Origin of the sequence: Candidatus Merdisoma sp. HCP28S3_D10 (assembly GCF_052065835.1) — a bacterium.
Lineage (GTDB): Bacteria > Bacillota > Clostridia > Lachnospirales > Lachnospiraceae > Laedolimicola.
Genome location: NZ_JBQHTG010000001.1, coordinates 630,180 through 687,850 on the forward strand (window position 1 = coordinate 630,180; position 57,671 = coordinate 687,850).

General features: G+C 45.3%; 53 protein-coding genes and 1 pseudogene (2 of these 54 cut by a window edge). 4 read left to right on the plus strand and 50 right to left on the minus strand.

The window, feature by feature from the left end:
• The 11 genes from addA to ACTNCH_RS02915 all read right to left on the minus strand — a co-directional run.
• Positions 1 to 98, minus strand: the 5' end (the start) of a protein-coding gene (addA, locus tag ACTNCH_RS02865) for a helicase-exonuclease AddAB subunit AddA (RefSeq protein ID WP_441014932.1). It extends 3,604 nt beyond the left edge of the window; 98 of the gene's 3,702 nt are visible here — the first part of the coding sequence; it begins with the start codon at positions 96 to 98; the stop codon falls past the left edge of the window.
• A complete protein-coding gene (gene addB / locus ACTNCH_RS02870) occupies positions 95 to 3,502 on the minus strand; it encodes a helicase-exonuclease AddAB subunit AddB (RefSeq protein ID WP_441038307.1) in 3,408 nt (1,135 codons plus the stop codon). Before addB ends, addA begins: the two co-directional genes overlap by 4 nt.
• Before the next feature lie 858 nt (positions 3,503 to 4,360).
• Complete coding sequence (gene phoU, locus ACTNCH_RS02875) at positions 4,361 to 5,008, minus strand: phosphate signaling complex protein PhoU (RefSeq protein WP_441014928.1); 648 nt, start codon at positions 5,006 to 5,008, stop codon at positions 4,361 to 4,363.
• A 4-nt stretch (positions 5,009 to 5,012) separates the two neighbouring features.
• On the minus strand, positions 5,013 to 5,762 hold the full coding sequence (gene pstB, locus ACTNCH_RS02880) for a phosphate ABC transporter ATP-binding protein PstB (RefSeq protein ID WP_158364492.1): 750 nt from the start codon (positions 5,760 to 5,762) through the stop codon (positions 5,013 to 5,015).
• Between the two features lie 2 nt (positions 5,763 to 5,764).
• A complete protein-coding gene (gene pstA, locus ACTNCH_RS02885; protein ID WP_441014926.1) occupies positions 5,765 to 6,637 on the minus strand; it encodes a phosphate ABC transporter permease PstA in 873 nt (290 codons plus the stop codon).
• A complete protein-coding gene (gene pstC, locus ACTNCH_RS02890) occupies positions 6,624 to 7,499 on the minus strand; it encodes a phosphate ABC transporter permease subunit PstC (RefSeq protein ID WP_441014924.1) in 876 nt (291 codons plus the stop codon). The genes pstA and pstC overlap by 14 nt, the downstream gene beginning before the upstream one ends.
• Positions 7,500 to 7,518: 19 nt before the next feature.
• On the minus strand, positions 7,519 to 8,466 hold the full coding sequence (locus ACTNCH_RS02895; RefSeq protein ID WP_441014922.1) for a substrate-binding domain-containing protein: 948 nt from the start codon (positions 8,464 to 8,466) through the stop codon (positions 7,519 to 7,521).
• Between the two features lie 241 nt (positions 8,467 to 8,707).
• A complete protein-coding gene (locus tag ACTNCH_RS02900) occupies positions 8,708 to 9,406 on the minus strand; it encodes a winged helix-turn-helix domain-containing protein (RefSeq protein WP_441014920.1) in 699 nt (232 codons plus the stop codon).
• A 50-nt stretch (positions 9,407 to 9,456) separates the two neighbouring features.
• The gene (locus ACTNCH_RS02905; protein WP_441014918.1) at positions 9,457 to 10,704 is read right to left on the minus strand and encodes an ATP-binding protein; all 1,248 of its coding nucleotides are present in this window, start codon (positions 10,702 to 10,704) and stop codon (positions 9,457 to 9,459) included.
• 2 nt (positions 10,705 to 10,706) lie between these two features.
• A complete protein-coding gene (locus ACTNCH_RS02910) occupies positions 10,707 to 12,359 on the minus strand; it encodes a Na/Pi cotransporter family protein (protein WP_441014916.1) in 1,653 nt (550 codons plus the stop codon).
• 126 nt (positions 12,360 to 12,485) lie between these two features.
• Positions 12,486 to 13,394, minus strand: a complete 909-nt coding sequence (locus ACTNCH_RS02915) for a hypothetical protein (RefSeq protein ID WP_441014914.1) — start codon at positions 13,392 to 13,394, stop codon at positions 12,486 to 12,488.
• Between the two features lie 128 nt (positions 13,395 to 13,522).
• Between ACTNCH_RS02915 and ACTNCH_RS02920 the strand changes: the two genes are divergently transcribed.
• Positions 13,523 to 14,857 (plus strand): sodium-dependent transporter, encoded by a 1,335-nt coding sequence (locus ACTNCH_RS02920; protein WP_441014912.1) that lies wholly within the window; start codon positions 13,523 to 13,525, stop codon positions 14,855 to 14,857.
• Positions 14,858 to 14,906: 49 nt separating this feature from the next.
• On the opposite strand, the gene ACTNCH_RS02925 is transcribed toward ACTNCH_RS02920, so the two are convergent.
• Together ACTNCH_RS02925 and rsmH are read right to left on the minus strand one after the other, a co-directional pair.
• A complete protein-coding gene (locus tag ACTNCH_RS02925; protein ID WP_441014910.1) occupies positions 14,907 to 15,764 on the minus strand; it encodes a NifB/NifX family molybdenum-iron cluster-binding protein in 858 nt (285 codons plus the stop codon).
• A 31-nt stretch (positions 15,765 to 15,795) separates the two neighbouring features.
• On the minus strand, positions 15,796 to 16,851 hold the full coding sequence (gene rsmH / locus ACTNCH_RS02930) for a 16S rRNA (cytosine(1402)-N(4))-methyltransferase RsmH (protein ID WP_441014908.1): 1,056 nt from the start codon (positions 16,849 to 16,851) through the stop codon (positions 15,796 to 15,798).
• Positions 16,852 to 17,077: 226 nt separating this feature from the next.
• Between rsmH and glpK the strand changes: the two genes are divergently transcribed.
• Complete coding sequence (glpK, locus tag ACTNCH_RS02935) at positions 17,078 to 18,589, plus strand: glycerol kinase GlpK (protein ID WP_441014906.1); 1,512 nt, start codon at positions 17,078 to 17,080, stop codon at positions 18,587 to 18,589.
• Positions 18,590 to 18,802: 213 nt separating this feature from the next.
• On the opposite strand, the pseudogene ACTNCH_RS02940 reads toward glpK, so the two are convergent.
• The 32 genes and pseudogenes from ACTNCH_RS02940 to guaA form a co-directional block, all read right to left on the minus strand.
• A pseudogene (locus ACTNCH_RS02940) lies at positions 18,803 to 19,083 on the minus strand (type II toxin-antitoxin system YafQ family toxin).
• Positions 19,068 to 19,352: a type II toxin-antitoxin system RelB/DinJ family antitoxin gene (locus tag ACTNCH_RS02945; RefSeq protein WP_154431021.1), complete on the minus strand. Its 285-nt coding sequence runs from the start codon at positions 19,350 to 19,352 to the stop codon at positions 19,068 to 19,070. The pseudogene ACTNCH_RS02940 and the gene ACTNCH_RS02945 overlap by 16 nt, the downstream one beginning before the upstream one ends.
• 365 nt (positions 19,353 to 19,717) lie before the next feature.
• Positions 19,718 to 21,055 carry a citrate/2-methylcitrate synthase gene (locus ACTNCH_RS02950; RefSeq protein WP_154431022.1) on the minus strand — a complete coding sequence of 446 codons (1,338 nt, stop codon included), beginning with the start codon at positions 21,053 to 21,055 and terminating at the stop codon, positions 19,718 to 19,720.
• Entirely contained in the window at positions 21,033 to 21,539 is a 507-nt protein-coding gene (locus ACTNCH_RS02955; RefSeq protein ID WP_075681754.1) for a MarR family winged helix-turn-helix transcriptional regulator, read from the minus strand. The genes ACTNCH_RS02950 and ACTNCH_RS02955 overlap by 23 nt, the downstream gene beginning before the upstream one ends.
• Positions 21,540 to 21,612: 73 nt before the next feature.
• The gene (gene groL, locus ACTNCH_RS02960; protein WP_154581539.1) at positions 21,613 to 23,226 is read right to left on the minus strand and encodes a chaperonin GroEL; all 1,614 of its coding nucleotides are present in this window, start codon (positions 23,224 to 23,226) and stop codon (positions 21,613 to 21,615) included.
• A 46-nt stretch (positions 23,227 to 23,272) separates the two neighbouring features.
• Positions 23,273 to 23,557 carry a co-chaperone GroES gene (groES, locus tag ACTNCH_RS02965; protein ID WP_075681758.1) on the minus strand — a complete coding sequence of 95 codons (285 nt, stop codon included), beginning with the start codon at positions 23,555 to 23,557 and terminating at the stop codon, positions 23,273 to 23,275.
• A gap of 211 nt (positions 23,558 to 23,768) precedes the next feature.
• Positions 23,769 to 24,203 (minus strand): MarR family winged helix-turn-helix transcriptional regulator, encoded by a 435-nt coding sequence (locus ACTNCH_RS02970; RefSeq protein WP_154431024.1) that lies wholly within the window; start codon positions 24,201 to 24,203, stop codon positions 23,769 to 23,771.
• Between the two features lie 167 nt (positions 24,204 to 24,370).
• Positions 24,371 to 24,763: a hypothetical protein gene (locus ACTNCH_RS02975; protein WP_154581541.1), complete on the minus strand. Its 393-nt coding sequence runs from the start codon at positions 24,761 to 24,763 to the stop codon at positions 24,371 to 24,373.
• Between the two features lie 150 nt (positions 24,764 to 24,913).
• Positions 24,914 to 26,233 (minus strand): plasmid recombination protein, encoded by a 1,320-nt coding sequence (locus ACTNCH_RS02980; RefSeq protein ID WP_441014901.1) that lies wholly within the window; start codon positions 26,231 to 26,233, stop codon positions 24,914 to 24,916.
• A gap of 312 nt (positions 26,234 to 26,545) precedes the next feature.
• The gene (locus ACTNCH_RS02985; RefSeq protein ID WP_441014899.1) at positions 26,546 to 26,908 is read right to left on the minus strand and encodes a hypothetical protein; all 363 of its coding nucleotides are present in this window, start codon (positions 26,906 to 26,908) and stop codon (positions 26,546 to 26,548) included.
• Between the two features lie 464 nt (positions 26,909 to 27,372).
• Positions 27,373 to 27,561, minus strand: a complete 189-nt coding sequence (locus ACTNCH_RS02990) for a hypothetical protein (RefSeq protein ID WP_441014897.1) — start codon at positions 27,559 to 27,561, stop codon at positions 27,373 to 27,375.
• 18 nt (positions 27,562 to 27,579) lie between these two features.
• Positions 27,580 to 28,680 (minus strand): ribonuclease III domain-containing protein, encoded by a 1,101-nt coding sequence (locus ACTNCH_RS02995; RefSeq protein ID WP_246916042.1) that lies wholly within the window; start codon positions 28,678 to 28,680, stop codon positions 27,580 to 27,582.
• Positions 28,681 to 29,157: 477 nt separating this feature from the next.
• Positions 29,158 to 29,943 (minus strand): ADP-ribosylglycohydrolase family protein, encoded by a 786-nt coding sequence (locus ACTNCH_RS03000; RefSeq protein WP_441014894.1) that lies wholly within the window; start codon positions 29,941 to 29,943, stop codon positions 29,158 to 29,160.
• On the minus strand, positions 29,943 to 30,635 hold the full coding sequence (locus ACTNCH_RS03005; RefSeq protein ID WP_294784576.1) for a vWA domain-containing protein: 693 nt from the start codon (positions 30,633 to 30,635) through the stop codon (positions 29,943 to 29,945). Before ACTNCH_RS03005 ends, ACTNCH_RS03000 begins: the two co-directional genes overlap by 1 nt.
• A gap of 118 nt (positions 30,636 to 30,753) precedes the next feature.
• Complete coding sequence (locus ACTNCH_RS03010) at positions 30,754 to 31,941, minus strand: macro domain-containing protein (protein ID WP_441014891.1); 1,188 nt, start codon at positions 31,939 to 31,941, stop codon at positions 30,754 to 30,756.
• A gap of 15 nt (positions 31,942 to 31,956) precedes the next feature.
• Positions 31,957 to 32,490, minus strand: coding sequence for a hypothetical protein (locus tag ACTNCH_RS03015; RefSeq protein WP_441014889.1), 534 nt, complete (start codon positions 32,488 to 32,490; stop codon positions 31,957 to 31,959).
• 45 nt (positions 32,491 to 32,535) lie between these two features.
• Complete coding sequence (locus ACTNCH_RS03020; RefSeq protein WP_249302645.1) at positions 32,536 to 32,748, minus strand: hypothetical protein; 213 nt, start codon at positions 32,746 to 32,748, stop codon at positions 32,536 to 32,538.
• Positions 32,749 to 32,760: 12 nt separating this feature from the next.
• Complete coding sequence (locus tag ACTNCH_RS03025) at positions 32,761 to 33,591, minus strand: GIY-YIG nuclease family protein (protein WP_089900150.1); 831 nt, start codon at positions 33,589 to 33,591, stop codon at positions 32,761 to 32,763.
• A 26-nt stretch (positions 33,592 to 33,617) separates the two neighbouring features.
• On the minus strand, positions 33,618 to 35,042 hold the full coding sequence (locus ACTNCH_RS03030; RefSeq protein ID WP_441014886.1) for an SEFIR domain-containing protein: 1,425 nt from the start codon (positions 35,040 to 35,042) through the stop codon (positions 33,618 to 33,620).
• Positions 35,032 to 38,265 carry a type I restriction endonuclease subunit R gene (locus ACTNCH_RS03035; RefSeq protein ID WP_441014884.1) on the minus strand — a complete coding sequence of 1,078 codons (3,234 nt, stop codon included), beginning with the start codon at positions 38,263 to 38,265 and terminating at the stop codon, positions 35,032 to 35,034. Before ACTNCH_RS03035 ends, ACTNCH_RS03030 begins: the two co-directional genes overlap by 11 nt.
• 15 nt (positions 38,266 to 38,280) lie before the next feature.
• A complete protein-coding gene (locus ACTNCH_RS03040) occupies positions 38,281 to 39,486 on the minus strand; it encodes a restriction endonuclease subunit S (protein ID WP_441014882.1) in 1,206 nt (401 codons plus the stop codon).
• Positions 39,487 to 41,052, minus strand: coding sequence for a type I restriction-modification system subunit M (locus ACTNCH_RS03045; protein WP_441014880.1), 1,566 nt, complete (start codon positions 41,050 to 41,052; stop codon positions 39,487 to 39,489). It lies immediately after the preceding gene.
• Between the two features lie 77 nt (positions 41,053 to 41,129).
• Positions 41,130 to 42,476: an HsdM family class I SAM-dependent methyltransferase gene (locus tag ACTNCH_RS03050; RefSeq protein WP_441014878.1), complete on the minus strand. Its 1,347-nt coding sequence runs from the start codon at positions 42,474 to 42,476 to the stop codon at positions 41,130 to 41,132.
• Between the two features lies 1 nt (position 42,477).
• Positions 42,478 to 43,065 (minus strand): restriction endonuclease subunit S, encoded by a 588-nt coding sequence (locus ACTNCH_RS03055; protein ID WP_441014876.1) that lies wholly within the window; start codon positions 43,063 to 43,065, stop codon positions 42,478 to 42,480.
• A 181-nt stretch (positions 43,066 to 43,246) separates the two neighbouring features.
• The gene (locus tag ACTNCH_RS03060; RefSeq protein ID WP_441014874.1) at positions 43,247 to 43,666 is read right to left on the minus strand and encodes a hypothetical protein; all 420 of its coding nucleotides are present in this window, start codon (positions 43,664 to 43,666) and stop codon (positions 43,247 to 43,249) included.
• Between the two features lie 14 nt (positions 43,667 to 43,680).
• A complete protein-coding gene (locus ACTNCH_RS03065; RefSeq protein WP_441014872.1) occupies positions 43,681 to 44,688 on the minus strand; it encodes a DUF6017 domain-containing protein in 1,008 nt (335 codons plus the stop codon).
• A complete protein-coding gene (locus ACTNCH_RS03070) occupies positions 44,688 to 45,593 on the minus strand; it encodes a ParB/RepB/Spo0J family partition protein (protein ID WP_441014870.1) in 906 nt (301 codons plus the stop codon). The genes ACTNCH_RS03065 and ACTNCH_RS03070 overlap by 1 nt, the downstream gene beginning before the upstream one ends.
• A complete protein-coding gene (locus ACTNCH_RS03075) occupies positions 45,583 to 46,368 on the minus strand; it encodes a ParA family protein (RefSeq protein WP_027421674.1) in 786 nt (261 codons plus the stop codon). Before ACTNCH_RS03075 ends, ACTNCH_RS03070 begins: the two co-directional genes overlap by 11 nt.
• Positions 46,361 to 46,756: a plasmid mobilization protein gene (locus ACTNCH_RS03080; RefSeq protein WP_089900174.1), complete on the minus strand. Its 396-nt coding sequence runs from the start codon at positions 46,754 to 46,756 to the stop codon at positions 46,361 to 46,363. Before ACTNCH_RS03080 ends, ACTNCH_RS03075 begins: the two co-directional genes overlap by 8 nt.
• On the minus strand, positions 46,737 to 47,834 hold the full coding sequence (locus ACTNCH_RS03085) for a tyrosine-type recombinase/integrase (RefSeq protein WP_441014867.1): 1,098 nt from the start codon (positions 47,832 to 47,834) through the stop codon (positions 46,737 to 46,739). The genes ACTNCH_RS03080 and ACTNCH_RS03085 overlap by 20 nt, the downstream gene beginning before the upstream one ends.
• Positions 47,821 to 48,036 carry a transcriptional regulator gene (locus ACTNCH_RS03090; protein WP_027421677.1) on the minus strand — a complete coding sequence of 72 codons (216 nt, stop codon included), beginning with the start codon at positions 48,034 to 48,036 and terminating at the stop codon, positions 47,821 to 47,823. The genes ACTNCH_RS03085 and ACTNCH_RS03090 overlap by 14 nt, the downstream gene beginning before the upstream one ends.
• Before the next feature lie 296 nt (positions 48,037 to 48,332).
• Positions 48,333 to 49,910: a glutamine-hydrolyzing GMP synthase gene (guaA, locus tag ACTNCH_RS03095; protein ID WP_441014865.1), complete on the minus strand. Its 1,578-nt coding sequence runs from the start codon at positions 49,908 to 49,910 to the stop codon at positions 48,333 to 48,335.
• Positions 49,911 to 50,068: 158 nt separating this feature from the next.
• Between guaA and ACTNCH_RS03100 the strand changes: the two genes are divergently transcribed.
• Entirely contained in the window at positions 50,069 to 52,627 is a 2,559-nt protein-coding gene (locus ACTNCH_RS03100; RefSeq protein ID WP_441014863.1) for a cation-translocating P-type ATPase, read from the plus strand.
• Here the strand turns inward: ACTNCH_RS03100 and ACTNCH_RS03105 are convergent.
• The 4 genes from ACTNCH_RS03105 to fba form a co-directional block, all read right to left on the minus strand.
• Entirely contained in the window at positions 52,593 to 53,153 is a 561-nt protein-coding gene (locus ACTNCH_RS03105) for a manganese efflux pump (RefSeq protein WP_441014861.1), read from the minus strand. The genes ACTNCH_RS03100 and ACTNCH_RS03105 overlap by 35 nt on opposite strands.
• Before the next feature lie 60 nt (positions 53,154 to 53,213).
• Positions 53,214 to 53,594 carry a hypothetical protein gene (locus tag ACTNCH_RS03110; protein WP_441014859.1) on the minus strand — a complete coding sequence of 127 codons (381 nt, stop codon included), beginning with the start codon at positions 53,592 to 53,594 and terminating at the stop codon, positions 53,214 to 53,216.
• A gap of 129 nt (positions 53,595 to 53,723) precedes the next feature.
• Entirely contained in the window at positions 53,724 to 54,182 is a 459-nt protein-coding gene (locus tag ACTNCH_RS03115) for a DUF2752 domain-containing protein (protein ID WP_441014857.1), read from the minus strand.
• Positions 54,183 to 54,277: 95 nt separating this feature from the next.
• A complete protein-coding gene (fba, locus tag ACTNCH_RS03120; protein ID WP_441014855.1) occupies positions 54,278 to 55,216 on the minus strand; it encodes a class II fructose-1,6-bisphosphate aldolase in 939 nt (312 codons plus the stop codon).
• 232 nt (positions 55,217 to 55,448) lie between these two features.
• Between fba and ACTNCH_RS03125 the strand changes: the two genes are divergently transcribed.
• Positions 55,449 to 56,855 carry an amidophosphoribosyltransferase gene (locus ACTNCH_RS03125; RefSeq protein ID WP_441014853.1) on the plus strand — a complete coding sequence of 469 codons (1,407 nt, stop codon included), beginning with the start codon at positions 55,449 to 55,451 and terminating at the stop codon, positions 56,853 to 56,855.
• A gap of 216 nt (positions 56,856 to 57,071) precedes the next feature.
• Here the strand turns inward: ACTNCH_RS03125 and ACTNCH_RS03130 are convergent, their stop codons facing one another.
• On the minus strand, positions 57,072 to 57,671 hold the 3' portion of the coding sequence (locus ACTNCH_RS03130) for a PTS system mannose/fructose/sorbose family transporter subunit IID (RefSeq protein WP_441014851.1). It continues 222 nt past the right edge of the window; 600 of the gene's 822 nt are visible here — the last part of the coding sequence; its start codon lies beyond the right edge, outside the window; the stop codon is at positions 57,072 to 57,074.

Consider the following 57,671-nt stretch of genomic DNA (forward strand, 5'->3'; position numbering starts at 1 on the left):
ACCGCCGTCTTGCCGGAGCCTGCCGCAGCCGAGACCAGCACATTTTTATTTCTTACTTCTATGACTTTTTTCTGTTCCTCGGTCCACCTGACGCTCACAGCTCTTCCTCCTCTATCCGTTTCCAGATCTCTCCGTCGTCAAAAACAGGCAGTCTCCGCCTGTGATACCCTTCCGTCTTGCTGTCCAGGCCGCAGACGCCGCTGTAGGCACAGTAATCGCAGGCGGTCCGTCCCTTCAGCTCATAGGGATTCACGTCCATCCGTCCCTCCAACACCTCGGAGCCAATCGTCCGGATCTTTCGATTGACATAACGTGAAAGCGCCGCAAACTGCGCTTCGCTGGCCACGGGGGAACCGGACCGTAAGGTTCCGTCCTTATTATAGGAAATGGGCAGAACCTGGGAGCGGCCCGGCATGGACTGATCCAGCCTTCTTATGATCTCCGGATCCTGGTTGAGCAGCCCGCCGGGCTTCAGCTTCTCCAGCACCCGGGCCGTTATATCCTCTTCCTCTCCCTCCGTATCCAGCACCGGATCCTGAATCTGATAATAGAGTATGCCCGCCGGAAGAACATCCTTATCCGGATACTCCTTCTTCATCAGCTCCATGGCCGCGTTCAGATAGACCACCAGCTGCAGCTGCAGGCCGTGATACAGGGACAGAAGCTGAAATGAGGTGCTGCCGGATTTATAATCAATCACCTTCACATAGACATGCTCCTCGTCCTCGCAGGTATCCACCCGGTCGATCCGTCCCCGGAGCTTCAGTTTTTCCTCCGGCGACAGTTCCAGATTGACAGACTCCAGATCCGAGACACTGGAAAAGGAGATCTCGTAATTTTCCGGCGTAAACAGACCCTTTCGTATCTGCTCGCCCAGTGCCCAGACTGTCCGCTTCAGAATACGGGCCATTCTGCGAATCATATATTGGTTCCGGGCCGTACTGTTCAGCACGGTATTGCCGTAATCCACCGTCAGGGCCGCCAGACACTCCTCCACCCAGTCGTCCGCCACCTCCCGGGGCAGCGTCTTCCAGGTATAGTCGCTGGCGTCCAGCTTCTTCGAAAATGCCTCCAGCGTCTCATGGAAAATATTTCCCATATCCACCGGAGCAAATTCATACTGCTCCCTCTCTGAAAGCTTCAGGCCGTACATGAGAAAATGAGCATAGGCGCAGGCCGCGTACTGCTCAAGACGGGTCACGCTGTTCTCCAGCACGGTTCCGTAAAGGGCGTGGGCCACCGCTTTTCCAAGCTTCGTATCCCGATGCGCCGAGAAGGCTCCCTCCAGAAGCTGCGCCAGCTTTTCCTCATACCGCTCCTGTCTTGCGTACCAGCGGTACAGCTCATAAAACTGCCCGCTGCCTCTGCCCTCCCGGTATTCCTTCAGGCCCTCTATCAGCAGCCGCAGTCCCTCCCCCTCTGTCCGGGGCAGGCCGGATTTACTCCGGGCGCTCTCCTGCTCCAGGGTAAGCGCCGGGAACAAACGCTTCATCACATTCATCAGATAGGAAGGCCGCAGCGCCTTTCCTCCGCCGTCCAAAAGCGTGCAGGAGATATAGAGCCGCTCCGACGGCTTCGTCAGATTCAGATACAGATAAAACCGCTGGATATATCCCTGCTCCCGGGCCGTAGGCGCCAGCTCCATGCCGGCTCCCCGCAGCTGTTCCCGCTCCATATCGGACAGAAGCCCCGCCCGGGAAGCGTTCTTCGGCACGCTGCCCTCATTGACGCCCAGGAAAAAGAGTACCTTTACGTCCTTAAGCCGGGTACGCTCCATATCTCCGGCCATCACCTGATCCACACCAGGAGGAATGACACCCACCCGGGCTTCTCCAAAGCCCGCTTCCAGAAGCTCCGTGTACTCCCGGACCGTCAGCTCCTCCTCGCCCAGAAGATCCACCAGCTTGTCCAGAAGATCCATCAGGATTCCATAAATCTGGTGATACTCCTTGGCCAGCACCTGGTTATTTTCCCGTTTAAACCGTTCCTCAAAGACAGCCAGTCTGCCCTGAATCCCCTTCTTCACGATCAGTTCGTAGAGGGCTGTGGTTCTTGTCCGGACGTCCACGGCCTTCTTACGCTGTATTTTTACAAAGGGCAGCAAGTCCTCTGCCACCCGGGCCCGGTAGCTGTCAATGCGCTCCAGATCCTCTTCCGTCAGTCCCCGGTAGCTGCGGATAAATCGATCCTCCCACCGCTTCGCACCCCGGATTCCGAGGGCCAGCACATAATTTTCCAGCAGATCCACTTCTTCCGGTTTCATGCCGGAAAGTCCGCTTCGCAGATACCGGAACACCGATTCGTATGAGAAATCCTGCTCCGCAATCTCCAGAAGCGCCCGGATCCATTCCACAAAAGGATTTTTCAGAATACTTCGCTTATTATCCAGGAAGCAGGGGATTCCATAATCTTCCAGAACCCGCTCCAGCACCGGACTGTAGGCCTCCATATCTCCGGTAATCAGGGCGAAATCCCGGTAATGATACTGCTTTTCCCGAATCAGCTCCCGGATTTTCCCGGCAGCCCAGGCGACCTCCTCCTCCGGATTCTTAAGCAGCTGAAGGCGGATCTGACCAGAGCCCTGGTTCTCCGGACAGCTGCGCCACCGCAGCCGGAACAGGTTCTGCTCCAGCCAGGCCAGCTCTCCTCCGGCGGAAAACCGGCTCTTTTCACCGGGGTGTACCCAGAGGGGCTTCTCCTCCGGTACCCCGGTCTCCTCTGCCAGCCGTTTCAGACCTGCCACTGTCTTTTTGCTCAGATAAAAGAGCTGGTGCTCCCCTTCCACCCGGTAGGGGTTCTCCCGCTCGTCTATAGTCACTGTCACTACAACCTTTTTCGCGTACAGCATCAGCTTCTGCAGCAGCAGATTCTGGATGGGCGTAAAACCGGTAAAGCCGTCCAGCACAATCACGCTCTCCCGGATCAGGGCAGATTGCTCCACTACTCGGCAAAGTACCTCCAGAAGCTCCTCCGCCGTAATATACTGATCGGCCAGATACGCATGAAAAGCCCGGTAAAGCACCTGCACATCCTGCAATTTATAATACAGCTGCGGCTTTTCCCTGCTTTGCTCCACCAGCCTGGAAAGGGCTTCCTCCGTCACCGCATACTGGGTCAGCTCGGAAATCAGCGACTTAATCTCGCTGATATATCCCATTTTCTTCAGGTTTCCGCCCAGAACCTTCAGCTCCCCTTTTTTCTCCTGGGCAAGCTTCCGAAGCACCAGATTCTTTCCGGTTTCCTCCAGCACCTTTCCCACCTGGGTTCCGGTTTCCTCAAATACCCGGTACGCCAGACGCTGAAAGCTCAGGATATCAATATTCAGGATACCTCCGTCCGGATGCAGCCGCACCAACTCCTTCTGGGTCTGCATGGTAAACTGCTCCGGCACAATCACCAGGTAGCTCTGTTCCGGGTTGCGGATGGAATCCTCGATCACACTCCGGTACAGGGTATAAGATTTTCCCGCGCCGGAATTACCGAAAATGAATTGCAGGGACATGGGGTTCTCCTTCTCCATAAGTTTTTTTCATTATAGCACGAATCCTATTTTTGGACAAAATAATTCAGCGGGTATCAACTCTACTTTCTTTGATACCCGCTGTCAAACTATGCTGTCCATTGGACTAATACCTCATTTCTTTATTCTGTTTTCAGTTTCTATTTTATTTTTGAAGTCTCATTGACTTTTTCCGTTCGATTTCTTCTGTGCTCGGTTTTGTTTTTCGATCTTCTGTAAAGTTCATTTATACCGGTTTGCTTTTTCTTCCTTCTTTCTCATCCGGCTTTTCTTCTTTTCTGCTACCGATCCTCATCGAACGTTTTGTTTCCGGTTACTTTTTTACCCTGCCTTCCGTAAATCTGCTTTTGATTAAGATTGACATCTTTCTGAAAGCTTTTTTAGGAAGTCCCTCTTACGTCTTCGGTGGTCTGTACCTCGCTTTCTCAGATTATGGGGTAATTCGTTACCTTCCTGTTGGACTGTACCTCCTTTACTTAGATTACTCATTCTCTATGTTAAATATAACTGGGTTATATTTAAGAAGATAGTTGAGTTGTTTTTCGCTTCCTTTCTTTTTGAAGCTTTTGTTTTGTTTTTTCTTGTTCCTTATCTTTAATTGTATTATAGCTGGGCTTCTTCCATTTGTCAATACTTATTTTTCATTTATTTTAAGTTTTTTCTTTTATTATTGTTTTATTTGTGTAAATATTTTATTATTTTCTGATATTTTAAAATCATTTATAAGAACAAATGACAAGAAAGAATCCTGCAAAGCAGGATTCTCCGCCTGCGGCGGGTCGCATAAGCGACATGATTCCATTCCGCCGCAGTGCGATCCCCCGGAGAGGCTTTCTTTCCTTAATTCTCATTGGACCGTTCCCCGGTTATGGAGTACTCTACCCACTCCGCGATGTTCGTGGCGTGGTCGCCAATGCGCTCATAATACTTGGTCACCATGAACAGATCCAGAACCTCTTCCCCGCGGCTGCTGCCGTCCCGGATAGACTCCAGAATCTCTCCGCGTACCTTCAGGAACAGGTTATCTACGACGTCGTCGTCCCGGATAACCTGGCGGGCCAGCTCCAGGTCTCCGTCCACGTAGGCGTTCACGCTGTCTGTGACCATTTTCATGGCTGCTACGCCCATCTTGCACACATGGAGAAACTTAACCGGAAGCTTCTCATTCATATCAAGGACAATATCCGCGATATCTGCCGCCTGGTCGCCGATACGCTCCATATCCGTCACCATTTTCAGGGCCGCAGAAACCCGGCGGAGATCCCCCGCCACCGGCTGCTGATGGAGAATCAGTTTCATACAGAGACTCTCGATATCCCGCTCCTGACGGTTGATGATGGCGTCATTCTTCATAATTTCCTCTGCCAGCTGCAGATCACCGTCTGTCAGAGCTTTTGTAGCATTGGAAATGGCCTTTTCACACAGACCTCCCATGGCGATCATCTGTGTATGCAGCTCATTCAGCTGTTCTTCATAAAAATCTCTCATAGCATCAACCAAACCTTCCTGAAATATAGTTTTCGGTACGGGTATCCTTCGGCATGGAGAAGATCTGATCCGTGTTGCCGTACTCAATCACCTCGCCCAGCAGGAAAAATGCGGTCTTGTCGGAAATACGCGCCGCCTGCTGCATGTTGTGGGTTACCATCACAATCGTAAAGCTCTTCTTCAGCTCCATACACAGGTCCTCAATCTTAGAGGTGGAAATCGGATCCAGCGCGGAGGTCGGCTCGTCCATCAGTAAAATCTCCGGCTTCACGGCCAGGGCCCTGGCGATACAGAGACGCTGCTGCTGTCCGCCGGACATACCCAGGGCGCTCTTTTTCAGACGATCCTTGGTCTCGTCCCAGATCGCCGCGTTCCGCAGGGATTCCTCTACGATTTCGTCCAGCTTCGCTTTATTCCGGATTCCGTGGGTCCGGGGACCATAGGCAATATTGTCGTAGATACTCATGGGAAACGGATTCGGCTTCTGGAATACCATGCCCACTCTCCGGCGCAGGTCATTCACGTCCATTCCCTTATAGATGTCCTGTCCGTTTAAGGTTACCTTTCCGGTAATCTTACAGCCGGCCACCATATCATTCATACGGTTCAGGGATTTGAGGAAGGTGGATTTGCCGCAGCCGGACGGGCCGATAAATGCGGTAATCTCATTTTTCTCAATCTCCATATTTACATTTTTGAGCGCCTGGAAATCCCCGTAGAACAGATCCAGATGTTCAATCTTCATAATACCCATTTCTATTCTCCTGTCTTCTTCGCCAGCTTCTTTGCAATAAAGCCTGAAAACGCGTTAATTCCGATGACAATTACCAGCAGCACTACGGCTGTGGCAGAGGCCTGATCCACATGAAGGGCCTCACTGGTCAGCACGTACATATGTAAAGCCAGAGTCCGTCCGGATTCCATGGCTCCCGCATACTTGGCCACCGTTCCGGAGGTATACATCAGCGCCGCCGTCTCGCCCACGATACGGCCGATTCCCAGGATCACACCTGCCAGGATACCCGGAATCGCGCTGGGCAGTACCACCTGAAAGACGGTCCGGAGCTTTCCGGCTCCCAGTCCGAAGCTTCCCTCCCGGTAAGAATCCGGTACGGAAATCAACGCTTCCTCCGTGGTCCGCATAATCAGCGGAAGAATCATAATCGCCAGGGTGAAGGCGCCGGCCAGCATGGAGTAGCTCCATTTCAGCTTTGTTACGAAAAACAGCATACCAAACAGGCCATAGACGATAGAGGGAATACCCAACAGCGTTTCCGCCGTTACCCGCACCACGCCGACGAATTTATTTCCCTTTTTCGCGTATTCCACCAGATAAATGGCAGAAAAGATACCCACAGGAACTGCCAGAATCAGCGCCAGGAAAATCATTTCGATGGTGTTGAACAGCGCCGGCATCAGGGAAACGTTATCCGAGGTATAATGCAGGGAGAACAGCTCCGGCGTCAGATAGGGTACGCCCCGAATCAGAATGTAGGCAATCAGGAAAATCAGTACGGCAAAGGTCACGCATGCTGCCAGCACCACCAGCAGGAACAGAATCAGGGAACCCGGATGCTTTTGCAGGGCATGGAGCTTATCGCCTGCCGTCTGCTTGTTAATTGCTTCCATTTCCGCCCCTCCTTAACAGTGATACGCTTAAGTTGATAATCAGAATAAATACAAAGAGCACAACCGCCGTGGCAATCAGAGCCTCCCGGTGCAGGTCTGTGGCGTAGCCCATCTCAATGACGATATTGGCTGTCATGGTACGGACGCCTTTAAACAGGCTTTCCGGCATCTTAGTCTGATTTCCGGCTACCATAATAACTGCCATGGTCTCGCCGATGGCCCGGCCGATTCCCAGTACAATTCCGGTCAGCACACCGGATTTTGCCGCCGGTACGATAACCGTAAATACGCTCCGCTCCTTGGTTGCTCCCAGTGCCAATGCTCCCTCATGGTACATGGCCGGTACGCTCCGAAGAGCTGTTTCTGTGGTTCCGATGATGGTTGGCAGAATCATGATACCCAGAAGAATGCATGCGGTCAGCATGACATTTCCCTTGCAATGGGGAATCTGCCGGAGCAGGGGAACCAGAACCATCATACCGAAAAAGCCGTATACAACCGACGGGATTCCGGCCAGCAGCTCGGTGGCTGCCTTCAGGGGACGGTAGATTTTCTTCGGGCAATAGTACGCCATGAAAATCGAGGTCAGGATTCCGATGGGAACTCCGATGAGAATTGCTCCCGCTGTCACGTAGATGCTGCCCAGGATAAAAGGCAGAATTCCGAAAATGTTGTTGCCCGGCTTCCATCTGGTTCCCAGCAGGAACTCCATCGGTCTGATTTTTCCGATGGCCGGAAGTCCGTTGGCAAACAGAAATACACAAATGAGTATTACTGCCAGAATAGAGGTGCAGGCGGCTATGAAGAACACCGCCTGCATAAATACTTCCTTGATACGCGCTTTCCAAGCCGCCTGTTTCATATCATTTGCCCTCTTTTGCTTACTCTACCTCGCTCCAGGAAGTAGTCTCGCCTACGTAAATGCTCTTTACCTGGTCTTTAGTCAGGTTGTCGATGGGGTTGTTGTTATTCACAACTACCGCGATACCATCCTGTGCGATAACCGTTGCAGTAAGCTTCTCAGCCTCCGTGTCCTTCAGCTCTCTGGAAGCCATTCCGATGTCACATACGCCGTCAATAGCGGAGGTCATACCGGTGGTAGAATCACTGGTCTGAATCTCAATCTTTACGTTGCCGTTCAGCTTCATATAAGCCTCTGCCAGCTTCTCCATCACCGGAGATACGGAAGAGGATCCTGCTACTGTCACGCTGCCGCTTGCCTGGCCGCCTGCGAATGCCGGAGCTGCGTCGTCGATGGTGATGTATCCCTCATCGCTTACAATCTGCTGTCCCTCTGCGCTCAGGATATAATCGATGAAATCCTGCGCAGCCTCGCTTACCTCGCCCTTGGTTGCGATGTTGAAGGGTCTGTATACCTTGTAGCTGTCGCTCTTGATATTTTCTACGGTCGGCTCTACGCCGTCAATCTTCAGTGCCTTTACGGTATCGTTCAGGGAACCTAAGGATACGTATCCGATTGCGTAATCATCGCCAGCCACGCCGGTCATCATAACGGAGGTATTGTTGGTGATGGTTGCGTCCTCCGTGGTGTTGTCAATCTTTTCTCCGTTGGCGTCCTTCTCTTCTACACCGAACAGCTCGATGAATGCGCCTCTGGTTCCGGAACCGTCCTCACGGGAATATACAGAGATATCCTCTTCGGTGTCAAAATCTGCTGTTGCTGTATCTGCCGCTGCCGCAGTATCCTCTGCCTCAGCCGTAGTATCTGCAGCTGCTGTGGTATCTGCAGTCTCAGAGCTTCCGCAGCCTGCCAGCATTGCTGCTGTAAGTGCCATGGTCATCAATAAGCTAACTGTTTTCTTTTTCATAATGCTTTCTCCTTTTCGCCGGGTGAACGTTTCCGGCCTCTTCTCTCTTTTCTTCTCCAGGGCGTTTGGTTTCTCTTGCCCGCCCTGTGATTTATATCTTAGTCTGCCAATGTAAAGGGTAAAAGCCAGGTTTCGTAAAGTGTCTGTAAAGAGGGTGTAAGGGTTTTTGCAAAAAAAAGAATCCTGCCAAACAGGATTCTAAGCAGGATTCTTCAGACCAAAGATCTTATGAAATTATCATTCAGACAAATTTGTAACCCATGCCGCGCACGGTCTGAATATACTGGGGGTGATCCGGATCCTTTTCGATCTTCTTGCGGAGATTCCGCACATGGACGTCTACAGTCCGGGTTTCTCCGGAATATTCATAGCCCCAGATCAGCTCCAGAAGCTGCTCCCGGGTAAATACCCGGTTGCGGTGGCTGGCAAGAAGGTAGAGAAGCTCAAATTCCTTCAGAGACAGGAATACCGGCTTTCCTTCCATATAAACCTCCCGGGAGGTATTGTTAATGATCAGGTCTCCCGCTGTGATCTTATCCTCCGGTTCCGACTCGATTTTTTCCAGTGAGCTTCTGCGAAGCAGGGCTTTCACCCGGGCCAGCAGCTCCCGGATACCGAAGGGCTTGCTGATATAATCGTCGGCGCCCATCTCCAGTCCCAGAACCTTGTCAATTTCCTCACCCTTGGCGGTCAGCATAATCACCGGCATAGTGGACAGGTTTTTGTCTGCCCGCAGGCTTTTCAGCACCTCAATCCCGTCCATGCCGGGCAGCATATAATCCAGCAGCACCAGATCCACCTGCATGGTTTTCAGAATCGCCAGTCCCTTTTCTCCAGTCTCAGCCCGCAGAACTTCGTATCCGTTTTTTTCCAGATTATATTCCAACAGATCTAAGATATGTTCCTCATCGTCTATCGTTAATATGACTTTTTTTGCCATGATATCTCCTCTGCAATGCTTCCGTGTCTGCAAATATTTCTATACTCTTTTTAATACGGCAGCTTCACTGTAAATTCCGTACCTACGCCCGGTTTACTGGTTACATGAACGGTTCCCTGATACAGTTCCACGATATGCTTCACAATGGACAGTCCCAGTCCGGTACCGCCCTGGGCCTTGGAACGTCCCTTATCTACCCGGTAGAAGCGTTCGAAAATCCGCTCCAGCTGCTCCTCCTCCATTCCGATCCCCGTATCCGAGATTTCCAGCACCAGTTCATTTCCCATGGTGCGGCACCTGACGGTGACGGCGCCGAATTCTGTGGCCTTCAGGCCGTTATCCACCAGATTGATCAGCAGCTGCTTGATCCGGTCCCGGTTGCAGTTATAGGGCTTCAGCGTCGGATCCGGCTGGAAAATCAGGCGGACATGCTCCTTGACCTTGGGCTGCAGAAGCTCCACCACCTCGGCGATCACTGCGTTGACGTCGCAGGGCTCCCGGTTGGTGTCCTGCTTGCTCTCAATCTCGGACAACAGCAGGGTATCGCTAATGAGATGGCTCAGCCGCTCTGTCTCAATGTCAATGATATCCAGAAATCTGTGGGCCATCTTCGGATCCTCAATAGCTCCGTCCTTCAGGGTTTCCACAAAGCCCCGGATAGAGGTCAGCGGTGTCTTCAGCTCATGGGTCACATTGGACACGAATTCCCGCCGCATATTTTCCACCTTCTTCATGGCCTGCACATATTTCCGGAAATAAGCGCCCAGGAAAAATACCACAACCAGAAGCACCAGGGTTACCAGAATCGTGGAGCGGGCAAATTCATTGTCCATATTTTTCAGTTCACTTAAAGGCAGGGCCACGCGCATGACGCCGTGAAAATCACCGCAGTCCACAGGCACCGCGCAGTAGCAGTAATCCACATCAAAGGTATCGGATTTTCGGATTAGGCTGTTGCTCTCCCCCTCCAGGGCCTTCTGCACCTCTTCCCGGTTCAGATGATTGCTCATCAGCTGGCTGGCTCCCTGGGACTCTCCCAGTACATTGCCCTCGGAATCTATAATGGTGATCCGGATATTGTAGGCTTTCGCGTAATTCTCCGCAAACTGCTCATAGCCATTGTCCCCGGCCACATCCTCTGCCCGGAACAAATCCCGCAGCATTTCCGCCTGGGTCAGATAGCTTTTCTCGCTCTGATGCTCCAGATAGCTGAAGCCATTTGTCCAAAATGCGTATTCAAACGCGACTAACGCGATAATTGCCGCAACAATATAGCCTATCAGAACCTTCTTCTTCACCGTTATCCCTCTTTCTCATCTGCCACATATTCCACAATATTATTTGCATGATCAGAAATCCGCTCAATATTGCTGAGCATATCCAGGAAAATCGCGCCCCTGGCCGCTGAGCACTGATTCTGGGCCAGACGGTTGATATGCTGGGTCCTTAAATCCTCCTCCAGATCGTCTATCTCGTCCTCAATCTGAATCACCTGCTGCACATAGGCCATTTTCTCGGTCTCCCGGGCCAGTACGGCCGCCTTCACCGCATCTACAGTCAGTTCCGCAATCTCCTCAAAATCATGCATGGCTTCCATAGAAAAATGCAGGCCGTCGTGAATCATATCCTGGGTCAGCTCTGCCAGATTGTCGCAGTGGTCGCTGATCCGCTCCATGTCGCTGACCGTATAAAACAGATTATTGATAATCAGACGCTGGTGATCCGTCAGGGATCCCTTGCTGATTTCCGTCAGATATTCTGTCATCTTTTTCTCATACTCATTCATATTCTGCTCTAAGCGGACCGCCTTGTCAACCCGTTTCTGGCTGCCGGTCCGAATGGCGTCAAATACAAGCTCCACGTGGGCAATCGCCAGTTCGCCCATGCGGACGGTTTCCTTCAGGGCGCCCTCTACCGCAAAGGACGGAGTCTCCAGAAAACGGGACTCAATATGGGGCAGCTCGAAGGCCTCTTCCGCCTGCTCCTCCTCCCCGTCATCCTTCACAATCATTCCGGACAGCTTCACCAGAAGATTGCCGAAGGGATAAAGAAGAAGGGTATTCGTAACATTAAAGAAGGTATGGAACATGGAAATTCCCACACTGTTAATTTCTGAAGACGCCCAGGCCTTGTTGATGGTAAAGACCACAAACATCAGAAGGCCGAATACAATTGCGCCGATGGTATTAAAAAGGAAATGGATCACCGCCGCCCGCTTCGCGGTTTTGTGGGCACCCAGACTGGACAGCAGCGCGGTTACACAGGTACCGATATTCTGTCCCAGGGTAATAAACATCGCCGAACTCCAGTTGACCAGGCCGTTGGCCGCCAGCGTCTGCAGAATACCCACCGACGCGGAAGAGCTCTGAATCAGAGCTGTAACCGCCAGGCCGGCCAGCATGCCTAGGATCGGATTCCGACCCAGTACCCGGAAGGCCTCGGAGAAAATCGGCGCATCCCGGTAAGGGGTAATTGCGCCAGACATAAAATTCAGTCCGATAAACAGTACGCCGAAGCCGACCAGGATTTCGCTCACATCGACGATTTTTTCCTTTTTGGAAAACAGCAGCATAAAAGCGCCGATTCCAATCAGAAGCGGAGCAAAAAATTCCGGCTTCAGGAAAGCGCCCCATTCACTCATGGACACCAGCCAGGCCGTCACCGTCGTACCGATATTGGCACCCATGATGACGCCTACCGCCTGAGTCAGATTCATGAGCCCTGCGTTTACAAAACCAACTACCATAACCGTGGTGGCCGAGCTGCTCTGGATAATCGCGGTCACTCCTGCTCCCACCAGAATTCCCATCAGACGGTTTCTGGTCAGGAACTCCAGTAAATGTTTCATCTTATCTCCCGCGGATTTCTGCAGTCCGTCCGCCATGACATTCATGCCGTACAGGAACATACCCAGACCGCCGATAAAACGAAACAGCATTTCTACATGTTGCATGTTGTACTCCCTCCTGATATTACATTCATGATAACTTTTCAAAGTTAATTTTTTCTTTTGATTCTGTTATCACCTTATCAAGGAGAGGTAAAAGAAGATCGCAGATTATGTTAAGTTTATGTAAAATCAAAACAAATCCAACATCGCGTCCAGATAAATTTCCTCTCTCACGAAAAGCTGGTATTCCGGCTTTGTCATATAATAGAGCAGAAATTCTAGAATCAGGGCGCTTCCCAGCCCCCGGCCCTCGATTTTAAACTGGGAAAAGCCCAGGGGCAGATACCGGTTCCGAATCTCATCTATCCCGATAAAGCCCGGATTTTCCATGGCCCTGGAAAAACGGTAGCCGTCTCCTCCGCCGGGAGCCCGACAGCTATGCTCAGTCCCGAATTCTCCCAGATTTTTCCTGCTCACAGCCTCATAGCAGCTTTTTCTGTCCCGGCAGCCGAACCAGCAGCACTCATTGCATAGGAATTCGACTTTGTCTTTTTCTGATTGTGATAACGTATCCCATTTATCCAACGCCTTATTCAGGCGGAAATCCGGTACTACATAGCGAAAATCTTCTCTATGGATTTCTTTATGGCACTCTTGAAAATCTGTCAGAACCTTTGTCGTGGAAGATACAAAATAAAGTCCCGGATAAGTCTTCTTTAAATAATCGAGCAGCAAATCTGAATGAAGAATCACGCCGTTTGGAACTGCCCCGGTCTTTTCCAGCAGCGCGCAGAGGTCGTTGCATTTCCTGTCGGAAAGGTGCTCCGGACGAAGCAGGGAATTGCTGAAGGTAAGCCGGGCTGAAATCCCATACTCCTCCGTGAGCGCAAGCACCTCCCGGGCTTCCACGTATCCGTTTCCTGTGCGGCCGCCGCCCCAGATACAGTCCGCCGGAGCCCCATAAATAGAACCGATGTCGCACCAGTCGTAAAACCATTCCCGGTGTTCCCGAAACAGGGGCAGAAATAACCGGTACAGCTCATAGAATTCAAACAAGCCCGGAAGATGATAATAGGCGATTCCTTTTTTCTCTGTCATAATGTTCCATTTCCTTCTCTTTCTTTTCGTTAGTGTATCATGAAACCACTTATTTTACAAATATGGTTTCTTATCTTATCAGATTGTGATATGATGATAAAAGCTATCTTTTAATGGAGGTTTTACTTATGAAACGTGAACAACTGGGAAGCCGTCTGGGCTTCATTATGCTTTCCGCCGGCTGTGCCATCGGCTGCGGAAATGTGTGGAAATTTCCGTGGCTCTGCGGCCAGAACGGCGGCGGCAGCTTTATGGTAGTCTATCTTCTCTGCCTGATTATCCTGGGCATTCCCGCTCTGACCCTGGAGTTTTCCATCGGAAGAGCGGCTCAGACAAGCCCTCTCTATATGTATCGGAAGCTTCAGAAGCCCGGCCAGAAGTGGAGCGGCTTCGGCTGGATCTGTCTTCTGGGCAATCTGGCCCTGATGGCCTTCTACACCGTGGTCTGTGGCTGGATTATTTATTATTTCTGCAAATTTCTAACCGGACAGAGTGCATCCTTAGGTTTTGCGCCCATGATCGCCAGTCCGGCTGTCAACGTAACCTTTCTTCTGGTTACGGTAGTCGTGGCTTTTGTCATTCTTTCCTTTGATCTGCAGGGCGGTCTGGAACGGATTTCCAAAATCATCATGTCCGCGCTGCTGGTTCTCATGCTGATTCTGGCTGTACACAGTCTCCTTCTGAGAGGGGCCGGGGAAGGTATGAGCTTTTACCTGAAACCGGATTTCTCCAAAATTGACGGTACGGTTATCGTGGCTGCCATGAACCAGGCCTTCTTCTCCCTTTCTACCGGAATGGGCGGAATGGCGATTTTCGGCAGCTACATCGGAAAGGAACGTTCCCTGATGGGAGAAGCCGTCCACGTTATTTTTCTGGATACTCTGGTGGCTGTCCTGGCAGGTATCATCATTTTCCCAGCCTGCTTCACCTACGGACTGGAGGTCAACGCCGGCCCCAGCCTGCTCTTTGACACCATGGCCGCGGTATTTAACCATATGTCCGGCGGACATCTGTGGGGAACCCTGTTCTTCCTGTTCATGATTTTCGCCGCCATGTCCACAGTACTGGGCGTCTGCGAAAATATTCTTGCCATGATCCGGGAGCTGACTGGCTGGTCCCGCCGCAAGGGAAGCCTGATCTGCGGAACAGGTGTCTTTGTTCTGGCCCTGACTACCGCACTGGGCTTCAGTGTGCTTCATTTCCAGCCCTTCTCCGCAGGTACCACCTGGCTGGATTTCTGGGACTTTATCGTCTCCACCAATATTCTTCCGCTGGGCTCTCTTGTACTGGCCCTGTTCTGCTGCAACCGTATCGGCTGGGGCTGGGACAACTTTATCCGGGAGGCCAACACCGGATCCGGCCTGAAGATCCAAAGCTGGATGAAGCCTATCTTCCGATTTGTACTGCCGGGTATCGTAGCAGTTATCTATATCTATGGAATTGTCACCTTCCCCTGGAAGTAATAAAATTTTAAGCAAAAAAGGGAGCCTGCGCTCCCTTTTTCTTATGTGTTTATTTTACTTCTACCAGTTCAATCTTGAAGTTCAGCTCCTTGCCTGCCATCTCATGGTTGGCGTCGAAGGTGATGGTCTTCTCGTCCTTGGCTGTCACCTTTACCGGGAAGGGCTGGCCGAACTGATTGGTCAGATATACGCCCTGACCTACCTCTAGCTCCTCAGATCCAGGAAGCTGCGCGATTTCCAGTGTGAAAATGGCGTCCGGATTCGGCATGCCGTAGGCTTCCTCCGGCATCAGGTGAATGTCTACCACCTGTCCCACTTCCATGTCAGCCACAGCCGCGTCAAAGCCGCGAATCATCTGGCCCGCGCCGCAGATAAACTCCAGAGGCTCTCCCCGATCATAGGAAGAATCAAACTGGGTTCCGTCGTTGAAGGTTCCCCTGTAATGGGTTCTGCAGGTCTTTCCCACATTCCGGCCGGTAAGCTGGGGCTGTCCGCAGCCGCCTCCGCAGGAGCTTCCGCAGCTTCCGCCGCAGCCGCCCTCCTCATGATCGCCGCAGGAATGTCCCTCTTCGTGATCGTGATGATCGCAGGTAGCTCCCGCGCTTGTCAGTTCTCCCTTCAGGTAAGCCTCTACGGCTGCGTCCGTGTCGCCCTCCGCGCCGGAGCACAGCTCCACGCCTGCCTCTGCAAGAGCCGCCTGGGCGCCTCCGCCGATCCCGCCGCAAATCAGAACGTCGATACCCTGATCTGCCAGAAGTCCTGCCAGAGCGCCGTGACCGGTTCCGTTGGATCCGATGACTTCGCTTTTCACTACCTGGTTGTTCTCTACCTCATACACCTTGAAAGACTCGGTCTTTCCAAAATGCTGGAATACATTTCCGTTGTCATAGGTTACTGCGATTTTCATGATAAAATCCTCCCTTATTCTTATCTCTCATTTATTCCTCTGCCCGGATCGCCCAACGCATTTTCGTGGAACGGGATCTCGGGTTTCGAACACATTCCTCCGCGGACGGGCGCACCACATCTTTGGAATAGCTGCTGTAGATTCCGGAACGGTATCCTTCCTTCATAGCTACCTTCACCAGCTTATCCTCGCCGGAATGGAAGGTCAGAATCGCGGCCCGGCCTCCCGGCTTCAACGCCCCCGGCAGCTTCTCCATAAACTCGTAAAGCACCTCAAATTCCTGATTTACATCGATACGGAGAGCCTGAAATACCCGCTGACAGGTTTTCTTAACCGTCTCCTTCTTTTCCTTTTCCGGCAGGAAATCCAGCGTCTTTTCTATGATTTCCCGGAGCCTCGTGGTGGTATCTACCCGGTTGCCCCGGCGGATTTCATCGGTGATGGCTTTGGCCAGCTCTTCCGCGTAGGGCTCATCGGAATTCTCATAGAGCATACCTGCCAGCTCGTCCCGGCCGATGGTATCCAGACGCTCCGCCGCGCTGATCCCCTTCTGCTGATTCAGACGCAGATCCAGCGGCCCGTCTACCTTAAAGGAGAAGCCCCGTTTCGGATTATCAATCTGCATAGATGAAACGCCCAGATCTGCCAGCACAAAATCAAAACCGCCCACTTCTTTGGCGATCTCATCGATGGTGCAGAAGTTCTGCAATTTAATAGTCAGAATATCCTCGCCGTAGCCCTGATCCTCCAGACGCTTTTTCGTTCTGGCCGATTCCTCCGGATCCACATCTGTGGCATACAGATGTCCCTGCCCCTGCAGGCACTGAAGCATAGCCTTTGTATGGCCGCCATAACCCAGGGTGGCGTCAAAGCCTGTCTCGCCAGGCTGAATCTTCAGGAAATTCAGAATCTCGTCTACCATAATCGAGATGTGCATGCCCGCAGGCGTATTGCCCTTCTGAATCACATGCTCCACCGTATCCTGATATTTTTCCGGCTGGAGCTCCTTATATTTTTCCTCAAATTTCTTTGGATATTTTCCCTTATAACGCACCCGGCGCTTATGGGGGGTCTGTTGTTCTTCCATAAATACGACTCTCCTGTTTCATTCTTTTATGATTGTATCATGTTTTCGTGTTTTCCGACAGGGAATTCTCCAAAAAAAGATATTTCCATTTTTTATTGATAAGAATAACAGGTCATGCTATACTTACATTAACTGAACAGAGAAGTTATGATAGGAGAGCAAGGCGTGATAGCTGATAACCGGCTATTATTTTATGCGCTCCTTTTATTTTTAAGGAGGAAACAGTATGGCAAACTATGTAATGGCACTGGACGCGGGAACCACCAGCAATCGCTGTATCCTGTTCAATGAAAAGGGAGAACTGTGCAGCGTCGCACAGCGAGAATTCACCCAGTATTTCCCGAAACCGGGCTGGGTTGAGCATGACGCAGATGAAATCTGGGCGAGCATGCTCGGCGTCGCAGTCGAAGCAATGAACATGATTGGCGCGACGGCAGAGGATATCGCAGCTATCGGTATTACAAATCAGCGTGAAACAACGATTGTATGGGATAAGAATACCGGTGAGCCGATTCATCACGCGATTGTATGGCAATGCCGCAGAACCTCAGAATACTGCGACAGCCTGAAGGAGAAGGGTCTGACTGACAAGTTCCGGGCGAAAACCGGACTGGTTATCGACGCTTATTTCTCCGGTACTAAAGTAAAATGGCTGCTTGACCACGTGGAGGGCGCCAGAGAACGGGCAGAAAAGGGCGAACTGTTATTCGGAACCGTTGAGACCTGGCTTATCTGGAAACTCACAAAGGGCGCCGTACATGTAACGGACTATTCCAATGCCTCCCGTACCATGCTGTTCAACATCAATACCTTACAGTGGGACGATGAGATTCTCTCTGAACTGAATATCCCCAAATGCATGCTTCCGGAGCCGAAGCCCTCCAGCTGCGTTTACGGCCACAGCGATCCCTCCTATCTGGGCGGAGCTATCCCCATTGCGGGCGCTGCCGGCGACCAGCAGTCCGCATTATTCGGACAGACCTGCTTCAATCCCGGCGAAGCAAAGAATACCTACGGAACTGGCTGCTTTATGCTGATGAACACCGGCGAAAAGCCTATTTTCTCCCAAAACGGACTGGTAACCACCATTGCCTGGGGACTGGACGGCAAGGTAAACTACGCGCTGGAGGGTTCCATCTTTGTCGCAGGCGCTGCTATCCAGTGGCTCCGCGACGAATTAAGACTGATTGACTCCGCATCGGATTCTGAATATATGGCCAAAAAGGTAAAGGATACCAACGGCTGCTATGTGGTGCCTGCCTTTACCGGTCTCGGCGCTCCCCACTGGGATCAGTACGCCCGCGGAACCATCGTAGGCATTACCCGCGGCGTAAATAAGTACCATATCATCCGCGCAACCCTGGAATCCCTGGCCTATCAGGTAAATGATGTTCTCACAGCTATGAAGGCAGATTCCGGAATCGAGCTGGCAGCCCTTAAGGTAGACGGCGGCGCAAGCGCCAACGACTTTCTAATGCAGACGCAGGCTGACATTATCAACGCGCCGGTAAACCGCCCCCGGTGTGTAGAGACAACCGCCATGGGCGCGGCATATCTTGCAGGTCTTGCGGTCGGCTACTGGGACAGCAAGGAAGACGTCATTAAGAACTGGGCCATCGATAAAATCTTCGAGCCGGAGATTGAAGCTTCCGAGAGAGAAAGCCGCATCCGCGGCTGGAACAAAGCTGTAACATATGCTTACGGCTGGGCAAAGGAAGAGGAAAGAACAGCAGAATAACATCACACCCCCGGAAACGCCAGACAAGCAGGCATTTCCGGGGGTGATTATTCAGTGAACGGCTTTTTTCTATTCAAACTCCCTAACTTAATCCTTGTCTTAAACATTTTTGTTAAGGCGTTCTGTTATGATTTGACTCCATTTGGTTTCATCTGCACCAATCACATGTGCTGTATGAGCTAATGTTATCAAATTGTTATCAGTATTATGTTATCACATGTTAAATAGATCTGCATGTGTTCCTGTATCGACCAAGGTCAATGCAGAATACCATCTTCTTTTAAATATATTAGTAGCCAATCCGGTTGAATGTGGCACTCTCTAAATCCTTGGTATTTTCCTTTTAATTCATGGTCTCTATACTTTTCTTCTAAAGGAATATTATTCTGAAGCATAGTGACGATATCCTCTAAAAGAGATATATCAAGGCCTCTCTTCCTAGCTAATTTCAAGCTTTTCTTAAATTTGCCAGTAAGTATCAATTCATACTGCATCCATCAAGGTCCTCCATGGCATCAGAAAAGCTACTGTATCTCTTTGTTTTAGGATCCTTGCTAATTCTTTTCGCTTCTTCCATAGCCTCAATAACCTCTGGCTTATATTGTGGAACTACTACATCAAATGGAAGACCACCTCTCATAACACACTGTCTGAGGAATATATTCATTGCGCTGGACATATCCATTCCTAACTGCGAAAAGAGCTCTGTAGCCTGCTTTTTTAAATTTTCATCAATTCTTACCTGAGTAGGTACTGTAGCCATTTGAACACCTCCCATATAACACATTTGCCTATAGTATATACTCATTTCTTAATACCTATTATATGAAGAAAACCATCATTTGTCAATATTTAGGTTTACATTGTAATCCAAATGTATTATTCTGTTTTCCAATACTCATTAACATTCCTTAATGTAGCACCTATTATTTTAGGATTTCTTTTGTTGGATGTCCATATCATTTCGTTGGGACAAAGAAAATGATACAATTCAACGATGAACCTTTTAGACAGCAAAAAGGGTGTTCAAATGAACACCCCCATGAAGTCTGCTGCTCTTTAATTTTATGTATATGCTGACGCATTATTTTATTATTACACCATCTGAAATCTTGGTTAGAAAGCTCTCTAACTGAGTCTTTTTTCTTCCATAACACTCATATATGCTGGTCTGATGATTTTATCCGTGCAAATCATCTCTTCTATTCTGTGTGCACTCCAACCTACGATTCTAGCTACTGCAAACATGGCTGTATAAAGTTCTACCGGTATACCCAGCATATCGTAGACAAATCCACTGTAAAAATCTACATTGGGACTGACACCTTTATAGATATGTCTTTTATCTGCTATGATCTTTGGAGCAAGCATCTCTATGTTTTCATACAATTCAAGATCTTTTTGCCTTTTCTTTTCCTCTGCCAGTTGTTTTACATAATCTTTAAATACTCTCTCCCTCGGATCAGAAATAGAATATACTGCATGTCCCATTCCATAGATTAAGCCCTTTTGGTCAAATGCATCTTTATCAACAATCCTTCTTAAGTATGCTTCTATCTCATCCTTATCTGAATAATCCTTTATATGCGCCCTAATATCATCCATCATTTCCATTACCTTAATGTTGGCGCCTCCGTGTTTTGGTCCTTTTAGCGAACACATTGCTGCTGCCATCGTAGAATAAGTGTCAGACCCGGATGACGTAACGACTCTTGTGGTAAATGTAGAATTATTACCTCCTCCATGTTCCATATGCAAAATGAGTGCCGTATCTAAAACCTTTGCCTCTGTAAGGGTATATTTCCTGTCTGGTCGCAGAAGCATCAATAGATTTTCCGCGGTGGAAAGCTGTTTATCGGGATGATGAATATACATACTCTCATTTTTTTCATAATGATTGTAAGCATTATATCCATATACTGCCAACAATGGGAACTCACTGATGAGCTGGATGCACTGACGCAGCGAATTGCTGACACTTGGTTCTTTTACCTTTTTATCATAAGATGCCAGGGTAAGAATACTTCGGGTCATGGAATTCATGACATCCTCCGAAGGTGCTTTCATAATGACATCCCTTGTAAAATTGGTTGGCAATGTCCTACACTCTCCAATAATTCTATCGAAGTCTTCCTTCTCTCTTTCATCAGGCAGTTTTCCCATCAAAAGAAGATATGCTATTTTTTCAAATCCAAACTCATTTTGTCCTAAACAATGAATCAAATCTTCCACTCGATAGCCCCGGTACCACAATTCCCCATCGCAGGGAATCTTCTGATTATCAACAATTTTTGAAGACACTATTTTTGATATGTTGGTAAGTCCTGTAAGGACACCTTTCCCATTTTCATCTCTAAGCCCTTTGTTTACGCCATATTCTTCAAATAACCGCGGAGCAATGTTATCATTTTTCAGACAAACTGCTTCCAATTCTTCAAAATAATCATTCATCTGCTCCGTTGTCATCTCTATTCACCTCCAGATTCTCCACCTCACTGCTCATAATAGTTTCCAACTGCTTCATAAGCTGTAGTAACTGAATCAAATTATCCTTTCCAAACTTTTCAAACACCTTCCCGTAATACTTCTTAAGTGTTTCTTCCTGCGCCCTTAACAGGCTTCGTCCGCTTTCAGTAATTGTAACATAGGTGCCCTCACTGCCGTTACCGTCATGAGACCATAATACATATCCTACGTCTCGTAGCTTTTCTACCATTTTAGAAATCTGTCGCATCGTCATCTGAAGCTTGTCCGCTAAATCCTTCAGATAGACTCGTCCTGAATAAATGTCGGATGTCTCCTCCATTGCAATATATTGTAATGCAATGTATTCCGGGATACTCATTTTCATAAAGACATCTTTTCTATGCTCCCGGTTAAACAAGTGCCTTTGGTATATCAATTCGTTGGACAGCTTTATAATATCTGTATTTCCTATAGTTTCTGCCATATTACTCCTCCTTTATTTAAAATAAGGGAAGCAACAGACTGTCACTTCCCTTCGTAAAAGAGAATGGATTATTTTAATAGCCCATTTCCGGTTGTGCCGGCATTGCAGGTGCTGTTTCCTTAATATTTGCCACAGCAGCTTCCGTTGTTAATAAGGTTGATGACACACTAATCGCATTGGAAAGTGCACTTCTTGTAACCTTGACAGGATCAATAATTCCTGCATCGACCATATTGACGTACTGTTCAGAAATTGCATCAAAGCCTATGCCCTCATCTGACTCCTTTACCTTATTGATGATGACAGCACCCTCTAGGCCTGCATTTTCAGCAATGGCACGAAGCGGAGCCTCCAATGCCTTGGCTACAATCTCTGCTCCTGTTCTCTCATCACCCTCCATGCTTGATATCATGTCATATACTGCCTTTTGTGCGTGAACATAAGCAGATCCGCCGCCACTGATGATGCCCTCTGACACAGCAGCCCTAGTGGCATTTAATGCATCCTCTATACGATACTTAGCTTCCTTCATCTCTGTTTCAGTTGCGGCTCCAATCTTAATAACTGCAACACCACCGCCGAGCTTAGCCACCCGGTCTACCAGCTTATCCCTGTCGTACTCAGAAGCATCTGCAGCCTGTCTCTTAATCATTGCGATTCTTTCTTCAATGTCCTGTTTCTTGCCCTCGCCATCCACGATGGTTGTATGTTCCTTTGTTACTTTAACTGATTTAGTCTGTCCAAGCATATCAACTGTGATATCCTTTAATTGCATGCCAAGGTCATCGAGTACTGCCTGTCCACCTGTCAGAATTGCAATATCCTTTAACATCTCCTTACGACCATCACCATACCCCGGTGCCTTTACAGCTACGACCTTGAGTGTGCCTCTCAACCTGTTTACGATTAGTGTTGTAAGTGCTTCACCCTCTACGTCATCTGCAATAATCAGCATTTCTCTTCCCTGCTGCATTACCTGCTCCAATATAGGAAGAATATCCTTTATATTAGATATCTTTTTGTCCGTAATCAAAATGTATGGATGATTCATATTAGCTATCATCTTTTCTTTATCATCACACATGTAAGCAGATAAATAACCGTTGTCAAACTGCATTCCCTCTACAACCTCTATCTCTGTCTGCATCGTCTTTGATTCTTCTATTGTGATGACGCCATTCTCTCCAACCTTTTCCATTGCATCGGCAATCATTGTTCCGACTTCATCATTACCTGCAGATATTGCAGCAACCTTTGCAATGTGATCTTTTCCGGTTACAGGCTTGCTCATTTTAACCAGTGCTTCAATAGTTGTATCTGCTGCTTTCTTCATTCCTTTTCGCAAAATAATTGGATTTGCACCTGCTGCTATATTTTTCATACCCTCGCCTACTAGAGCCTGTGCCAAAACAGTTGCCGTTGTCGTGCCGTCTCCTGCAATGTCATTCGTTTTGGTTGCGACCTCTTTCACAAGTTGTGCACCCATATTCTCATAAGGATCTTCCAGTTCAATCTCCTTTGCAATCGTAACACCATCGTTCGTAATCAAAGGAGTTCCGTAAGATTTATCCAATACAACGTTACGTCCCTTAGGTCCGATTGTCACCTTTACTGTATCTGCCAGCTTATCAACGCCTGCTTCCATCTTTTTTCTTGCATCGATATCAAACAAAATTTCCTTTGCCATGTTAATTCCTTCTTTCTACATATAAAATAACTGTATTTTTATTTTACTACTCCACAATTGCAATAATATCGGACTGATTTACGATGATATATTCCTCATCCTCCAACTTAACATCTGTACCGGAATACTGAGAATAAATCACACGGTCGCCTTCTTTTACCTGCATTTCTGTTTTCTTTCCATTCTTTTCACTTCCAGGTCCTACTGCAATGACAACAGCTGTCTGTGGCTTTTCTTTTGCACTATCCGGTAATATAATTCCGGACTGGGTTTTTTCTTCTGCTTCCTGCTGTTTTAAAACAACACGCTCTCCTAATGGTTTTAACTGCATAATCATTACCTCTTTTCTTTATTGTTAGCACTCTCTTGTATTGAGTGCTACTTATTTTGTAAAAAATATATGCTTCATATGAAGCATATATAAGCAGTTTGTTTCCAAACTGTTTGTTTAAAAAGGATTATAGCACATAAAAAACCTATGTCAACCCATTTTTTCAAAAGAAATAAAAAAATTGCACACCGATTACTCGGTGTAACAATTCCTAGTCATTCTCCAACAATCTGTCTATATTATGACTAATCTGCTCAGACACCCGGTTAAATACCGCCAAAGAACTTTCATCAATTCCTTCCACCACCTTGGCGGTTAACTCTGCCCAGAGAATCTCCATTTCCTGACAAAGATGTTCCGACGCATCAGTCAGCTCATATTTCACATATCTACGATCTTTATCATCTCTTTTGCATACAATGTATCCTTGTTTAACAAGATTCTCTAAAGTAGTAGACATATGACCTTTATTCATCTGCGTGTACCGACATATATCCGTCAATGTTGTTATATCATCATAATGAGATAGCAAATAAACAACTTCCAGTTCCAATCTGTTTAGGTTTGTCTTATTTTTTACATCAACCATAGCTTTTTCAAGAAGACGATTAAACTTTCCACCTCTCAAATTTTTTTCAATATTCATCAAAATTTCACTCCTATTTTGTTTTTACTCTTTTTACAAAATATCAAATTAATCCATCAAAATTTTTTTCATGGGACATCTTATCATTTATCATATCATATCGCCTACATTTTTTCCACATAAACCACCCCAGTATTTGACTGCCCGAGTGCCATCAAATCCTATTTCTATACTCTTACTTCAAATCCATTCTTGAATATGAATCTTATATCATCCTTAGCTTTTACAACCACTTCCTGCACAAGGCTGCTCCAAATCCCGGCATCGAACTCGCAGGTTAAGCCGTCCTGCTTCTCCAAAGTGCGAATGAACCCTTTGAACAATTCTCTCTTCGCCTTCTTGCTTTCTATCTGCTCGGCGATGTCATCATACTTAGCTTTTGACTTTTCATACCTTGCCGTAAGTTCGGCATAGCGTTTTTCATACTCATCTTGGTCTAATGCCACACGGCTGTTCTCTGCAATGGCAATCTGCATCTGCTCCGAGATGATATTAAGTTCTGTGATGCTATCCTGTAAATTCCTGTCAAGTGAATCCGTCTCACAGACCATTTCCATCATAACTTTGGTGTTAGCAAGAATCTCATCTCTTTCAGAAAATAACTTGTTGGCTGCCTTAATGAATAATTCCTTTAACTCATCCTCGTTGCTATGATGACTAATTTCTAAACAAGGCTACCCTAAATCCCCTCATCGAACAGACATTGATATTTATATTGCAATGTCCTTTTCCCTCCTCGCTGTAGAATTCACTACCTGTTCGCATTTCTGTTTTTCAACAACCTTCTGCTTAGCCTCCATCCGCTCTTTTATAGACTTCGGCCTTACAAATTCCTTGAACTCTTCCACTAATCCTTTTACATTAAAGAACTTATCATATTGCAGTACTTTATCCTTCCATGTTTTCACTTGAACCATTAGGTCATCAATTATCCCCTGCATGTGTTCCAGTTCCCGATCATAGATTTCATTTAATTTTTCCAAAGTCCCTGGTGCCTGCGCCATATCAATAAGACGGTTGAAATCTTTCTCAGAAATTTTGACTGATGGCTCACTTCCAAGAATAGAGGGAAGCTGTTTTGCATTCTTACGAATCACCGCAAGTTCCTTTGCAACAGGCTTTCCAGCAGCCAATACTTTATCAATTTTCTTTTCATATACTGCATAGCGTTTTTCCCTGTCTTCGATTTGCTCATTTATTTCATCAAGATGCTTTTTGCTTTCTTCAACTTCTTCCCTTGCATCTGCAATTTCAGCACCTACTGATGCAATCACACTCTCAGCTTCCTGTTTTTCGGCATTTAAGATTTCAAGTTCTGCCGTCAATTCCTCTGTAGCCCGCATAGCTACCTTATATTCGGGAATTGTGTAATTATCACGTTTTACTCCAAGGATTTCTACCTCAATCCCCCGCTCCAAACACAATCCTTTTAAATATTCACGTTCTCTTTCCTGCCAATGAGTTGTCTCATTATCTGTCTTTGAGACAGCCGGAGCAATCCCCATTTCCTGTAAAGCCTTTGTAAGACTATTTCTTGTATGCATCTTTGTTTTATATCCATGTGCTACAGGAATATAATCAAGATGCAAATGTGGTGTTGCTTCATCCATGTGGAGAACCGCATTAAACAAATACAGATTCGGATTTCGTTCCTGAAAACTTCTGGCATATTCATCTAATATTTCACTTGCTGCTTTTGCGTCCACAGATAGATTTCCCTCTGAATCCAGGACACCTGTATCATCCTTTTTTCCAATCTGTACAACAATCTCATAAAATTGTTTCTCTCCATTTCCGGAATTCTTTATGTCCTTCAAATAATCCGTAACCTGCCGGTCCTTTCGTTTCTGCTTTGCATTATATTCTGCTATCGCTTCACCAAAGAGCTGATTATAAGCTTCTCTGATTGGCTGCTTAATATACTCCACATTCCACGCAGTTCGATTACGCTCTACATTTTCCGCAATAAAATCTCTATTATTATGGGATATGCTCCCTTTTCCTTTTACAAATGAAATTGTTTTTCCCATAGGCATTTTCTCCCTTCTAAAACCATTCTTTTTCACTATGCCCGCCTAAGCGGGTTCCCGGCGCATACCGCCGGGGTTCTGTTACTCTTTCCAAGAGTAACTCCTTATTAGTTTTGACACTTCGCATCAAAACATAAGTCGCTCTTCCGAGGGACTCCTGCGGAGGGCTTCTCGCCAACGATAAAAACTGTTGGCAGGTACACAGGTCATATCTTGCAAAAGTACATCGGCTTCGATATGACCTGCTTCGCTTTCCTTAAAATGTGGCATCATTTTTATGCCACATATATCCGTTTGGCATCATTGTGATGCCTATCCAAATAGATCGAGGAAATCGAGTGCATCCTCCCCGAGCAATTCCGGTTCGTCTGATTGGGACTTTGTTTCATCATGATCCTCGTCCCTTCCATTACCTGAAACAATAGCTCCATTTGATACGCTACTGCCTGTCTGCATTGTCAGCTTATTTGTAAGCTTATCTGCAACCAATTCAGCAATACGCTCCGCAAGTACATCATCAGCATTCCTTTTCGTTGAACCTGATAAAATCAGTTCAATAGCAACTGAGTTCTTCGATGCATTTTTCTTTTGCGCCATTTCTTCAAGCATTTTCCATGTTTCCATATCCCTTTCGTTGTCAGCCCGAAATCTGAGGCTTATCCTTTTATCCTTCATAAACATTTACCTATAATGTAGAAAAGAGAGCTTACGCTCCCTTTCTCATTCTCACTTGGGTTGGAATTATCCTCATTACTAAATGGGCAATAAAAAAACAGGCATTTCAGCCTGCTAACCTTCCGCCACTGATTGGCATTTTCATCTCCGCTATGTGTTGGCGAGTTCTTTTTTGTCACTTCACATAAATTGCTTTCTTTTCAACTTCGCCAAGTCTTGGTTCCGGTAAAATCAATGCTTGCCACCCTTCGGTCATTTTGGTCTTTCTTTGGTGGGTCATCCTATAAAGTGATTAACAGGATACGCCTAAAGTTACAACCACTTTACGCAAAAACTCCGTGCTCCTATGTCGCCCGTATCATGCTTCGCCTGAAATCAAATACTACTGCGTATCAAAAAAATGACTTCTGGTCCACTGGACCAAAAGTCATTCTTAATAAAAACCTCAATTTATACGACACGAACTACCAATCATCTTCGTCATCATCAAATAACGAATGTGACCCACTGTCCGTAAGATGTAATTCTCCGGATTCCATATCCATCGCCATACCAGCCCCCATATCTTGCATCATATGACCTTCAGAATCCATCATCATTCCGCCACCCATGTTATAAAGAAAATCTCCATCACTATAATCAAATCTATCCATATTGCTGGTCTCCTTTCTTTACTCCTCTTCATAGTTATCTAGTACATACTGTAGCATCTCAAACGCAACTTCTTTCTTAGCCTGTTTTTTTGATGAAGATTCAGAATCAAATGCAACATCGATTTCATCAATATGACATTCAACATGCCAAATCGGATTTCCATCTTCATCATGCGATTCCGTATAATCATATCTTGGAATACTGAAATATCCACGCCGAGCAAGTATCTCAAGCTGATTTATTGCCATTTCAATAGATGGCTCATCTATTTCGTCACGAATCGTAAACAATAAATCATGTTCTACCAGATAGTCATATGCAGCCTTACAAGCTATCTTGCGCGCTTCATTCTTTGATAATCCATATGCTTTAAATCTTGGGAGATCATTTCGTATAGACATTTCACATGAATGATTAGCATTTGTAGGATAATAGCGACCTTGTGGAACAACCTCGATTACTTCAGGGCTACTTGGAATATATAGACTATAGCGCTCATTTTTATACCTAAAGTACGGAATACAACCAAAAGATTCATCCCACTCATAGATTAGCCTTACATAATCTGCTTCTTCCCCATTATCCACAATAGAATCCGGTCGAAGCATTACCTCTGCCACATTCTGGATGATCTCATAATCATAATTGGTATCAAGCGCAACTGCACCAAGTATGGCCTCAAACAAATCTTCTTTTACAGAAGGTTGCTCAGCCATATTTTGTTCTATATCTCCCTTACCCATAATAAGAAACTCAGTAAAGCCCAATTCGTCAATACGCATTGCCAGCGTCTTTTTTTCTACCAGTTTTTGCTTTATTCTGGTAAGCTCACCTTCTGTTTTCTCACTATGAAACTCTTCTGGTTCCTGTGGTACTCTAAATCCAGCCGGTATCTTCTCCTGGATATGAAGGTCATTTCCATATTTCGTTGTAAGATACCTCATAACGGAAGCACTTAAAACCGTATCGCCAACAAATTCCAAGACCTCATTGTTCTCTCCACCATTCTCTTCGGAATACGATTTTCGTACAAATGCCTGTTTTAACAACTTTTGATTCTTAAACTCATATCCTATCTGATTCTGTACTACTGTTTCAAAATACTCTTTTTTGTCCATAAAACAAAAAACTCCTTTCAACAATAAATGTGAAAGGGGCATAATAATCTAACACAAAATAGACTACTCGTGAGATAGTAATCGTCTGCATCAGACATGGATCTTAAATTTTCTTCTCTATTTTCATGTATTTACTAAAGCACACTTGCATATGCAGTAATAAATCTCGTACAAATAGAACACAAAATTTAAAAAGCATCACGCCCCAATTTTCAGTTACATGGTAATATTACCACAATAATCAGGATTTTTCCACAGAATTTTATTCTGTCAACCCGTAATTATCCACTTCTGGTCCACTGGACCAAAAGTTATAATTCTCTCCCATCATTCCTCATAAGTTGACTGCAGGGACCCACGGCTGTGCAAAAAGGCATAAAGAAAGGCTCCCATACCCGAGTAATCCAAACCAGAATAGAGAGCCTTTTCGCGAGAGACAGCTTAGCACAGCCGTCACCTACAGTAAACCTATGTAATTTATCGCATCAATATCTCATACAAGTCATCTGTTAGATGCTTCTTTAATATGCCTTCCGCATCTATATCTCCAAAGCCATGATAAAACTCTTCCGCAACACCACCTGCGATTGCTCCAAATGTATCACTGTCACACGGCAAACTGTAGATATTTCTCATGAACGATTCATAATCCGTACTTTCATAAAAGCATCGCATAGCAGCCGGAACGGAACCCTGACAGCTTTCATTCCATTTATAACGTGGTCTGATATCATCCAGACTATTTCCGATGCTGTACTCATAAAGATCTACTGGATATTCCGACAAAACATAATCGTATATCTCCTGCTTAGACTTACCACGCTTTGCCATCCAGATACATGTAGCTGTAACAACAGCGCCTTTGATTCCTTCTGGATGATTATGAGATACTTCAGCCGTTTTAGCTGCCATCGCCTGCATTTCATCATAATCTTCGTAGAAATCTCCCACAAAAGCAACTCGCATGGCAGAACCATTGCCCCAACTGTTATACGGCTGATGCTTTTTACCATTGATCCAGCTAAAGAATTTCGCTCCGTATCCACAGAACGGATACTGCTGACCAACAGCTACCATTGTTTCAACCAGGTCATTATCTTCCACCAGAGCTTTTTTTATGGCAAGCATCATAACAGAGTCGTCCGTAAACTTAGCTTTATCATCTATGATAAGCGGTATGTTTTGCCAATCCAGATTTTTTGGACGGTTAAACTCATACTGAGATCCCAATATATCGCCTAATACTGCACCCTTAATAGCCATTAGTTCTTACCCCCATTCTTCTTATTTCCACGAGTTAAATAATCTGCTACGATTGGAGCTTCCCATCCACTATCATTAAGACAATCCTCCATATCTTCCGCAGAACTTGCCTTCATCGCAAAGCACACTGCCTTAGATACACCTTCATAAACTGTAGCGGTTCCGATATTGTCATGCACATAATTTACGGCACGCTCTTTTCTGATTCCAAAACGCTGAGCTTCCGCATATGCATCAATGTTAGCTCCGATGAAAATAAACTCCCAGCCGTACTTTTTCTGCTGGCGCTTTACCATCTTTTGCACCTTATCATAAGAATACTGTCTGCTGGCATTTTCCATACCATCTGTTGTAATCACAAAGATGGTCTTCTCCGGACGGTCTTCAGGTCTGGCATACTTATGAATATTTCCGATGTGATGGATTGCTCCACCTACAGCATCAAGAAGTGCTGTACATCCGCGAACGTAATACTCCTTGTCCGTCATCTTCTTAATCTTATCAATCGACACTCTATCATGTAGCACTTCACAGGTATCATCAAACAACACTGTAGATACATATGCCTTCTCACCGGTCTTTTTCTGCTTCTCCATCATGGAATTAAAACCACCGATGGTATCTGCTTCAAGCCCTCCCATAGATCCACTTCTATCCAAAATATAAACGATTTCCGTTAATCCTTTACTCATGATCCTTTACCTCCGTTTTCTATTACTGACCTCCCTGCAGTGAGGCATTTCCTTGTTGTGATGTAATAATAAACCGTAGGCAAAGAAAAAAGGTCAACCGTGAGGCGACCTTTCATATTTATTGATTTGACAATGGATCCAGCCCATAATCAAACAACACAATATCTATTTTTAAGACGTTATAGTCTTCGTGCTCTATGAAATACTCAACTATCTTATCGGTCTGCGATATCGGTGACAACGCATACCCGGCTATTCTAAGAAAATCTATCGTTTCGTCAAGATTAAGGCGCAACCCAACAGCAAGTGCAAGCATCTTCTCTTTTGAAGGCTTTACCTGCCCCTTAAGAAGTTTTGAGAAATACTGCTTTGAAATATTCGCTGTTGCGTATACTTCTGAGTTTTTAAGCCCCTTTTTATTGATAAGCTGCTGTAAATGCTTTTCAAAAGAATCCGTATAGATTTCCTTTAACGCATCCTCCAAAGACTCTGACTTCTTTTCAAAGGAAACCGGCTTAAGATACTCCGGCATCATAACCGAAGGCGCTTCCATTGCAGAATATGATTGCATCATATCTGCATCCGGTGATTCATCTTCCTTAGCCTCTTCCTCTAAAGGAAGCGCATCAAAACTATCTTCCTCCTCATCCCTGTTTTCTCTTCGCAGGAATGATGGCATATGGAAAGATTGCAATGTAGCACCGACTCTGCTCTCTGGCCGTTTTCCCGTTTCGCGCGGATAGTTATCATTTCGGTATTCCTCAGCAAGAGCTGTTTCTACATAGCCGTCATCAACAAAGCTGGCAACATCTTCTACAAGCTTACCAGAAATAGTAACATCCTCGCTACCAAACACAGCAAGCGTAATCTCTATATCATTATCTTCCAAGAAAGCCGTAAAAGTATCAACAGCAATCTGTATGCCAAGCTCCTTCGGGAACCCATATGTGCCCGTGGCAAGAAGTGGGAATGCAATGGAATTACATCCATAGTCCTTCGCCAACTGTAATGCCTTCGCATAGCATGAACGAAGACACTCTTCCTCACCTTTACTTCCATCCGTCCACCAAGGACCACTTGCATGAATGATGTACTTTGCATCAAGATCAAATGCATCCGTGATTGCTACTTCACCCGGCATCAAAAGACCAATCTTCTTACGTGCTTCAAGAAGCTTTTTCTTTCCGGCAGCTTTATATATGGCAGAATCAACACCATCACCAACGGCAACGTTCGGATTTGCTGTATTTACTATGGCATCTGCTTTTACTTTTGTTATGTCATTTCTAATAATCTGAAAAGGCAAATCCTCACCTCCCACTTAAATCAAATAAATAATGCTTCCATCGTCATTTGATATACGCAGAAACTCTTCTGCTGTATAATGCTTTTCATCATTCTTGATAGTAAAATAGCTTTCTACATTCGCTAAATGCCCTATCTTTTCGTAAAGAGGAACAGACTTTTTCCAATTACCATTCTGTTTATCCGACGTAGATAACCAACCACTTACCCTCACTGTTTCTTTTATGAAATAAAACTCCTTAAAAGTCCTTATTGTATCAATAACGGAAAGCATAAGTGTTGTGCCTATTCCATGGTTGCTAATCCTTGAGGGTACTTCCAAATAACCAAATCCGGCATGATGGTCATTTTTAAATTTTTCGATGTCTATGTGAATCTCCACACTACCATTCCATAAATCGTCTCCATGAATACCACAACGTATTTCACCATCTATATGATTATTCTTATTTGTAAAAACTTCCTCTATCCAGAATTCTCCTCTTAATGACTTAATACTCTTCTTTTCATATGGATGATTAAGCAATTCCTCTATGAAATTATTATCCATCGATATTATTCCCCCTGGTCCACTTCTGGTCCATTGGACCAAAAGTTATTGCTCTTTAAAAATCTGATTGTTTAGATCAAAATATACCCAATCTCCTTCATTGATATCTTTACTGTATAATTCTTTATCAGCAATCTCCATATCAATTTCAGATCCGTTTTCATCTCTTAATAAGACTTTGTCCATAGCCACATAATCATCTGGGCGCTCCTCACAACCGTAATCTGGTTCCATGATTTTCTTTACGATATACTTCAATCTAAACATCTCCTACAAATCTTTTAATTTCGTTCCGTTCTCGGTTTTCCAATCAACATTACCATTGGATGTATGTCCAAGTATTACAGCCGATGCAGCGGATGGAGCACTAAACTCATAATCCTTTTGGAATACCCCATCCTTTATCACTTCTTCTTTGATAAGAGTATTTCTCAGATTAAAATATCCTTTTCCCTGTGTCTCTAAAGACGGCACTGTATGATCGGATATTTTCGACCCGGACAGAACTGTAAAACCACCGGTGCTTACAAATCCTTTTGCATTTGCCTCAGTGCCCTTACAATATAAGTAAACCGTGTCATCCGTAGCCTTCGGAACAGGTACGAGCACCTTATATCCAAGAGTATTGATAAGAATCTTCACATTATCAATAAACTCTTCCATCGTGGCAATTTGAGCTTCCTTCAGAACAGTATTCTTATATGTATTCTTTGTCAGAATCGAATACCTGCCACAGTCCTTGGCAATCTCAACAAAGCGATTCTCTAAATATCGGATCAAGGCTTTATTCAAGTCTCTACCAACAAAAATTACCGCTGTATTCCAGTAATATTTTTCTTTACCGGACTGATAATCTCTAAGGTGCTGAGAAAGCCTATCCAGCACATTTTCTGCCTCACCGATATAAACAGAATCTGTTCCGTCATCCTCCTGACACATCAAGAAGTACACGCCAACACCTTTGATATCATCCCGGTCACATCCTGCAATCTCTGTTCTTGGAATCTTAATAGCTTTACCATTCCAGTTTGATAATTCCGCTGTAGTCAAACTATCCGCAGAGCCATTTACAAGAAAGAGTTCAATAGCTTTTCCATACATTCAAAACACCACCCTCTCAATATATGCTAATTCCTTGTTCCCAATTCCTCGGACTTCATGTAATTCCAGAAACTTCTAGCTGTTTCAAAACAACTATTGTAACGATATTCTTTTAGGTCTCCTTTATGAAACTTTTCTTCAACATTCTTATATTGTTCTTTAAACTCATCAACTGTTTCATAATTAAGAACATACATCATATTTTTCAAATGTTCCTTGGACACTAACCTTTTTGAATATGTTGCAAACAAGCCCCTATACTCATCGCTGTTATACACGTAAGTCAAAGGAAACCATGCCCAATCTTTCTCGTAATTAGAAATCAAGAGCGATGCACTGTGGCAAAACAAATCACCTGAAACAAACTCATCTTTGTTGCAAACGTCTACATTAAGATTTTCAATCCATAGTGCTGCTGTTCCGCAATAATAATTCTTATTATCTCTTTTACATACAGCACTATCCAAGACATCGTTATAGCAATAAAAACAGTTATAGCTATCGGCATCCTGATTATAATGTGAAGTTCCTGCAAAATATGTCTTATTTAAAACATACCTCAAAGCTTCATTTGCACTCTTTTTAAGATAATATGCCACCACATATATGAAACACTCATGTACAAACGTCACCTTCAAGTTGGAATAATTTGTTTGCTGTCTGCGTATTTCATACATTAATTCTTCCAGAAACTTTGCTATCTGTTTATATCCCTCTTGAACATACTCAGTGCTTTTGACAAGAAGAAGGAATTCGTCTCTAAATGGCATTAGTTCAAGATAGCATGAAATAACTTCTTTTTCGGTATAATCATATCCCAAAATCTGTTTTTTTAATTCTTCAAGGTTCTCAACAAACTTACTCTTTTTTACGGCATCACTCGCCGTTCCCCGAAAAAAATCGCTTGTCACCCTCGACTTATATGACACCTTTGGCGTCTCTTCCAGCCACACTGGGGGGTTACCTAACTCTGGCTCTTTATATGTATCTATCCCATATAATGTGCGTACCATTCTCTGATACTCAGTATCATATGTGTCAGGCATAGATAAATCGAAATGTAAAAGTCCCTTTAAATACTGCGGTTTACATACATTTCCTTCGGCATCTCTCTCAAATACAACCGGTATAAACTTTCTCTGTTCTACCTTATTGTAAACTTCCGATGAAATAATCTGAGTTTCTGTACCTACACCACCAGCTCGTTCATTTGCCTTCTTTGCATACACAGGATCTATGAGAATCAGAACGTTTGTAATACTCTCATCCAAAACACTTTTTTCCATGAATTTAAAGGTATCATTGCCTTCTTTCAACTGCCATTTATCAAAAACGACCTCTACTCCATCACCCTTAAGATTTGTAGCTAAAGCAATAACCTTTTCGTCATGTTCCTGCGTTCCCCAGGCATATGAAATAAAGACCTTAGGGTGTTCTATCCTATTCTTCATCTGTTTCTATGCCCCCTGTGTCGCTATCCGAATCATCTGCCATGCTATTATCAGCCTTGAACGATTCACCAATATTATGGAACTTCTCAAAATATGCCTTCAGTCTTTCGATAACTCGCTCCTTCTTCTCGGATCTGTTACCGCCACCAAATCGTGATACCGGAGGAAGAATCTTATCAATGTCTGTACCTGTTGTCTTGATTTCTCCGATACGGAAAGCATACTCCATGAACCTTCTTGTCGCTTCTTCCTGTAACTTCTCCTCATCAATGATAATAATAAGCTGCTGATCACGCTGAGCTGCAACATAGTTGTTCCATTCTGTCATAATGTCATCAACATCATTGATTCCGGCAATGAAGTTTTCGATAAGAGCTTTCTTACTTCTAAGTTCAGGACTTGCTGCAATCGCTTTCTTGATGGTAACAAGAACCTCTTTATCCTCGCAGTGGCTGTCATGATACTTCTTCACCAGCATGAGAATGTAATCAATATTGATTTCAATCTGCTTGATAAGCTCGATTTCAAATACAATATCATCATCAATATTTACTGCGGTATGTTCTTCTCTCTTACGCTTCCACTCATCGCGAAGATCCTGATACTTTCCAAGATAGTCTTGCATATCACGGTCAGAAAGAATCTCTTTTCCTGCAAACTCATCAAAAGAGCTAAGCAGATTTCTCATTCTAAGGATTGCACCAAACAATGAGATAAATGCCTTCTGATTGGTTTCACCTTCAATACGGGCCTCTTCCACAGGGAACTTTGTTGTAAGTTCTTCAATCATATCAACATAGCCCGGATGCGGTGTATCATCTACTCCGGTATAACCGTAATAGTAGTCCTTAAAGCTCTGCATCAAAACGATGCCGCCTGCATCCTTATCTCCAAATAAGGAGATTGCTGAATCCACTCTCTTCTGAAGATTACGGAAGCATACAATGTTACCGAAAGTCTTAATAGAATTGAGGATTCTATTCGTTCTTGAAAAGGCCTGAATCAATCCGTGCATCTTCAAGTTCTTATCAACCCAAAGAGTATTCAGCGTTGTTGCATCAAAGCCTGTAAGGAACATATTTACTACAATAAGAAGATCTATCTCCTTATTCTTCATTCTAAGAGATACGTCCTTGTAGTAATTCTGGAACTTATCGCTGGATGTATCATAATTCGTATTGAACATCTTATTGTAGTCATCAATAGCAGCTTCCAAAAAGTCTCTGCTTGACTGGTCAAGTGCTGATGTATCCTCAGAATTTTCCTCGCCTAATAAACCATTATCCTCTTCTGCTTCCTCTTCATTTGCAGCAAAACTAAAGATTGTAGCCACGCGAAGCTTCTTAGAAGGATCCGCCTGCATCTGCTTTTTAAATTCCTCGTAGTAAAGCTTTGCCATCGGAACGGAAGCTACCGCAAAAATAGAGTTAAAGCCGCTAAGTCTTTGCTGCTGTTTAATCTCTTCTACGGTTCCTTGCTTTGCAGATGCAACCTCTTCAATGTTAATCAAAGAATTATAAACGTATGACTTATCGCCTCTGTAGGTCTTTCTATCAAAGTTATCAAGGATATACTTTGTAACCATAGAGATTCTTTGCGGTGCCATCATTGCCTTTTCTCTGGCAATATCCCATACCTCTTCATCTTCGATATTATCATCAATATCCATTGTCTTTATGTAATCAACACGGAACGGAAGAACGTTCTTATCATTGATAGCATCAACGATGGTATATGAATGAAGCTGGTCTCCAAAAGTCTGCTCTGTCGTAAAGAAAGTAGTCTTTCTTGTACTTCCGATATTAGTCGGGAAAATAGGCGTACCTGTAAAACCAAATAAATGATACTTCTTAAAGTGCTTTATAATCGCAGCATGCATATCGCCAAACTGGCTACGGTGACATTCATCAAAAATAATAACTACATGCTTGTTATAGATCTCATGCTCTTTATTCTTCTTAATAAACGTAGCAAGCTTCTGAATGGTGGTAATAATAATCTTATACTCGTGATGTACACCATTCTTATCCTTATCCTCCAGCTGTCTCTGTAAGATAGATGTCTTGGTATTGCTATTGGCGGCACCCTTTTCGAATCTGTCATACTCCTTCATGGTCTGATAATCCAGATCCTTACGGTCTACAACAAAAAGCACCTTATCAATGTACGGTAAATTGGATGCCAGTTTGGCCGTCTTAAACGAAGTGAGGGTCTTTCCGGAACCTGTGGTATGCCAAATGTATCCACCTCCGGAAATGTCACCGTACTTCTTATAGTTATTTGCAATCTCAATACGATTAAGAATACGCTCTGTCGCTGTAATCTGATAAGGACGCATAACCATAAGCATATTCTCTGAAGTAAAGATACAATACTTCGTAAGAATATTAAGGATCGTATGTCTTGCAAAGAACGTCTTTGTAAAATCAACAAGATCTGCAATTACTCTGTTCTTTGAATCTGCCCAGTAAGATGTAAACTCAAAGCTATTGCTGGTCTTACCCTTCTTAGTCTTTGATGCATTCGCATCCTTGATAGCATTAAATCTCGTACTGTTTGAGTAATACTTCGTATTTGTACCATTAGAGATTACAAATAACTGAACATACTCAAAGAGTCCTGATCCAGCCCAAAAACTGTCTCTCTGGTATCTGTTGATCTGATTAAATGCTTCTCGAATTGCAACACCACGCCTCTTAAGTTCCACATGAACCAAAGGCAAACCATTAACAAGAATCGTTACATCATAGCGGTTATCATGCTTAGCTCCATCTGCTGTTCCGATAACATACTGATTAATAACCTGAAGGAAGTTGTTATGGATGTTCTTCTTGTCGATGATGGTAATATTCTTTGTACTGCCATCATCACGCTTAAGAACCTGAACATTATCCTCCTGGATCTTTCTTGTCTTCTCAACAATACCTTCATTCTGATTTGCCAAAGACTCACTAAAAAATCTTTCCCACTCGCTATCAGAGAACTGATAATCATTGAGGATTTCAAGGCGTTTACGCAAGTTTGCAATCAAATCAGATTCCTGATGAATCTTAAGATATTCGTACCCCAATCCGCCTTGGCCATTTTCTCCGGACAGTAGTTTAATAAACTCTGCTTCCAGCGCAGCTTCTGACTGGTAGTTTTCAGAGCGAGCCTTTGATGACTCGTACTCTGTAACTACTGTATTTTCATTTGTCTGTGCAACAATGTTAAAATATGCCAATTATCACACCCCCTACTATTTAATCTTATTAAAACCAATTATCCTATTCTGATAATATGAAAACTGCTTCTTTCTAGCCTCTATCTCTGCTGTTAGTCCACAATTAGGACGCTCACATAACTCTTCAAACACATCTAAAATTCCAGCTATTTTCTTTTGTTCTTCTATTGACGGTAATGGAACATAAAGGTTTCTAAAAGTTTGAAGGTTTAAATGCTTTATAGCATTACCAACTTTTTTCTCAAGCATTATGTCCTGTATTTTTGTTGACCGCAGTAAATGTAACAGATAACGATTATACACTCCTTCTTTAGGGCGTAAACAAATCAAGCTCTCGTAAATACTGAATTCCTCATCTGTATCAATAATACATACTGCTCCAAGCGTCCCAGATTTACTGACAAGCAAATCACCTTTTCGTGGCTTATGATTCTTCGTTAGTTTTTCATGCTGTTCATGTGAAATACATCTAATATCTGACAGATCAAGAGTTCCTGATGTCATATTATTGGCTCTTACCAATGGAACTCCTCCCTCTTCTACATAATCGACTTTTGCTGTTAGTCCCAAAAAAATGTCATCACAAATATCAACAACATTTGACAATGCTTCTTGATTAAACCCATCTAATAAGTGGTCTCTATAATAATAGTATTGTCTAGTCCTATTTTCCTGCTCTTTTTCTATGCCTTCTATGCATTCTCTAAACTTCTTCAGTGTATCCACTATCTTTGTCTGAATCTCTATAGATGGAACAGGGACTTTAATCCAATCCCATCTTCCAAAATCAAATCTAAATCTAGCTCCTTCCTCCTTAAATGACTCAATTTTGGCTAATACATAATCAGAACCCATTAAGTACTCAAAGTATTCTTTAGTGATTCTTTCTTCATCTATTTCAAATACGACATACATTGGACTTACTAATCCAGGCTCATCATACTTCAACATACCAATAGAACCAATATTTAATCTAGAAGGATTGTATGCAATCATTCCCGGTCTAATAATCGTATAGTTTGAGGTATCTTCACTATGAATTGTGTTGTCTCGGTACTCTTCCGCCTTCACTATTCCAAGAGAATTACTAACTACGTAGACTTGCTTTACAGTTTCATCGTTTTTTCCTTTTTCTCTTATTCGTTTTATAAGAGAACCGATAGAAACAACAGCGTCCTCGTCCAACGATGTACTATTAATATATTCGTTAAAAACATCCATTTACTCGTCCCCCAATTCCTTAATTATCTCATCCACTCTATCGCGTAATTCAGCATTCTTAATGGATAAGTCAGTAAGATAGTGGTTTAATGCAACAATATCAATTTCCTCCTGTTCAATAACAGTATCTACATAGCTCGAAACAGAAAGGTTGTATTCCTGCTCAACAATTTCATTAAATTGTGCCCTGTGACAAATGTTTTCTATATCTTTACGATTAGAGAACGCATTTACAATTGTATCAATATGTTCCGGCATTAATTTATTATTTGTTGATACCTTTTTGCATAGCGTCGTTGCATCAATGAACAAAACCGAATCATCATTTTTGTTCTTTTTTAATACCATAATACATGTAGCAATCGGGGTTCCAAAGAATAGGTTTGCTGGCAATTGAATAACACAATCCACAAAATTATTATCAATTAAATACTTACGAATCTTCTGTTCCGCCCCACCTCTATACATTATTCCCGGGAAACAAACTATAGCTGCAGTTCCATTGTTTGCTAGCCAGCTAAGCGAATGCATAATAAAAGCCATATCCGCTCTGCTTTTGGGTGCTAATACACCTGCAGGTGCGAAACGGGGATCGTTAATAAGTAATGGGTTTTCATCACCTGCCCACTTAATAGAATACGGAGGATTTGAAACGATAAGTTCAAATGGCTCATCGTCCCAATGCTGCGGCGCAGTAAGTGTATCTTCACATGCGATATTGAACTTATCAAATCCTACGTCATGAAGGAACATATTAATTCTACAAAGGTTGTATGTCGTAATATTGATTTCCTGTCCAAAGAATCCATTACGCACCTTGTCTTTTCCAAGAACCTTCTCGGCTTTCAGAAGCAACGATCCGGATCCACAAGCAGGATCATAAACCTTATTAACCTCTGTTTTGCCAACAGTTCCGAGTCTGGTAAGTAGCTCAGAGACATCAGCAGGGGTAAAAAATTCTCCACCGCTCTTTCCGGCATTTGATGCGTACATAGTCATCAGATACTCGTATGCATCACCAAATGCGTCAATATCATGGTTCTTAACATCACCAAGATTCATTTCAGCTACTCCCTTGAGCAGCTTTGCAAGCTTTTCATTTCTCTTTGCCACAGTTGCACCAAGCTTATTACTGTTTACATCAAAGTCATCAAACAAACCTTCAAAATCACTTTCAGATTCACTGCCCTTTGCTGATTCCTCAATATGACGGAATACCGTCTCTAATGTCTCATTGAGATTTTCATCATCGTCTGCCTTTGCCTTTACATTGCAAAACAGTTCGCTAGGAAGAATGAAGAAACCTTTTTCCTGTACAAGATCCTTTCTTGCAGTCTCTGCCTCATCATCAGACATCTTTGCGTAGTCGAATCCAGTATTTCCGGCCTTTTCCTCGCCTTCGTTTACATAGTTTGTAAGATTTTCTGAAACATATCTGTAGAACATTGTTCCAAGGACATAGTTCTTGAAATCCCATCCGTCTACAGCTCCTCTTAATTCATCTGCAATCGCCCAAATAGCGCGATGTAATTCGTCTCTCTCCTGCTCTTTCTTAGTATCAATCATTTTATTTTCTCCTTTACTGGGTATATTTTTTCCACTTTACTTCAAATTTTAACTCTTATGCTGTCCCATAATACGGACTATGAAAATAGTTTTTCATTAGAGCTTTCAGCATTTAATTCGTCTAATCTCTTATACAGCTGCTTCAATTCCTTATTTATTTCCGAAATCGGCCTTAATTCAATCGCTTCATCAACATCAATATACTTTGAAATTGACCAATCTCCGGTCTCGATTACTTCAGCGTTAGGCACTGTAAAGGAAACACCTTCAACCACCTTTTTACCTTCAAGAATCTCGCTGAGTTTCTTTTTATTCTCATCTGTGATATAAGCATCATTTCTGCGTTCTCTTTGAACCAAAGATGTGCCATCTACAAACAGTACATCCTTGTTGTTATGTTCAAGGATAAGCATTGCCGTATTAATCATCGTACTATTATATACTGGAGGTAACGAAACTACTGCTTTGAGCAAACCTTCCTTGACCAGATTTTTGCGAAATGCACTTAATGCTTTCGTCTGTTTGAACAGAATACCCTGCGGCACAATCAAAACCACTCTTCCGTTATCTTCCATGGCATCTAATGCACTTGCCATAAAGAGACACTCCATTTCCTTACACGAGTCAGCATCCATCCATTTCTTTACCCTATGAAGCTGATATCCTGCCAGTTCGTTCATAGGTCGCATACCAAATGGAATATCCATTACAACTTTGTCTGCTGAATACGCAGAATCCATTGCCGTAAAATCCTCCTGCATGACATCAAAGTTGATGCCGCTTAGAATCATGTATAAGGTAGCTACCTGAATGGAGTCTGTATTGATATCTACACCATAAAGAGTTACATCTTTTTTACCTCTAACCGCGCTGATAGCCGAATATCCGTATCCTATCGTTCCATCGAGTACGGTTTCTCCATCCTGAACATTCGCTGCAATACTAAGTAAATCTGCCACCGCATTACTAGATACCTTTTCCGCTGTATTTCTTCTTGCATCTTTAGATGCCATATTAATCAGCTGTGTTGCGTATGGATAGTATCCTTCTTCGTCTACTACAATATCAGCTGTTGCAGATACTACACCGAGAAAAGCTTTCTTCCATGCTTCCTCTTCTGATCTGAAAGAAGATAACACGTCGGAGAGTAAACCTCTCTTAACTTGGTATGTTTCTTCCAGAATATCAGATGCTCTTCTGATAACCTCTATGTCTTCAGTTGATACCGGGCGGTAAAGAACTTTGGTTAGTTCTATGATTGAAGGCATATAGTTTGGATTTATACAAGCATTTTCTTCAACCATCTTCTTCAAACACATAATGTATAAGGTACTTCCTACATACTGTGTTCCATCCATTCCGGCGTTATGCCAAATGTTGGCTATATCCCAAATATATTTTTCAACGTTCTTAATATCAGCCATCTTAATTACCTCCTAAAACTGTATCCAGCTTCTCTTTTTCAAGAGAGATAATCTGCTCCATCACAACTTCCTTTTCACAGAGGTTTCTGTAAAACAGTGCCACCTGCTCCTGTTCTTCCATCGGCAGAAGATTTACCTTTGCTTCCTTAACCTTTCCTATGGTTAGCATTGGAACCTTTGCTCCACTTACCATATTCATGACCTGTCTCATGTAAACACCTGAATTACAAAATGCTGCGATAAATTCCGATGATGCATTCTTTCCTGTGTTACGGATGATGATACAGAAGGAAGTAATCAAAAGCCCTTCATCTTCCTCGCTTACATAAGCCGCATCATATGGTGAGGAAAGTTTTACTACGATATCTCCTGCTTTTGTGAGCTTCTTTTCATCAAACTCTGTTTTGTAATCGACATCGTATAACTCTTCGTGTTCGATCTTCCCTGCCTTTATAGCCTTGGGCGGGATAACCTTGACCGTGCCGATAGCTCTTTCGTTTTTCTTTTCGTCTGCCTCTATTCTTGATGTAATCTGACCTCCGATAAAGGATAGTCCCTTAATATCACTTAATTTCACTTGTTTGTTCATTTTATATCCTCCATAATGTTGATATATTTTTAAATGTTCAAAACCGGTTTGTAAAAGAAATGGCACGGTACCAGTGCCTCTTCCTTTTTGATGATCTCATACTATCATAATGTTCTTTGCTTGTCAATAACATTTTTCAAAAAATCATAATTATTTTTGATATATTTTTTTATGTTCAGCATTATCCATCTATTTTTCTAATTCTTGGCGGTGTTGCAGTCTTCCTTTCCAGCCACGGCAATGTCGCATTTATCACAATACAAAACTCAATCATTATCGCAATGATAAGGATTATTGCCTTTACGATTATACTTACCACATTATTTCCAATATGATCCGCCGGTGCCCAAAACAGAGCAGTCAAAATTATAACGCCTCCAATTCCCGGAGCTAACGCTGCAATCGGAACATATGATAAGAGAATATACAACACAAAGAAAGCAGCCACTGCTATATATGCTCCCATTGTTCCTACCAACGGAGTCAGCTTCTGATGAACTGGGATACACCAAATGATTGCAGGAATCAGATTTATCATCGGGAACTTATAATTCTTTTCATATTTACTTCTGTTTGTTTCTTCAACAATATACTTAGCCATAATCATTCCTCCAATTACATTGTACCATACATGTCATGATTTACCTCAGCAGTATAGTAATGATTTATCGTATTCGGTGCGTTATAGAGTGCTGTTGTTAGGTATGCTTTGATATTTGACACCTTGGTTGTGTTATTCTTCATACAACCAATGACATATTCCAAATGCGTTGAATTAAGTTTAAGGAACTTGCTTTTAACCAGGCTATAAGGATAGTCCTCTCCTGCAATTCGAATTGTCTTACGAGGGACACAGACAACATCACAAATTAGCTGGTAAAGCTCTTCATACATATCCCTGTCCAACCATTTGGGGTTACTCATCATGATATCATAATCAATGTTCTCACGAATAAGCTCCATGTATGCTGTGGTCTCATCCATCTGATCCATCCTCGTAATGCGGATAGAATTATCCACACGCTCACTGGATAGACTGATATGATTAGTCTCACTAGAATCTGTATTGTTAAAATCATTATTATTCGGGTCTGAATTCTGTACTACCCCTGGTAAAGAATCCTGACCGGTACCAGTACTACTATCTGACTGGTCTTCCTCATATACCGGTTCATCTTTTATACTGGTCTGATTATTAGACTGGTCATCTTTCACCGGTTCATTTTTCTTACCTGTACAATTTTCTGACCGGTCTAATGCTTCTTCTCCCCCAGATACAAAGTTTTTAACGTAAATGATGTTAGCAAGCCCATTCCTCTGCTCAATATCCACTAAACCAATGGCCTGTAGCTCTTTCAAAAGACTTACCGCCGTCATCTTGCTACAGTTAAGATCTTCCATAATGCTTTTAATCGAATACTTAATATAAACCCTGTTCTGATCATCAAACCATCCGCTTCTGACGGAAAGAGACATGCGATCGAGCATCAGTCCATACAAAAGCTTGGAATTATTCGATATATCTTTAAATCTACTGTCTGTTATCAAAGCCTTCGGCAGGCGGTAGAACGTAAACTGCTCTGCCTCCTGCCCATAATAAAACTCCAGCTTCAGCCTCTCCATTAACGCGGTTCCCCTTTCTCCTTCCATTCATCAAGGAGCTTTACGATAAGTTCCTCGATATCCTCATTGCTCATATCCGGGGTAAAATAGTTGTCCAGCTTCTTCTGGTTAAATACTACCTTACGTGGTTTTGGTTTCTTCTCCGACAGATAATCCTTTAAGAAATCTGCGTTCAGATAACCCTTGCGGGACGATTCCTTTATCCTTGCACTCTGTTCCTGGCTAAGTGACACTCCCATCTCCGAAATCACTTCATATACGATTCTCTGCTGTTCCTGCGGAATAAAAGAAAGATCCACTCCCTGACGAAGGCCCAGCTTCTTTTCATCCACCATAGCAAGCAATTTCTCATCCAAGCTTGCGATACAGATTAAACGCTGAATGGTCTTCATGCTCTCCCCCGCCTGCTCACTCATAGCTTTAAGGGAAATACCCTGAGCCTTGCCCTGATGCTTCATGGCTTCATATTTCATCTGATAAGCCTTTGCTCGCTCACTGACAAGAATATCCTCACGCTGGATATTGGCATCCACCATGATTACTACGGCTTCATCATTGTCGCAGTCACGCACAATAACCGGCATGGTATCTTTACCTGCCAGTTCGGATGCATGTTTTCTTCTGTGACCGGATATAAGTTCATATCCGCCTTCTGCTCTCGGTCTTGCGATAGCCGGAACCAACACGCCATATTCCTTGACACTTTCCACCATTTCTTCCATATTTTCATCGTCTACGACGCGAAAAGGATGGTTCTCAAAGGTATGCAGTTCCGATAAAGGAATCTCTACTATCTGTCCCTCAACAGGTTTTGCTTCTGCTGTGGTATTGCCATCATTCTCCGCTGAAAACATATCATCATAGCTGGAAAGCTTGATTCTGTTTGATAATCCCTTACTGCTCATTGGCTAAAACCTCCTCTACAATCTTTTCATACGCAGCTGCTACTTTACCCTTGCCATCATATTTATAGATGCTGACTCCTTCGGCAGATGCCTCCGCAGCTCTAACGGAAAGCGGAATCACATCATCGAAAATATGGATACTGCTTCCATAGTGCTCATACAGCACTTCCGTGATTTCCTTAGCATAAATGGTTCTGTAATCCACCATCGTAATCAGAATTCCCATAATATGAAGCTTCGGGTTCATCTTGCGTTTCACACGGCTGATGGTCTTTAAAAGCTGTTCCAAACCCTTTATAGGCAGATATGCAGCCTGTACCGGAATGATTACTTCATCCGCCGCTACAAGGGCATTTAAGGTAAGCTGTCCAAGATTCGGAGAACAGTCCACAAGAATATAGTCATAATCGTCTCTTACAGATTCGATATACTCCCGAAGCGTTGTCTCCGAACTCATGATTCCAACAAGGGATGTTTCCACACCGGACAATTCGATATTTGCCGGCATAAGGTCGATACCTTCCTCATGATGCAGGATACCGGCTTTCAGATCATAATCGTCCTCGTTTAACACCCATTCCATTACATTGGCAAGTGTGATCTCCAGCTTATCCGGCTGCGGATATCCTAATGCTTCCGTGAGAGATCCCTGTGGATCATTGTCGATTACAAGGACTCTCTTTCCCTTATTTGCCAGACCGATGCCAAGATTTACCACAGACGTACTCTTGGCAACTCCCCCTTTTTGATTTGCACAGATAATTACTTTACACATCTCGATATGCTCTCCTTTCCAAAAACTTATCTTTCCTTCTGATTTTATTTTTCTTATTCTTATCCTCGTTCTCCTTAAACGCTTCTAAGATTTCCAACATAGTGCGAATCGGTGTAAAAAGCTCCTCATCTATCTCGGAAGCTTCTTCTAACCGCTCCAGTTCTTCGAGAATCCCGTACAGCTCCTTACGGAAATTAACCAGCATCATGGGATTTCCCTTCGCCGTAACCTTGTTATGCAATACCGAATCAAGAACGTAGTCCTGCTTTGTCGCATACCCAAGCAGTTTCCATCGCTTATCCAATTCCTTTCTCTCAGCAGGAGAACAACGGTAAGCAATAGTCTCACTTCGCAATCTTCCTTTTGGATCAAGATTCTTCGCTGACATCAAATCCCTCCTTCCATTCTTCATCAAGAGCCTCTGCCATATCATCCTGAATAGACGGCATCATATGTGCATAACGATAAGTAATATCCGAACTTTCATGGCCTACACGGTTACCGATAGCCACTGCCGAAAATCCCATATCTATAAGAAGCGATACATGGCTGTGTCTTAAATCATGAAGACGAATACGCTTTACCCCACTTGCCTTTACACCCCTATCCATCTCATGGTGCAAATAAGACTTTGAAATTACAAAGATCCTATCGCTCGGTTCAATGCCATAAATGCTATCAAGGAAATCTTTCATTTCTAATGCCACATTCTCCGGCATAGATATCATACGCACACTCTTTGGAGTTTTAGGTTTTGTAATAACATCCCTTCCACTTATCCTTTGATATGACTTTGTGATAGATAGCTTATTCTTATCAAAATCAAAATCCGCAGGAGTTAAAGCCATCAGTTCACCAATTCGGATCCCACACCAATACAAAAGCTCAAATGCCATATAGGAATAGGTTTTATTCGCGACCTCGGGAATGAAGCGCATATACTCTTCCTTTGTCCAAAAAAGCATTTCATCTGCATGGTGTTGTCCAAGTGGACCAGCAATTACAGCCGGATTCTTTGGCAGTTCGTAATACTTCACCGCATGATTGAATATGGCTGAAAGTTCCGCCTGCATCTTCCTAAGATAGGTTCCTTTGTATTTTTCACCATCCTGCGACTCACACTTACGCATCTCGTTTTGCCAAGCAATAACATCTCTCGGTGTAATCTCACGCATTACCAAATCTTTAAAATACGGTAGTATCTTTAACTCGATTACATATTCTTTGGACTTCCACGTATTCTCTCTAAGCTTTGGCTTTACATCATCGGTATAGCGTTTGTAAAAATCCCCAAAGGTCATATCAAGGCTACTGGCCTTTTCCAATGAAAAATGTCGTTCCCAGTCCTGTGCTTCCTTTTTGGTTGAGAAGCCACGCTTTAATTTTCTCTGCTGCTTGCCTGTCCAGTCGATGTAATACAACGACACATACCAAGTGCCTCTCTTCTTATCTTTATAAACTGCCATCTTCGTCCTCCTTTTCAAATGAATCAACTCCATAGAATCTTTCTTCGAAATACTTTCTGCTTACTCTACCCGGGATTACCATGTAGCCTTTATCAGAAAGTTCCTTATTTAAGTCACGAACGATTGCATATGACTTTGATTCGGAAACACTCAATACCTGACAGATCTCTTTTACTGATATAAACGTTCTGCATTCAAACATATCTTTTGCCCTCCGCTTACGTACTATTTCTTGTTACGTAATACATTTGGGTTGAAAAAATCCCCATTACTAAACGAGAGCAAAAAAAGTTTGAAATTTTATAATTTGTGGAAAATAAAATATGAAAAACAGATTTGGACTTTATTCTGGAATAATTCCGATACAGTTTTTTCTGAGAAAAACAGTATCATAATCGTATCACGACACAAAAAAGGCCTGAAATCATGTTTTCTTAACATGATTTCAAGCCTTGAAAATACTTGATTTGTTATACCAACCTCTAAACCACTTCAGGTCTACTCAAACTCAATCGTTCCGGGCGGCTTGCTGGTCAGATCATAGAATACTCTGTTCACTCCCCGCACTTCGTTGATAATTCTGCTCATGACACTCTGCAGGACTGCGAAGGGAATCTCCGCTGCTTCTGCGGTCATGAAATCGATGGTGTTCACAGCGCGCAGCGCTACTGCGTAATCGTAGGTTCTCTCGTCTCCCATAACGCCTACGGAACGCATATTGGTCAGAGCCGCGAAGTACTGGTTTGGCAGCCACTTCGGGTTCTCTCCATGTTCCTTCTTATAAGCTGCGGCCGCCTTATCTACCTCATCCCGGTAGATGAAGTCAGCGTCCTGGACGATATGTACCTTCTCGGCATTGACCTCGCCGATAATACGGATACCCAGACCGGGACCCGGGAAGGGCTGACGGAATACCAAGCTTTCCGGAAGACCAAGCTCCAGACCTGCTTTACGTACCTCGTCCTTAAACAGATCCCGCAGAGGCTCAATAATCTCCTTGAAATCAACGAAATCCGGAAGGCCTCCTACGTTATGGTGGGACTTAATCACTGCGGATTCTCCGCCGAGACCACTCTCCACCACGTCCGGATAAATGGTTCCCTGTGCCAGGAAATCCACCGCTCCGATTTTCTTCGCCTCTTCTTCGAAGATACGGATAAACTCCTCACCGATGATCTTGCGCTTTGCTTCCGGTTCGGTTACGCCTGCCAGCTTGTCATAATATCTCTGCTGCGCGTTCACGCGGATAAAGTTCAGGTCAAACTGACCCTTAGGTCCAAAGATCTGTTCCACCTCGTCTCCCTCGTCCTTACGAAGAAGACCATGATCTACGAATACACAGGTCAGCTGTTTTCCGATAGCTTTGGACAGAAGTCCCGCTGCCACGGAAGAATCCACACCGCCGGACAGAGCCAGCAGTACACGGCCGTTTCCGACCTTCTCCCGGATATCTTTTATGGTATTCTCCACAAAAGAGTCCATTCTCCAGTCGCCTGCGCACTGGCAGACATTCTTCACGAAGTTATTGATCATCTTCGTTCCCTCAGCAGTATGCAGCACCTCCGGGTGGAACTGAATCGCGTAAAGCTTGTGCGCCTCGTCCTCGGCGGCTGCCACCGGGCAGTCTGCCGTATGGGCTGTGATCTCAAAGCCCGGCGCAATCCGGGAAATATAATCAAAATGACTCATCCAGCAGATCGTCTTCGGACTTACGCCCTCAAAAATTCTGGAGTCCTTTTTATCAACGATAACCTCTGTTTTTCCATACTCTCTTACGTCCGCGCGCTCTACTCTGCCGCCAAGCACATGACTCATCAGCTGTGCTCCATAGCACAGACCCAGAACCGGGATACCAAGCTTAAACAGTTCCTCCGTATAAGTCGGTGAATCCGGCTCGTAGCAACTGTTCGGTCCTCCCGTCAGGATAATTCCTTTGGGATTCATCGCTTTGATTTTTTCGATATCAATCTTATAAGAGTAAATTTCACAGTATACATTACACTCTCTGACACGGCGTGCCACCAGCTGATTGTACTGGCCGCCAAAGTCGAGAACGATGACCATTTCTCTATCCAATCCGTATATCCTCCTGTTATTATTATGATGTACGTTCCGCAGCTTAAACTACTACATTACATTATATGCGATCCTTTTCTCCTTGACAAGTTCCAAATCTGGTATACCTTTGTCCTTTTTTTCATACTTTAACACAAACAGGAAAGGATTCATGCCCTATGAAACACACTGCCAGCCCCCACGAACCTCTGCGCGGACAAAATACACTGAAAGACAGCCACAAAAAGACGCCTGTGGAAACCTTTCTGGAACAGTTAAATGATCCTCTGATTTTCGTCCTCTTTGTGGCTGCTGCCATTTCCATCCTTCTGGGAGAATTCAGCGATGCCCTCATTATCCTGACCGTTATCCTGGTAAATGCCCTTGTCGGCGTCGTACAGGAGGGCAAAGCCCAAAAAGCCCTGGACGCCCTGAAGCAGATGACAAGTCCCACAGCCCTGATCCGGGAAAATGGCAGAATCACGGAAATTCCAGCCCGGAATCTGATCCCGGGAGATATGGTCTGCCTGGATGCCGGCAGGCAGGTTCCGGCTGATCTGACGCTTACCTCCGCCGTCAGCCTGAAGCTGGAGGAATCCTCCCTGACGGGGGAATCTGTTCCGGTAGAAAAAGTGGCGGGAGATCCGGTTTTTATGTCAACCAATGTCACCTATGGACGGGGCGAAGGCGTCGTCACCGCCATTGGCATGGACACCCAGGTTGGACACATCGCCAGTCTCATTGACAGCAATTCCGGCGAAACGACGCCCCTGCAGCGCAGGCTTGCGGATCTGGGACGTATCCTAAGCATCGTTTCTGTCATTCTCTGCGCCCTTCTGTTTGGCGTTGCAGTCCTGCAGAAGCGCGATATCCCGGAAATGCTGATTACCGCGATTTCTCTGGCGGTGGCAGCCGTTCCGGAGGGCCTACCCGCTGTCGTAACCCTGGTCCTGGCTCTGAGCGTCTCCCGCATGGTGCGGGTCCATACCATTGTAAAACGCCTTCCCAGCGTGGAAACCCTGGGCTGTGTCAGCACCGTCTGTTCCGACAAGACCGGCACTCTGACCCAGAACCGCATGACCGTTACCGCCTGTTGGAGCGACGGAAGGCTGGTGGAGGCTTCCCGGCTGGATCCGGCCCGGGATCGCCTTTTTCTCACCGGCCTGGCTCTCTGCAATGACGCTGTGCGGGATCCGGACTCCCGACTGGGAGACCCTACGGAACTGGCGCTTCTGGATCTGGCCGGGCGCTTTGGCCTGTCCCGTCCTGCCCTGGAGCAGACGCAGCCCCGTATCGATGAACTGTCCTTCGATTCCCGGCGGAAAATGATGACGACCCTCCATCGGCAGGGGAACGGCACCATTTCCTATACCAAGGGTTCCCCGGACATCATTCTCAGCCGCTGCGACACCCTTTGGGAGCATGGGCAGACAGTCCTTTTAAGTCCCTCCAGGCGCCGGGATCTGGAAATAGTTCTCCACACCCTGTCCGGCCGGGCTCTCCGGCTTCTCGCCCTGGCCATGCGAACCAATGATCGGAAGCCGAAAGAGGAAGGTCTCACCTTTCTTGGTATCGTAGGCATGATGGATCCCATTCGCCCGGAAGCCGTACAGGCTATACAGGATTTCAAAAAAGCCGGCGTGCGGACCGTTATGATCACAGGGGATCGGCCGGACACAGCCCTTGTCATTGCCCGCGAGCTTGGCATTGCCAGGAAAGCCTCCGATTGTCTGAGCGGAAATCAGATCGACAGCCTCTCCGACCGGCAATTTGCCCGGGAAGCCCTGCGCTGTTCTGTCTTTGCCCAGGTATCCCCTGCGCACAAGGTTCGGATCGTCCGGGCGCTTAAGGCGTCCGGGCATATCGTGGCCATGACCGGCGACGGCGTCAATGACGCTCCCTCCCTGAAGGCCGCCGATGTGGGCGTGGCTATGGGAATGACCGGAACCGATGTGGCGAAAAATGCCGCAGATCTGATCCTGACAGATGACAATTTTGCCACCATCGCCAGCGCCATTGCCGAGGGCCGGGGAATCTATGCCAATATCAAAAAAGCCGTGCTCTTTCTGCTGTCTTCGAATTTTGGGGAAATCATAACCATGCTGGCAGCCATTCTGCTAAATTTCAATCCTCCGCTGAAGCCCGGTCACATTCTCTGGATTAACCTGATTACGGACAGCCTGCCTGCCCTGGCTCTCGGTGTCGATCCGGAGGATCCGTCCCATTTTATGCGGCGGCCACCCCGTCCCCGGGACGAGAGCCTGTTTGCCTCCGGCGGACTCTCCTGCACGCTCTTCTACGGCTTTCTCATTGCCTTTATCAGCACAGCCGCCTTTCTGTGCCTGCCTGTGGAGAGTCTCCGCCATGCAGGGCTTCCGCTGACCCTGGACCATTTACGCACCCTTCTTGAGGATCCCGGGCTTCTGACCCGCTGTCAGACCTATGCATTCACCGTGCTTGGAATCTCCCAGCTCTTCCACGCCGTAGGCATGCGGGATGTAGAAACCGGCTTTTTCCGCATGAATCACCTGGAAAATAAGCTGATGCTGGCCGCCTTCTTCCTTGGCGTCGGCCTGCAGGCCCTGGTAACCGAATGTCCCTTTTTCGTAACTGCCTTCGGAACCTGCCGTCTCACTCCGGAGGAGTGGCTGCGCCTGATCCTCCTGGCGGCTGTACCGCTGCTGGCCCATGAGCTGCTGATTTTTATCCATTCATTCTCCAGAACGCCAGAAGTATGAGGATTCCGCCTCCCAGAAGTCCCGGCCGGAACCGCATACTTTTACACAGACGCGCCCCACACCCCTCTCCCAGCAGCAATGCGGCCAGTCCGGTCAGAAGCCCGAAGGCAAATGCGGCGGCCAGATACACCGCTTTCCCTGTACCCGCTCCGATTCCACCCGCCAGACTGTCCAGAGAAAGCGCGGCGCTCAACGCCAGGGCCTCCGGACTGCTTATTACCTGATCCTGATTTTTATCTGCTTTTGTCACAGTCTCCCGGGGCGGGCGTTCCCAGAGATTCCAGAGTCCAAGCCCCGCCAGCAGAGCGGTCCCCAGAATGCGGGATACTTTTTCCGGGAAATAATTTTCCACCGCGCCGCCCAGTCCCATGAACAAGGTCAGGACCAGAGCCGGCAGCCCGGTCATGCAAAAGCGGGCAGCCGATGATAATCGGATTCTGCCCGCTCCATATGTGAACCCAACGGCAAAGATGTCGACCGACAGGGCCGCCGTCAGTAAAAATAGCTGTACCAGAACAGAAAACATGCTTTCACCTGATTTTAAGGTTTAGTTTATCATATTCTGGAAAATCGATTCCGGAAGCGCTTAATAGTACATACCGGAACTAATCGCGGAGGAAATTGCCACTCCGAAAACAGCAATCAGAATGATATAAATCACCAGCACAATAGCTGTAAAAATCAGACATGCCTTGAAATAATTGGACTTACTCTTCTTCTCCTTGGTGCTGAAGGCCCACACAAACATCATGACAATATTCACGCAGGGAATCAGAAGAATCAGCATACTAATCAGCCATTCGCCCATGGTTACCGGCTCCTCCAGATCACTCTGAGGTTCCCGATACTGGTTTTGCAGCTGTTCCTGAATCGGCTGCTGATACGGATCCGGATAAGGCTGCTGATATCCTGTATCGTCGGTTCTTTTTGCTTCTGTCTGTGCGTCGTTGTTGTACCAATCCTCCATAGCACTGTCCTCCTCATTTGCTTGTACTTTTTACAGGCTGCCGCATCCCGGGCTCCCGTTTTCATAGTTATAATATCAGTGTATCATGTTCTGTCTGTTCCGACAATCCACTTCATAAAACCTTAACTTTTACATTCCCCTCAGCAGCTCATACAGCGTTTTACCCGGATCCATCACGCTGACCGGAAAGCCATACAGCAGTCTCCACAGGTACAACAAAAGTCCCCATATGAGCAGAAGCAGCAAAATTCCCAGCCACCTCTTTGCTTTCTTTTCCATGCCGGAACGGCTTCGGGAACTGTCTGTCAGATATCGCTGTGTACAGAAGCCGACTCCCGCCACAATCCAGCCATACACCGGCGGCTGCAGCTTCCAGGCCTCCGCAAACCGCCCGGTCAGTACCAGGCCCAGAGCCCTGGTCATGCCGCAGCCCGGACAGGGAATATTCCACAGAATCTGTGCCGGACAGAAACGGTCAAACAGCAGATGGGTCACAAGCCAATACAGACCCAGTCCCACCAGCGCCGGAAGGAGACTCCGGATATCTTTTCGAAACAGACAAAAACCCTTTTTTATTCTCTGATACATCTTTTCTTCCTATCTTAACAGAATTCTCTATTCCATAAAATAAGACCGCAGATTTCTCTGCGGTCTTATTGAATATACGGTTTCGTCGGTAAGACTTAAGCCCTTCCAGCACTTCCCAGTACGTCCTGGATCTTGTGAGCAACAACATCCTTTACGTTCTGACGAGCTACGGTCAGGTACTGTCTCGGATCAAAGTAATCCGGATGAGCGAACATAACCTCGCGGATACCTGCTGTCAGGCCCAGACGAAGGTCAGAGTCGATGTTGATCTTGCAAACTGCAGATCTTGCAGCCTCACGCAGCTGATCCTCCGGAACACCGATAGCATCCTTCAGAGCTCCGCCGTTCTCGTTGATGATCTTTACATACTCCTGCGGTACGCTGGAAGCGCCGTGAAGAACGATCGGGAATCCCGGGATCTTCTTCTCGATCTCATGCAGGATGTCGAAACGAAGCTGCGGCTTTGTGCCCGGCTTGAACTTGAATGCGCCGTGGCTTGTACCGATAGCGATTGCCAGAGAGTCAACGCCTGTCTTGTCAACGAACTCCTCAACCTCTTCCGGCTGTGTGTAAGAAGAATCCTCAGCGGAAACCTTTACATCATCCTCGATACCAGCAAGCTTACCAAGCTCTGCCTCTACTACTACGCCGTGAGCATGTGCATACTCAACAACCTTCTTTGTGATCTCGATGTTCTCCTGGAACGGATACTTGGAAGCATCGATCATAACGGAAGTAAATCCACCGTCTACGCAGGACTTGCAGATATCGAAATCTGCGCCGTGGTCCAGATGCAGAGCGATCGGAATATCCGGGTTCTCGATAACTGCTGCCTCAACAAGCTTTCTCAGATAAGTAGCGTTTGCATACTTTCTTGCGCCTGCGGAAACCTGCAGAATAACCGGGGACTTCAGCTCTCCAGCTGCCTCTGTGATAGCCTGAACGATCTCCATGTTGTTTACGTTGAAAGCACCGATAGCGTAGCCGCCTTCATAGGCTTTCTTAAACATCTCTGTTGTTGTAACTAATGCCATGATTATCTCCTCACTTTACATGATATTTTAGGATCGTGCTTAGTATACTACAAAATTGCATTTTCAGCAATGCAATTTTTGAAAAAAATGTGTAAATCCGGGCTTTTTGACTATATCATGAGATTTCTGTCATTTTTTCGTTTCCTTCTGGACTTATGCGCCAATCTATGCTACCGTAATATTGATTGCAACATCATTTTTACTATATTAAATATATGAAAAGGGAGATATTATGGGAGGATTATTTGGCGTCGCATCTAAGGGCGACTGTTTGTTTGATCTGTTTTTCGGTACTGACTACCATTCCCATCTGGGAACACGTCGGGGCGGTATGGCTGTCTATGGAGAAAAGGGCTTCGACCGCGCGATCCACAACATTGAGAACACCCCGTTCCGTACCAAATTTGACCGGGATATGCAGGAAATGAAGGGAAATCTGGGCATTGGCTGTATCTCAGACTACGAGCCCCAGCCGCTTCTGGTGCGTTCCCATCACGGCACCTTCTCCATCACTACCGTAGGCCGCATCAACAACGCTGCGGAACTCACCCAACAGATCTTTGACCGTGGAAATGCCCATTTTCTGGAAATGAGCGGCGGCGATATCAATCCCACGGAGCTGGTAGCAGCGCTAATTAATCAGAAAATGAACCTCATCGACGGAATTCACTACGCCCAGGAAGTGATTGACGGCTCCTTAAGCTTTCTTATCCTGACTCCCAAGGGCATCTACGCAGCCCGTGACCGTCTGGGACGGACGCCTCTGGTCATCGGTAAAAAAGAAGACGCTTACTGCGTGTCCTTTGAGGATTTCGCCTATCTGAATCTGGGCTACGATACCGAACATGTCCTTGGCCCCGGCGAGGTGGACGTCATCACCCCGGAGGGCTACAAGACCCTGATTACCCCCGGAAAGGATATGAAGATCTGTACCTTCCTGTGGGTATACTACGGTTATCCCTCCAGTACCTATGAGGGCTTGAGCGTAGAGAAAATGCGTTACCGCAGCGGAGAACTGATGGCGCGGCGCGATACGGTAAAGCCCGATACAGTAGCCGGAGTCCCCGATTCCGGTCTGGCAGCAGCCATCGGCTACTCCAACGCTTCGGGAATCCCGTTCTCCCGTCCTTTTATCAAATACACCCCTACCTGGCCCCGGTCCTTTATGCCGACCATCCAGAGTAAACGGAACCTAATCGCAAAGATGAAGCTGATCCCAGTACATGATCTGATCGAAGGTAAGAGCCTGCTGCTGATTGATGACTCCATCGTCCGCGGTACCCAGCTGAGCGAAACCACAGAATTTCTGTACCACAGCGGCGCTAAGGAGGTTCATATCCGGCCTGCATGTCCGCCCATCCTGTACGGCTGCAAGTACCTGAATTTCTCCCGTTCCACCTCGGAAATGGAGTTAATCTCCCGCCGTGTCATCGAGAAGCTGGAAAACGGTCATGTTACCGACGAAATTCTCAAGGAATACGCAGATCCGGAATCCGAGCGCTACGAGGCCATGCAGGAAGAAATCCGTAAGCAGCTGAATTTTACCAGCTTGCGCTTCAACCGCCTGGACGATCTGATCGAAGCTACCGGCCTGGATAAATGCAAGCTCTGCACCTACTGCTGGGACGGCCAGGAGTAAGGGCAAAGCTCCCGAATCACAACTTACGATAACACACCCCGCCTGCGGCGCGAATTCGCCCGACAGACGGGGTGTGTTTTATTCCATAAAAAGAAAAGGCGCTGCTTACCGGCAAGCCGGAAAACAACGCCATTTCTGGGATTTCAGGTTATCATAACCATCGCCTATCATACTCTCCGAAGAGAGATATAAGCCATTATGTAATTCTCAAATACCTTAGAAGATTCCTACCAGTGCTCCCAGCAGACCTACTACCAGCAGAAGTCCGATACAAGCAACCGGAGTCCAGCCTTTCTTCTTAATCAGGAAGTACAGACCCAGTGTGATGGTCAACGGAATCAGCTTCGGCAGAACGCCGTCCAGAATGCTCTGGATAACGATCGGGCTGTCGCCGTTTGCAATCTCAAGAGCTACCGTTGTTCCACCGTAGTTAGATGTCAGAGCACCTACGATGAATACACCCAGCATGGAAGCTGCACGTGTAAACTCTTTTGCGTTTGCGGTCAGAAGCTCGATTGCCTTGGAACCAAGCTCGTAAGACCAGTTCATCAGCCAGAAACGAACTACCATCTGAACGATGTTGAAGATCAGAAGGAACAGGATAGGTCCTGCAAGGGATCCGTTAATAGCCATGTTTGCTGTAATACCAGCGGTAATCGGAACCAGAGTGAACCAGAAGATAGCGTCTCCGATACCACCCAGGGGTCCCATAGCTGCAACACGTACGGAACGAATCATGTTGATGTCAGCCTTCTGCTGCTCCAGAGAAAGTACAATACCCATTACGAATGTTACCAGGAACGGATGAGTATTGAA

Coding starts and splice junctions, on each gene's coding strand:
- addB (WP_441038307.1), bottom strand. CDS start 3,502: ATGTCCCTGCAATTCATTTTCGGTAATTCCGGCGCGGGAAAATCTTAT.
- phoU (WP_441014928.1), bottom strand. CDS start 5,008: ATGAGAGATTTTTATGAAGAACAGCTGAATGAGCTGCATACACAGATG.
- pstB (WP_158364492.1), bottom strand. CDS start 5,762: ATGGGTATTATGAAGATTGAACATCTGGATCTGTTCTACGGGGATTTC.
- pstA (WP_441014926.1), bottom strand. CDS start 6,637: ATGGAAGCAATTAACAAGCAGACGGCAGGCGATAAGCTCCATGCCCTG.
- pstC (WP_441014924.1), bottom strand. CDS start 7,499: ATGAAACAGGCGGCTTGGAAAGCGCGTATCAAGGAAGTATTTATGCAG.
- ACTNCH_RS02895 (WP_441014922.1), bottom strand. CDS start 8,466: ATGAAAAAGAAAACAGTTAGCTTATTGATGACCATGGCACTTACAGCA.
- ACTNCH_RS02900 (WP_441014920.1), bottom strand. CDS start 9,406: ATGGCAAAAAAAGTCATATTAACGATAGACGATGAGGAACATATCTTA.
- ACTNCH_RS02910 (WP_441014916.1), bottom strand. CDS start 12,359: ATGCAACATGTAGAAATGCTGTTTCGTTTTATCGGCGGTCTGGGTATG.
- ACTNCH_RS02915 (WP_441014914.1), bottom strand. CDS start 13,394: ATGACAGAGAAAAAAGGAATCGCCTATTATCATCTTCCGGGCTTGTTT.
- ACTNCH_RS02920 (WP_441014912.1), top strand. CDS start 13,523: ATGAAACGTGAACAACTGGGAAGCCGTCTGGGCTTCATTATGCTTTCC.
- ACTNCH_RS02925 (WP_441014910.1), bottom strand. CDS start 15,764: ATGAAAATCGCAGTAACCTATGACAACGGAAATGTATTCCAGCATTTT.
- rsmH (WP_441014908.1), bottom strand. CDS start 16,851: ATGGAAGAACAACAGACCCCCCATAAGCGCCGGGTGCGTTATAAGGGA.
- glpK (WP_441014906.1), top strand. CDS start 17,078: ATGGCAAACTATGTAATGGCACTGGACGCGGGAACCACCAGCAATCGC.
- ACTNCH_RS02945 (WP_154431021.1), bottom strand. CDS start 19,352: ATGGCTACAGTACCTACTCAGGTAAGAATTGATGAAAATTTAAAAAAG.
- ACTNCH_RS02950 (WP_154431022.1), bottom strand. CDS start 21,055: ATGACAACGGAGCAGATGAATGATTATTTTGAAGAATTGGAAGCAGTT.
- ACTNCH_RS02955 (WP_075681754.1), bottom strand. CDS start 21,539: ATGGCAGAAACTATAGGAAATACAGATATTATAAAGCTGTCCAACGAA.
- groL (WP_154581539.1), bottom strand. CDS start 23,226: ATGGCAAAGGAAATTTTGTTTGATATCGATGCAAGAAAAAAGATGGAA.
- groES (WP_075681758.1), bottom strand. CDS start 23,557: ATGCAGTTAAAACCATTAGGAGAGCGTGTTGTTTTAAAACAGCAGGAA.
- ACTNCH_RS02970 (WP_154431024.1), bottom strand. CDS start 24,203: ATGAATATTGAAAAAAATTTGAGAGGTGGAAAGTTTAATCGTCTTCTT.
- ACTNCH_RS02975 (WP_154581541.1), bottom strand. CDS start 24,763: ATGATGGAAATGGTCTGTGAGACGGATTCACTTGACAGGAATTTACAG.
- ACTNCH_RS02980 (WP_441014901.1), bottom strand. CDS start 26,233: ATGGGAAAAACAATTTCATTTGTAAAAGGAAAAGGGAGCATATCCCAT.
- ACTNCH_RS02985 (WP_441014899.1), bottom strand. CDS start 26,908: ATGAAGGATAAAAGGATAAGCCTCAGATTTCGGGCTGACAACGAAAGG.
- ACTNCH_RS02990 (WP_441014897.1), bottom strand. CDS start 27,561: ATGGATAGATTTGATTATAGTGATGGAGATTTTCTTTATAACATGGGT.
- ACTNCH_RS02995 (WP_246916042.1), bottom strand. CDS start 28,680: ATGGACAAAAAAGAGTATTTTGAAACAGTAGTACAGAATCAGATAGGA.
- ACTNCH_RS03000 (WP_441014894.1), bottom strand. CDS start 29,943: ATGGCTATTAAGGGTGCAGTATTAGGCGATATATTGGGATCTCAGTAT.
- ACTNCH_RS03005 (WP_294784576.1), bottom strand. CDS start 30,635: ATGAGTAAAGGATTAACGGAAATCGTTTATATTTTGGATAGAAGTGGA.
- ACTNCH_RS03015 (WP_441014889.1), bottom strand. CDS start 32,490: ATGGATAATAATTTCATAGAGGAATTGCTTAATCATCCATATGAAAAG.
- ACTNCH_RS03025 (WP_089900150.1), bottom strand. CDS start 33,591: ATGTATGGAAAAGCTATTGAACTCTTTCTTGTAAATGGCTCTGCGGAT.
- ACTNCH_RS03030 (WP_441014886.1), bottom strand. CDS start 35,042: ATGAAGAATAGGATAGAACACCCTAAGGTCTTTATTTCATATGCCTGG.
- ACTNCH_RS03040 (WP_441014882.1), bottom strand. CDS start 39,486: ATGGATGTTTTTAACGAATATATTAATAGTACATCGTTGGACGAGGAC.
- ACTNCH_RS03045 (WP_441014880.1), bottom strand. CDS start 41,052: ATGATTGATACTAAGAAAGAGCAGGAGAGAGACGAATTACATCGCGCT.
- ACTNCH_RS03050 (WP_441014878.1), bottom strand. CDS start 42,476: ATGGCTGATATTAAGAACGTTGAAAAATATATTTGGGATATAGCCAAC.
- ACTNCH_RS03055 (WP_441014876.1), bottom strand. CDS start 43,065: ATGAACAAACAAGTGAAATTAAGTGATATTAAGGGACTATCCTTTATC.
- ACTNCH_RS03060 (WP_441014874.1), bottom strand. CDS start 43,666: ATGGCTAAGTATATTGTTGAAGAAACAAACAGAAGTAAATATGAAAAG.
- ACTNCH_RS03065 (WP_441014872.1), bottom strand. CDS start 44,688: ATGGAGAGGCTGAAGCTGGAGTTTTATTATGGGCAGGAGGCAGAGCAG.
- ACTNCH_RS03070 (WP_441014870.1), bottom strand. CDS start 45,593: ATGAGCAGTAAGGGATTATCAAACAGAATCAAGCTTTCCAGCTATGAT.
- ACTNCH_RS03075 (WP_027421674.1), bottom strand. CDS start 46,368: ATGTGTAAAGTAATTATCTGTGCAAATCAAAAAGGGGGAGTTGCCAAG.
- ACTNCH_RS03080 (WP_089900174.1), bottom strand. CDS start 46,756: ATGTCAGCGAAGAATCTTGATCCAAAAGGAAGATTGCGAAGTGAGACT.
- ACTNCH_RS03085 (WP_441014867.1), bottom strand. CDS start 47,834: ATGGCAGTTTATAAAGATAAGAAGAGAGGCACTTGGTATGTGTCGTTG.
- ACTNCH_RS03090 (WP_027421677.1), bottom strand. CDS start 48,036: ATGTTTGAATGCAGAACGTTTATATCAGTAAAAGAGATCTGTCAGGTA.
- ACTNCH_RS03100 (WP_441014863.1), top strand. CDS start 50,069: ATGAAACACACTGCCAGCCCCCACGAACCTCTGCGCGGACAAAATACA.
- ACTNCH_RS03105 (WP_441014861.1), bottom strand. CDS start 53,153: ATGTTTTCTGTTCTGGTACAGCTATTTTTACTGACGGCGGCCCTGTCG.
- ACTNCH_RS03110 (WP_441014859.1), bottom strand. CDS start 53,594: ATGGAGGATTGGTACAACAACGACGCACAGACAGAAGCAAAAAGAACC.
- ACTNCH_RS03115 (WP_441014857.1), bottom strand. CDS start 54,182: ATGTATCAGAGAATAAAAAAGGGTTTTTGTCTGTTTCGAAAAGATATC.
- fba (WP_441014855.1), bottom strand. CDS start 55,216: ATGGCATTAGTTACAACAACAGAGATGTTTAAGAAAGCCTATGAAGGC.
- ACTNCH_RS03125 (WP_441014853.1), top strand. CDS start 55,449: ATGGGAGGATTATTTGGCGTCGCATCTAAGGGCGACTGTTTGTTTGAT.